The following is a 56,048-nucleotide window of genomic DNA, read 5'->3' as shown; positions in this document are numbered from 1 at the left end:
TTGAGGTGTTTTTCCCAGTCCTTGTGAGACTGGATTTCGTCGAAGAACAAATAGCGGGTGCCTTCGCCGTCGGGTGTGGCTTCCTCGATCTGGCGGATCAATGCCTCGAGTGACTGGCCATGCAACAGCGGGTGATCCATTTCGACATAGGCGATGCGGTGTGGTGGTATTCCGCTGGTGAGCAGGTCGGCCATCAGGTGGCGGATCAGGATGGTCTTGCCCACGCGGCGTGGCCCCAGCAGCACGATGGCGCGCCGCAGGCTGGGTTCCAGCAGCAGTTGCCTGATGGGTGTGAGGTAGGCCCTGGGATGCATGGACAGCGTGTTGGCATCCATCCGGCTGGTTTGCCACCACAGGTTCAGTCTCTTAAGATGATCAGTAACCTGTTGATTTGAAACGTCTCTCATCCGGAAATCCAGTTAAGCATGAATTCTTATGCTTAACTCTATCATGAGAGCTGGGCCGTGGTCTCCCTCCGGGTTTGCGGCGCTAAACCACCAGCGCCACCGCGTTCCGGTATCCCGCGCACAGCGCCAGCACTTGGGCTTCCCGCGACCCGGCGTCCTCGGGCCAGTCCGTTTCCAGCGGCCGGCGATCCGCGTCGCGCCGCGCCAGGGACAGCACGGCCTCGCTCACCCGCGTGTCGTGCACCAGCACGTCGGCCTCGTTCAGGGCGCGCAGCTGGCTCAGGGTGATGCTGCCCGGATCGGCGGGGCAGGGGGCGATCCAGCTCAGGCGGCGCGGCGGCGCGGTTTCGCTGCCGGCGTCGTCCAGCCGGGCAAGCAGCGTGCGTGCCGCTTCGGCGGAATTGCCTGCGCGCAGGTGCGCCAGGACGGGGCCGTCGTACAGCCAGTCGTAGAAACGGCGGCGAGCGCCGTGGTCGGGATAGGCACGGCGGATGGCGGGCCGGTGGTCGCGGGCCAGCCGGGCCAGGTCGCCCAGCGCGGGATCGAACAGGGATTCCATGCGTTCGCGCAGGCGCCGGGCCAGGACCGGGGCGGCGCCGCCCGAGGAAATGGCGATGGTCAGGGGGGCGCGGTCGACGATGGCCGGCACCTGGAAGGACGACAGCGCGGGGTCGTCCACGACGTTGGCCAGGATGCGGCGCGTGTCCGCGGCAGCCTTCACGCGGGCGTTGAGCGCGCGGTCGTCGGTGGCGGCGATGACCAGCCAGGCGGATTCCAGCCAGTCTTCCCGGAACGGCCCCGCCAGGTGCGCGAGGCGGCCTTCGGCGGCCCAGGCCTGCAGTGTGCGGGTCAGGCGCGGCGCGCCGACCCGAACCTGGGCGCCGCAGTTCAGCAGGGCGCGCACCTTGCGTTCGGCCACGGCGCCCCCGCCCACGACCAGCACCGGGCGGCCGTCCAGGTCGGCGAACAGGGGGTAGAGGGCCTTCATGCGGGGCAGGCCACGGGTTCTTCCGCCCAGGGCACGCGCGCCGGGTCGGCCAGGGCGACGACGTCGCCGATCACGATCAGGCAGGGCGATTCCAGACCGGCGCTGCGGGCCGTCCGCGCCAGGCCGGCGAGCGTGCAGCGCACGGCTTTCTGGCGCGGGGTGGCGCCCTGGGAAATGAGCGCGGCCGGCGTGGCGCCGGGCAGGCCGTGCAGCAGCAGTTCCGTGCCGACGTGGCCGGCCTGGAACAGCCCCATGTAGAACACCAGGGTGCGCTGGCGGTCCGCCGCCAGGGATGTCCAGTCCAGATCGCCCGCGCCGTCCTGGCGGTGGGCGGTCATCAGGCAGACGCCGGCCGCCAGGTCGCGGTGCGTGAGCGGGATGCCGGTGGCGGCCGCGCAGCCCGAGGCGGCGGTGACGCCGGGCACGACCGTCACCGGGATGCCCTGGGCGCGCAGGAATTCCATTTCTTCGCCGCCGCGCCCGAAGATGAAGGGGTCGCCGCCCTTCAGGCGCACGACCGTGAGGCCGGCCCGGGCGTGCGCCGCCAGCAGGATGTGGATGTCTTCCTGGGGCACGCTGTGCCGGCCAGCCCGCTTGCCCACGGGGATCCTGGGAGTGCCGGGACGGCAGTGGTCCAGCAGTTCCGGCGCGGCCAGGCTGTCGTGGAACACGACGTCGGCGGCCTGCAGGGCGCGCAGGCCGCGCAGGGTGATCAGGTCGGCATCGCCGGGCCCGGCCCCGACGAGCCAGACGTGCCCGGATCGGGCCTGGTCCGGGGCGGGTGACGGCGTGGGGCGGTCCGCGCCGGGGTCGGCCGGTCCGCGAAGGGATTCAGGCTGTGGCTTCGGGCGCATGGGCGGCCTCCGGATCGTGGGCGGTTTCGAGGCGGCCGATGCTCAGGGTGCCGTCGGCATCCACGCGCAGTGGCCAGCGGCGCACGCGCACGGTCTCGTCTTCCAGGCACTGGCCGGTGTCCAGGCGGAAATGCTGCTTGTACATGGGCGAGGCGACCACGGGGTGGCCCTGGAGTTCGCCGACGATGCCGCGCGCCAGGATGGCCGCGCCGCAGAAGGGATCGACGTGGTCCAGGGCGTAGGGGCCGGTGTCCGTCAGGAACACGGCGACCTGCGCGCCGTGGGCGCGGACGGCCGCGCCGGCGCCCGCGACCAGTTCGTCCAGGCGGCAGACGGCTTGCCATGCGGTAGCCTCGGCGCTGTCGTGGGCGTGCGTTCCGGCACGCGCCGGAGTCTCGGGGGCGGAGTGTTCGGCGGCGCCCTTGGCGCGCCGGTGGGTCGATGGCTTCATGGCGTGCTCCTTCATTCGGCCGGGGCGGCCAGGGCTTCCCGTTCCTGGGCGGTGGCCGGGCGCGGCTGGCCGCGTTCACGCACGTGGACGATGTGCTCGTCGGGCGCGTCGCTGTTGATCAGGGACCGGAAGCGGCGCAGGGCCTGCTCGTCTTTCAGGGTGGCGGCCCATTCGCATTCGTAGGCATCCACCAGGGACTGCATCTGGGCTTCCAGTTCCGCACCCAGGCCCAGGCTGTCGCGCACGATCACGTCCTTCAGGTAGTCCAGGCCGCCTTCCAGGCTTTCGCGCCAGGCGGCGGTGCGCTGCAGCTTGTCTGCCGTGCGGATGTAGAACATGAGGAACCGGTCGATGGTGCGGATCAGGGCGTCGTCGTCCAGGTCCGAGGCCAGCAGTTCCGCGTGCCGCGGGCGCATGCCGCCATTGCCGCACACGTACAGGTTCCAGCCCTTTTCGGTGGCGATGATGCCCACGTCCTTGCTCTGGGCCTCGGCGCATTCGCGCGTGCAGCCCGAAGCGGCCATCTTGATCTTGTGCGGGGCGCGCAGGCCCCGGTAGCGCTGCTCCAGCCGGATGGCCATGCCCACCGAGTCGCGCACGCCGAAGCGGCACCAGGTGCTGCCCACGCAGGATTTGGCCGTGCGCAGGGCCTTGCCGTAGGCGTGGCCGGATTCGAAGCCGGCGTCGATCAGTTCGCGCCAGATCGCCGGCAGCTGTTCCAGCCGAGCGCCGAACAGGTCGATGCGCTGGCCGCCGGTGATCTTGGTGTACAGGTCGTATTTGCGGGCGACTTCGCCGATGACGATCAGCTTGTCGGGCGTGATTTCCCCGCCCGGGATGCGCGGCACCACGGAGTAGGTGCCGTCCTTCTGCAGGTTGCCCAGGTAGGCGTCGTTGCTGTCCTGCAGGGGCGCGTGCCTGGGCGACAGCACATATTCGTTCCAGCACGAGGCGAAGATCGACGCCGCCGTGGGCTTGCAGATGTCGCAGCCCCGGCCCTTGCCGTGGCGGGCGATCAGGGTTTCGAAATCGCGGATGCCGTTGACGCGGACGATGTGGTAGAGCTCCTGGCGGCTGTGGGGGAAGTGTTCGCACAGGCTGTGGTCCACGGCGATGCCCCGGCGCTGCAGTTCGCTTTCCAGCACCTGCTTGACCAGGGGCAGGCAGCCGCCGCAGGTGGTGCCGGCGCGGGTGCGCGTCTTCAGGTCGCCCAGGGTGGTGCAGCCGTCGGCGATGGCGCCGCACAGGGCGCCCTTGCTGACCTGGTTGCAGGAGCAGATCTGCGCCGTGTCGGGCAGCGCGTCCACGCCCAGCGCCGGCGCGGCGCCGGCCTGCGGCGCGATCAGGGATGCGGGCTGCTCGGGCAGGTCCAGGCCGTTGCTGAAATACTGGTCCAGCAGGCCGAAGGCCCCGGTGTCGCCCACCAGGACGGCGCCCCGCAGGCGCTTGCCCTTCGGATCCATGACCAGCTTGCGGTACGTGCCGGCCAGCGTGTCCTCGAACACGCAGCTGACGCTGCCGGGTGCGCGCCCGTGGGCGTCGCCGATGGACCCGACTTCCACGCCCAGCAGCTTGAGCTTGGTGCCGGGCAGAAGCCCCTGGAAGACCGGCGCGTCGCGGCCCAGCAGGTGGGCGGCGCAGACCCGCGCCATTTCGTAGCCGGGCGCGACCAGGCCGAAAGTGCCGCCCTGCCAGCTGGCGACTTCGCCGATGGCGTAGACGTCGGGGTCGGAACTGCGGCAGTGCGCGTCGATCACGATGCCGCCGCGCTCGCCGATCACCAGGCCGCAGTTGTGCGCCAGGCGGTCGCACGGCCGGATGCCGGCGGAAAAGACCACCATGTCGGTTTCCAGGAAGTCGCCGTCCGAGAAGCGCAGGCGGTGGCGCGAGCGCAGGCCGTCGCCGATGGACGCAGTCATCTTGGACGTGTGGACGTGGATGCCCAGGGCTTCGATCTTGCTGCGCAGCAGGCGCCCGCCGGGCTCGTCCAGCTGCGCCGCCATCAGGTGGGCGGAAAACTCGACCACATGGGTGTCCAGGTCCAGGTTGCGCAGGGCGCGTGCCGCCTCCAGCCCCAGCAGGCCGCCGCCGATGACCACGCCGCGCCGGCTGCCGGCCGCGCAGGCGCGGATGGCCTCCACGTCTTCGAGCGTGCGGTAGGGCAGGCAGCCGGGCCGGTCCGCGCCCTCGATGGGTGGGATGAAGGGGTTGGATCCCGTGGCGATGACCAGTTTGTCGTAGGGGTGGAATTGCTCGTCCGAGACGTGGACGCGCCGCCGCTTGCGGTCGATCCAGGCGGCCCGCGTGTCCCGCAGCACGGTGATGCGGTGCTCGCGGAAGAAATCCTCGTCGGCCAGCGCCAGGTCTTGCGTGCTGGCGCCATCGAAGCACTGGCTGAGCCGTACCCGGTCGTAGGCCGGGCGGGGTTCGGCGCAAAGCACGGTGATGTCGTAGCCATGCGCTTCGCGTGCGAGTTCTTCCAGGAGGCGGTGGCCGACCATGCCGTGGCCGATGACGACCAGGCGCGGTGCGGCTTGCGGGCCCGCGGCGGAGGCGGGCAGGTCGTGGGGGTTCATGGTGTGCTCCGGTAATCTGGGGGTGCTCATGGGGGTCAGGGCCGTGCGGCAGAGGCGTCCAGCGCCGGCCGCGTGCCGGGCTCACGCTCGGCAGCGGCGGCGGGAACGGCTGCCGGTGCGAGCATCGGCGCGGGCGAGGCCGCCCGGTAGGCGCCGGCGACGAAGACGGCGCCGCCGACGATGTTCCCCAGCGTCACCCACGCCAGGTTCCAGGCCATGCCGCCCAGGCTCACGGTCTCGGGGTGATTGCCGATCAGCGCCAGCAGCAACAGCGTCATGTTGGCCACGCTGTGTTCGTAGCCGCTGGCGATGAAGGCCATCAGGCACCAGAAAATGACGATGCAGCGGGCGCTGTCGGAAGAGACACGCGCCGACATCCAGACCGCCAGGCATACCAGCCAGTTGCACAGCACGGCACGGGCGAACAGGCTGGCGGCCGTGCCGTTCATCTTGTGCGAGGCGACGGTCATGAGCAGGCCCTGCGGGTCGTCCAGCAGCCCGCCGCCTCCGCCCATGACGAACAGGCCCGCCAGCACGGCGGCGCCGCACAGGTTGCCGATCCAGCTCACGCCCAGGACCGAGAACGCCTCGGCCCAGCTGCCCTGGCCCCGGTAGCGGCGCAGCGCCATGACCATGGTGTGGCCGGTGAACAGCTCGGCGCCGGCGATGACCACGAGGATCAGCGCGATGCCGAACGTGGCGCCCATGACGAGCGGCCGGACGTTCGCCGGTATGTGGTTGCCCAGGCTGAGGATCAGGATGATGCCCAGGCCGATGTAGGCGCCGGCCAGCATGCAGCCCACGAAAAATCCAAGGGGCGCGCGGCGCAGCAGGCCGAGTTTGGCGTTGGCGGCTTTCACGAAGCCGTCGATGGTGTCGTCGTACATAGGTGCTCCCTGTCGGTGAAAGGACTTCATTCAGGGTTAAGCAATTCACGTGCCAACTTTTCCGTCCGGGACCGGGCCGCCTGCCGCGAGGCGCGCTGCGCCTGGGTTGCGGTGCCTGGCGCCGCCGTGCGGCGGGCGGGTAGCGACTCCGGCCCGGGCCGGCCGCGAAGGTCGCCGGTGGGGCGTGCCTGCATCAATGCGGTGCCGGGGTGCACCATGGACGGCCGTGCCAATCCTGTCCCGTCACTGTGCTGACGACGGGCGTGCTTGGGCCTAGAATGAGGATATGGAACCGCTCAATGCCCTTCGCTTTGCCGTGAGCGACCGCATCAATGATGCAGAGGTCGGGCTCAAGCACGTGCCTTTGAGTCTGCTGGGGGAGTTTCAGAAAGACGTCACCGAGTTCTTGCGGGGAACCTCCAGGGACATCGATCCGTCCGAGGTGTTGGTCTCAATGGAAGACGGCTCGTTGGCTCTGGTGGCGACCGGACTGATGGCGGCAACCACGTTATGGGCGGATCTGGCTCGGCTAGAAACGCAGGATGCATTGAGTCGGATCGACCCAAAACGGGCTGCCGTGATCGAACGCTGGCAGGCGTCTTCGCGGCAGAATCCCCATCGCGTTTATCGTGTGGCCGATGTCGATGAGCGCCTGAACTGGCTCATCAGCCATGAGACGAGCTTCCGCAAGGTCGAAGATCCATGGGTGGCTGTCGAGAAATATGTCCATGGCCGGATCGTGGACTGGGGGGGCAAGGTCAGGGTCAATGTCCACCTGGAAATGGACGATGGCACGGTACTGAAGATCTCGGCAACCCAGGATCTGCTGGCCCGGGAAGAAAAGAATCGCTTGTATCGCCCTGCGTTGCTTCACATCGCGGCGGAGGAAAATCTGCTGACCGGCATGATCCGTCATCCCAGGCTGCTCTCGTTCGAGTCGCACCAGCCCGTTTATGACGAGGCGGAGTTCGACGCGATGGTACGGCGCGGGACGGTTGCATGGTCGGGTGTCTCCGATGTGACCGCCTGGCTGGAAGACCTGAGAAATGGTGGGGCATGACGACATCGGTCTTGCTCGATACCAGCTTCCTGATTTCCCTGGTCGATGGGAGTCGACTGCATCATCGTGTGGCGGTCAAGTATTACCAGTTTCTGCTGGGGCGGCAGATTCCCATGTATTTCTCTGCCATCGTGGCGGCGGAGTTCGGCGTGAAGCAGTCGATCACGGATCTTCCCCTCAAGAACTTCCGATCCATCCCGTTCAATGTGCCTCATGGCCAGGTGGCGGGTGTTTTATGGAATGATCTCAACCCGTATGAATCCGGCGTATCGCGGCGGGTGGCACGGGACGATGTGAAATTGATCGCCCAGGCCTGCCACGAAATCCAGCCCTGTTCTTGTTTGGGTGTGGCTGGACGCCATGTCTTGCGTGTGATTTACTTGGATGCCTCCGGCAGCCGCCGTATCTATGAAGGTGCCCGGGAACACGCCGGCCCGTCGTGGGCACAGCCTAAAGATCCTGTTCCTGCATGGCATTTGCATCATCACTTCCCTTTCTACGGAACAGCGCCGCGCACGCATGCCTGACCTGATCGAAATCCCCGCAACCGACGGCTTGCACATCGCGCTGGCCTATGCCACGCCCGGCAACCTGACCGGCCGGCCGGTGTACGCGCCCGGCGCCCGTTGCGCCCTGAGGCCGGCCGCGGCCGATTGCCTCTTGCGTGCGGCCCGGGCCGCACACCGCGCGGGCCTGGCCCTGGCCGTCTACGACGCCTACCGCCCGGCGGCTGCCCAGGCGGTGTTCTGGCGGATGCTGCCCGATCCGCGCTACGTGGCGGACGCGGCCCAGGGATCGAACCACACGCGCGGCGTGGCGGTGGACGTCGGGCTGCTGGACGCCGACGGTTCGCCCCTGGACATGGGCACGGATTTCGACGACATGCGCGACCAGTCGCATCACGACCGCGACGATGTGCCGCCCGACGCGCAGCGCAACCGCCATCTGTTGCTGGGGATCATGCTGCAGGCCGGCTTCCGGTCGATCCCGACGGAGTGGTGGCATTACGAATTGCCCGACGCGCGGGAATATGCGTTACTGCCGGAGAGCGACCTGGTACGGGTCGTCGCTGACTGATCTGTGTGCCGGCCCGCGCGGGCCGGATACGGGGGCGGACGCGGTCTTGCCAAGGCTCGGGCGTTCCGCCGATGGGGTTTTCATTGGACGGAGGCGATATGCAATTCACGATTCGCACGGGTATCCGCCGCGCCTTGATGGCGGCGGTGATGGGCGTGGGGGCCTGTATCCTGTCGGGCGGCGCGCTCGCGGCCACGCCGGCCGATACGCTGGTGATCGGCAAGCCCGCCGATCCCCAGACCCTGGATCCGGCCGTCACCATCGACAACAACGACTGGACCGTCACCTACCCGGCCTATCAGCGCCTGATGCGCTACAAGCAGGTCGACGGCCACGGCTCGACCGAAGTCGAAGGCGACCTGGCCGCCAGTTGGTCGGCTTCGCCGGACAACCTAGTCTGGACATTCAAGCTGCACGACGGCCAGAAGTTTTCCGACGGCACGCCCGTGGATGCCCAGGCCGTGAAGCAGTCCTTCGAGCGGCTGCTGGCCAAGAAACAAGGGCCGTCCGAAGCTTTCCCCGCCGACATGAAGGTCGATGCCACGGATGCGCTCACCGTGCGCTTCACGCTGCAGAAGCCATTCGCGCCGTTCCTCTACACGCTGGCCAACAACGGCGCGTCCATCGTCAACCCCAAGGCCATGCAGCGCGACGACGCGGACGCCTGGCTGTCGGGCCACACCGCGGGCTCGGGGCCCTATCAGCTGGTGTCCTGGCAAAAGGGCCAGTCGCTGGTGCTGGAACGCAATCCGAACTACGCCGGCTCCAAGAAGCCCACGCTCGACAAGTTCGTGGTGAAGATCGTGCCGGAAGCCTCCGCGCGCCGCCTGCAGCTGCAGAAGGGCGACCTGGACGTGGCCGAGGAACTGCCGGTGGATCAGCTCCAGGCCCTGAAAAAGGACCAGGCCGTGCACGTGGCGGAATTCCCGTCGCTGCGGGTGACCTACCTGTACCTGAACAACGCCAGGGGGCCGCTGCAGAACGCTGACCTGCGCCGCGCCGTGGTGGCCGCGCTGGATTACCAGGGCATCGTGGACGGCATCATGATGGGGCAGGCCAAGCAGATGCGCGGTCCGATCCCCGAGGGCATGTGGGGGCATGACGCCGATCTGCCGCAACCCAAGCAGGACGTGGCGGCGGCCAAGGCGCTGGTGGAAAAGGCCGGCGGGGTGAAGTCGCCGCTGCTGCTGCGCTATTCCACCCAGGATCCCGCCTGGGAACCCATCGCGCTCACGGTGCAGGCCAATCTCACTGCCATCGGCGTGCCGGTCAAGCTCGAAAAACTGGCCAACGCCACGCTGCGCGAGAACCTTGGCCAGGGCAATTTCGATATTTCCATCGGCAACTGGAGCCCCGATTTCGCGGATCCCTACATGTTCACCAGCTACTGGTTCGATTCGGACAAGAAGGGGCTGGCGGGCAACCGGTCCTTCTATGCCAATCCCCAGGTGGACCAGTGGCTGCGCGAAGCCGCCACCCTGAGCGAGCAGGCGCCGCGTGTGGCGCTGTACAAGCAGGTCCAGGAGCAGGTCGTGAAGGACGCGGCCTATGCCTACCTGTACCAGAAGAACTACCAGGCCGGGCTGGGGGCGAACGTCAAGGGCTTCGTCTTCAATCCCATGCTCGAACGCGTCTTCAACGTCGCCGACATGACGAAATAAGATGAATGTGTCCTGGCTGTCCGTGGTGCGGCGGCGGCTGGCCAGCCTGGTCTGGGTGGTGGTCGGGGTGTCCCTGATCACCTTCGCCATTTCCCATCTGGTGCCCGGCGACCCGGCCCGCCTGGTGGCGGGCGACCGGGCCACGCCGGAAATCGTGGCCCACATCCGCGCGCAGCTGGGCCTGGACCTGCCCCTGCCGCAGCAGTATCTGCGCTACATGGGGCAGTTGCTGCAGGGGGATCTCGGCACATCGATCCGCACGCACCGCCCGGTGCTGCAGGATATCGCCGCGTTCTTTCCCGCCACGCTCGAGCTGGCCCTGACGGCCCTGCTGCTGGCAACGCTGCTGGGCATCCCGCTGGGCGTGCTGTCGGCGGTGTACCGCAACCGCTTCATCGACCACATCGCCCGCACGCTGGCCGTCACCGGCATTTCCACTCCCGCCTTCTGGCTGGGGCTGGGCCTGATCGTGGTGTTCTACGGCAAGCTCGGCTGGCTGCCGGGGGGCGGGCGCATCGACCAGGGCCTGTCTCCTCCCCCAGGCATCACGGGGCTGTACCTGATCGACGCGGCGGTGGCCGGCGACTGGGTGGTCTGGCGCAGCGCGCTCGAACACATGATCCTGCCCGCGCTGACGCTGGGCTTCGTGCACCTGGGCGTGGTCGCGCGGCAGGTGCGTTCGTCCATGCTGGAGCAGCTGGGCGAGGACTACGTCCGCACCGCCCGGGCCTACGGCCTGGGTTCGTGGACGGTGGTGGTGCGCCACGCGCTGCCCAACGCGCTGATCCCGTCGGTGACGGTGCTGGGCCTGGCCCTGGGCGATCTGCTGTACGGGGCGGTGCTGACGGAAACCGTGTTCGGCTGGCCGGGCATGGGGGCCTATGTGGTGGATTCGATCCAGGCGCTGGATTTCCCGGCCGTGATGGGGTTCGCCGTGGTGGTGTCCTTTGCCTATGTGATCCTGAACCTGCTGGTGGACCTGCTGTACCGGCGGCTCGATCCGCGCATCCGGGAGGTCGGCTGATGCGCTACCTGCTGTACCAGTTGCGCCGCAATCCCCTGATGCTGCTGGGGCTGGCGATCCTGGCGGCGGTGGGCCTGGCCGTGTTGCTGGCCGACTGGGTGGCGCCCTACGATCCCGAACGCATCGACCTGGTGCACCGGCTGGCCGCGCCGTCGGCGGCGCACTGGTTCGGTACCGACGAAGTGGGCCGGGACATCTTCAGCCGCGTGCTTTACGGCGGGCGCCAGTCCATCGGGGTGGGGCTGTTCGTGGCCGGCTGCGCCAGCGTGGCGGGTGCCGTGATCGGCTGCTTTTCCGGAATCATGGGCGGCCGCTTCGACAGCCTGGTCATGCGGACCATGGATGTGGTGCTGTCGGTGCCTTCGCTGGTGTTGATCATGGCGCTGGCGGCGGCGCTGGGGCCCAGCCTGTTCAATGCCATGCTGGCGATCACGCTGGTGCGCATCCCGTTCTACGTGCGGCTCGCGCGCGGGCAGACGCTGAGCATCCGCGAAATGGCCTATGTGCAGGCGGCCTGGACCTTCGGCGCGACACGCCGCCATGCGGTGCGCTGGCATGTGGCGCGCAACGCCGCCTCGCCCATCGTGGTGCAGGCCACACTGGACATCGGCGGGGCGATCCTGATGGCGGCAGCGCTGGGCTTCATCGGCCTGGGGGCGCAGCAGCCCACCGCCGAATGGGGCGCCATGGTGGCGACCGGCCGCAATTTCCTGCTGGACCAGTGGTGGTACACCGTGACGCCGGGCTGCGCGATCCTGGTGACGGCCCTGGCCTGCAACCTGGTGGGCGATGGGGTGCGCGATCTGCTGGACCCCAAGGCGAGGGTGAAATGAGCGCCGATCCGGCATCCCTGCAAGCCCGGGCAGGGCGTTCCGCCCCCGGGCTGCTGGCTGGCGCGCTGGACAGTGGCGTGGCCGAGCCCGTCCTCGAGATCCGCGATCTGTCGCTGGAATTCCCCGTCTTCGGCGGCGCGGTCTGTGCGCTGGGCGGTGTCAGCCTGCGCGTCATGCCGGGCGAGATCGTCGGCGTGGTGGGCGAATCCGGCTCGGGCAAGTCGGTCACGGCCATGGCGGCGCTGCGGCTGCTGCCCCCCGGGGGTCACCGGATCACGGGCGGCAGCCTGCGCCTGTGCGGCGAAGACGTGCTGGCCGCCTCCGAAGCGCGCATGCGGGAATGGCGCGGGCGCCGCGCGGCGATGATCTTCCAGGAGCCCATGACGGCCCTGAATCCCACCCGGCGCATCGGCGACCAGCTGACGGGCGTGCTGCGCGCCCATCACCGCCTGGGCCGGCGCGAGGCGCTGGAGCGCGCGGAAGCCCTGCTGCGCGACATGATGATTCCCGACCCGGACCGGGTGCTCCGGGCCTATCCCTTCGAACTGTCCGGCGGCATGCGACAGCGGGTGATGGCGGCGATGGCGTTTTCCTGCGACCCGGCGCTGCTGATCGCCGACGAGCCCACCACGGCGCTGGACGTGACGGTGCAGCGCCAGGTGCTGCAGCTGCTGCGCTTCCGCGCCCGCGAGCGCGGGGCCGCGATCCTGTTCATCACGCATGACATGGCGGTGGTGTCCCAGTTCTGCGACCGGGTGTACGTCATGTATGCGGGGACGGTGGTCGAGCAGGGGCCGACCGGCCGGGTGCTGAACGCGCCGCGCCATCCCTACACGCGCGGCCTGCTGGACGGCCTGCCGGAACGCGCCGCGCCCGGTTCGGACCTGGCCTCGATCCCGGGACGGGTGCCCGACATGCGCCGGCCGCCGCAGGGGTGCGTGTTTTCCGATCGCTGCGCTTTCGCGGATGATATGTGCCGGCGGCGGCCCGCGCTCGAGCCGTTGCCGGGAGATGATCTGCAGCGCCGCGTGGCCTGCTGGCATCCCCTGCCGCCCGCGCCGGCGGCACAGGCCGTGGGAGACGTGCAATGACGGCTGCCGTCCCGGGCGCGCCGGTGCTCGATGCCCATGAAATCCACGTGCGTTTCCCGCTCGCCCGCGACTGGCGGGGGCGGGCGGTGCGCCATGCCCATGCCCTGAACGGCGTCAGCCTGCAGGTGCGGCGCGGCGAGGCCTTCGGCATCGTCGGCGAATCCGGCTGCGGCAAGAGCACGCTGGCGGCCGTGCTGATGGGCCTGCTGAAGCCCTCCGAAGGCGAACTGCGCAGGCTGCCGCGTGCCGATGGGCGGCCGGCCGACGTCCAGATCGTGTTCCAGGATCCGCAGTCCTCGCTGGATCCCCGCCTGCCGGCCTGGAAGGTCATCATCGAGCCCCTGGTGGCGGCCGGGCGCGGCTCCGTGGACAGGGCCGCCCTGCGGGCGCGGGCCGAGGTCCTGGCCCGGCAGGTGGGCCTGCGGCCCGAGCAGCTCGGCCGTTATGTGCATGAATTCTCGGGCGGACAGCGCCAGCGGATCGCCATCGCCCGGGCGCTGGCGACCGAACCGGACGTGATCGTGCTCGACGAGCCCACGTCCGCGCTGGACATCTCCGTGCAGGCGCAGATCCTCAACCTGCTGCGGGAACTGCGCCGCGCCCACGGCCTGACCTATGTGCTGATTTCGCACAATGTCTCGGTCGTGCGTCACCTGTGCGACCGGGTGGCGGTGATGTACCTGGGCCAGGTGGTGGAGCAGGGGCCGGCCGCGCAGGTGCTGGAATCTCCGCGCCATCCCTACACGCGCGAACTGCTGGACGCGGTACCCCGCCTGGACCGGCCCTGGCCCGAAGACGAGCTGGCGCCGCCGGCCGAACTGCCGGGCAACGCCGTCCTGCCGCAAGGCTGTTTCTTCCGCGGCCGCTGCCCCTGGGCCACGACCGGCTGCGATCGGCCCCAGGTGCTCCTGGCCCGGCCCGACGCGCCCCTGCACGCGTACCGCTGCCACGTGGCGGGGACGCGGTAGCAGTGCGCCCGCACCGCCGCCGTCCGGGCGGCGGGAAGCGTCCGGCATCGCGGGGGCTGCGGGCGTTGCGGGAACTACCGGGGTATCTTTGCGACTATCCGCCCCGCAACCGTTTTCCTATCCTGTCCCTTCCATACGAACAGGAGAGTCGACATGCGGGAACGACTGGATTGCGCGGTGCTGGCGCCGGGCAGGGAAGACTGGGCAGGCGCCCTGCGCGGCCCCCACCTGGGCGGGCGGCTGATGTTGCACATCCCGCAGCAGACGCACGGTTCGGCGGCCGATGCGCTGGCCGATCCCGCCATGGCGCGGGGCCGCTACGATGCCGGGCTGCTGTATGTGGACGAATCCTCGATCCGCGACTGGCGCACCGCCCTGGCCGCCCTGGCGGGCCGCCTGCCGGCGGTGCTGCTGATCTATGCGGTCGGTCTCCGGGCCCAGGCGGTGCGCGACCTGATGGCGCTGGGGGCGGCCGATTTCGTGCGGCCGCCCTTCTGTCCCGAAGAACTGCGCGCCCGCCTGGACCATGCCCTGAATCGGCTGGCGCCCGCCCGCATTTCCGAGCACGTGCCGGCCTATGGCGCCGGCCTGGCCGGTTCCGGGCCGGCGGGGCAGTGCGCGCATCCGGTGCGGTCCGGCATGCCCGAACCCCCCGTCACCGAATCCGAGATCCATCTCTGCGACACGATCCTGGACCGCTCCGGCAGCGAGTTGGAAGCCTATGCGGTGGCCGTGGCCATGCAGCGGGCCACGTCGCGGGAATCCTTCCGTGCCGCCAAGTGCCAGGTGGTCGCCCGGTTCGAGCGCGCCTACATTCGCGCAGCCCTGGGGCGGTATGCGGGCAACATCACGCTGGCGGCGCGCATGGCCCAGAAGCACCGGCGTGCATTCTGGGCGCTGATGCGCAAGCACGACATCGATCCCGCGCCTTACCGACGCACGGCTGCCCCTGAATGAAACAGGGCATGGAATCGCCCCTGGGGGACGGTTCCATGCCCTGGCTGATCCGGCTGCCCCGGGCGGCGGGCCGCCCGAAATGTATGGCCGGACGCGCGGGTCAGGCTTACCGGTTGCCCTGTGCCTGGAAATATTCCCGCGTCAGCTTCACCACCAGCGGGCTGAGCAGGATCAGCGAGATCAGGTTGGGCAGCGCCATCAGGCCGTTCAGCGTGTCGGCCAGCAGCCAGGCGAAGTCCAGCTGGCTGATGGCGCCAAAGGGAATCACCAGCACCCACACGATGCGGTAGGGCAGGGTCGATTTCGTGCCCAGCAGGAATTCCCAGCACTTTTCGCCGTAGTAGCTCCAGCCCAGGATGGTGGTGAAGGCGAACACCACCAGCGACAGGGTCAGGATGGCCCCGCCGATGCCCGGCATGGAGACCTCGAAGGCGCTGGCCGACAGGGCGGCCCCGCTGGCCCCGCTGCTCCAGACGCCCGAGCACACGATGGCCAGGCCGGTGATGCTGCAGATGATGATGGTGTCGATGAACGTGCCCATCATGCCGATCAGGCCCGATTGCACGGCATTGGTGGTGGTGCCGGCCGCCTGGGCGATCCCGGCGGAGCCCAGACCGGCCTCGTTGGAGAAGATCCCGCGTGCCACGCCGTAGCGGATTGCGGCCATGACGGCGGCGCCCGCGAAACCGCCGGTGGCGGCGATGGGCGAGAAGGCGTGCGTGAAGATCAGGCCCAGGGATTCGGGGATGCGCTCGGCGTTGATGATCAGCACGACCAGTCCGGCCAGCACGTAGGCCACGCACATGAACGGCACCAGGGACGCGGCGACGGCGCCGATGCGCTTGATGCCGCCCAGCACCACCAGGCCGATCAGGACCATGGTGACCACGCCCGTCACCCACAGCGGGATGGAGAAAGTCGATTCCAGGGCCTGGGCCATGCTGTTGACCTGGACCATGTTGCCGATGCCGAAGCCGGCGAAGCCGCCGAAGATGGCAAAGGCCACGCCCAGCCACAGCCATTTGCGGCCGAGGCCGTTCTTGATGGCGTACATGGGGCCGCCCGCGTGTTCGCCGCGGTCGTCCTTTTCACGGAAATGGACGGCGAGCACGACTTCGCAGTACTTGGTGGCCATGCCGACCAGGGCCGTGCACCACATCCAGAACAGGGCGCCCGGGCCGCCGACGGCGATGGCGGTGGCGACCCCGGCAATGTTCCCGGTGCCGACGGTGGCCGCCAGGCAAGTCATCAGCGCTTCGAACGGGCTGATTTCACCGGTGGCGGTATCGCCCCGGTGGCGGCCGCGCCAGATCATCGTGAAACCCGTGCCGATGCGCCGCAGCGGCATCAGCTTCAGGAGCACCATCAGGAAGAAACCGGTGCCCAGGATGAGGACCAGCATCGGCGGCCCCCAGACCAGGCCGTTGATCTGGTTGACGAGTTGATTCAGGGATTCCATGATTGACGACACCCTCCAATGTAGAAATTTTCCGAATGCTAACATCAGGGTTTTAGGTAAAACACCTGAAATTCGGGTCTAAACAGTAAAAATTTCTATCCTGGCGGGAAAAAGGCGGGGTTTAGGGAAAACGATGATGTCCGGGACGGGGTCTGAGAGACTTCCCGGGCGGGGTGTCAGCCCCGATTCCCCAGGCCGGGTAAAATCCCTGCAACGTCCCCGCACGGACGATTTCCCGGATCCGTGGTGGACACCCGCACATCGGATCCCGTGCCGTTCTCCTAGGATCCGCTGTGCCCGAACTGAAAAACGACACCTTCCTGCGCGCCCTGCTGCGCCAGCCTGTGCCCTATACTCCGCTGTGGATGATGCGCCAGGCCGGGCGCTACCTGCCCGAATACAACCAGACCCGGGCGCAGGCCGGATCCTTCATGGGGCTGGCCCAGAATCCGGAATATGCCTGTGAAGTCACGCTGCAGCCGCTGCGGCGTTTCGATCTGGACGCGGCCATCCTGTTTTCCGACATCCTCACGGTGCCCGACGCGATGGGGCTGGGCCTGCAGTTCGTCGCCGGCGAAGGCCCGCGCTTCGAGCGCCCCCTGCGCGACGAGGCCGCCATCCAGGCCCTGCAGGTGCCTGACCTCGACCGCCTGCGCTATGTGTTCGACGCGGTTGCGCTGATCCGCCGCGAGCTTGCGGGCGCGGTGCCGCTGATCGGGTTTTCCGGCAGCCCCTGGACCCTGGCCTGCTACATGGTCGAAGGCGCGGGCAGTTCCGATTACCGTGAAATCAAGACGCTGCTGTACCGGCGGCCCGATTTGCTGCATCGCATCCTGTCGGTCAACGCCCAGGCCGTGCAGGCCTACCTGAACGCCCAGATCCAGGCGGGCGCCCAGGCCGTGATGGTGTTCGACAGCTGGGGCGGGGTGCTGGCCGACGGCCTGTTCCAGCAGTTCTCGCTGGCCTACACCCGCCAGGTGCTGGACGGCCTGGTCCGCGAACGCGAAGGCCGGCGCGTGCCGGTCATCGTCTTCACCAAGGGCGGGGGGCAGTGGATCGAGGACATCGCCGCCGCGGGTTGCGACGCCGTCGGGCTCGACTGGACGGCCAATCTGGCCGCTGCCCGCCGCCGGGTCGGCGACCGGGTCGCGCTGCAGGGCAACCTGGATCCCATGACCCTGTTCGGCGGCGATGCGGCCATCCGCGCCGAAGTCCGGCGCGTGCTGGCCGATTTCGGCCCGGTCGGGGCCGGCGGCCATGTCTTCAACCTGGGACACGGGATTTCCCAGCACACGCCGCCCGAGGCGGTGTCCGTCCTGGTCGAAGAAGTCCACGCCGCCAGCCGCGCGTATCATCCGGGTTGAACCGGGGTATCTGGCGCGCAGGAAACGGCGGGGCGAAAGCAGGGTATTCCAGACCCCTGGCGGATCGGGGTTTTTCGCCTTCACCGGTCCGGAAAACGGCTTGGGCCGGGCTGTTTGAAGTGGAAAACCACGCATGATGCGGCTTGTGGCGGCTCCGCGATTTTTGTGCTTATGCACAAAAATGACGAGCATCAGGGTTTACGCTGAACATTCCAGAATGATTCTTGCTATGTTGCGCAAATCGTTGTTTTAAATAAGAAAATTCTCTTATTGTGGAAAGCATTGAGAGACTTGACCATTTGAGCGGCTTGATGTTGGCTCCTTTGCACTGCGATTCTCCACAAAGTTATCCACAGGCCGGGCGCAACGGGGCTGCGGCGGGGCGGCCATGCCGCTGAAACGCCCGGCGGATGCGGCTTCGGGGCGGATCATGGCATCCGGCGATCCGGTCGCGGACGCCGTTCCGGTGCCCGATGCGCCCGCCGGGGCCCAGACGCCGGTCTACCTGGCCGTGGCGCTGGATGTGCCCCTGCCCGGCCTGTTCGATTATTCGCATGACCGGCCGGTGGCGCCTGGTGTGCGCGTGCGGGTGATGTTCGGCCGCCGGGCCATGGTGGGCATGGTGTGGGCGGTCCGCGCTGAGCCGGGCGTGGACGCGGATCGCGTGCGGCCGATCGAGGCGGTGCTCGACGACCTGCCGCCCATGCCGGCCGACTGGCTGCGGCTGGCGGAATTTGCCGCCCATTATTACCACCGGCCGCTGGGCGAAGTGCTGCTGCCGGTGTTGCCGCCATCTCTGCGACGGCCGGCCGCCTATACCGGGGCCCGATCGGCGGGCGGCCCCGTGTGCCGGGCCGATCGGCGGCCCGGGGCGACGCGCGCCGCCCGCGCGCGCAAGGGCGCTGGCCAGCCCGGTGTTGCCGCGCCGCTCGAACCAGGGGATGCCGCCGCGCCGGACGATGCCGGCCCCGTCCTGACCGATGCCCAGGCCCGCGCCCTGGCAGGACTGCGGGATCTGCTGGCCGCCGGCAACGGCGTGGCGCTGCTGCATGGCGTGACGGGCAGCGGCAAGACCGAGCTTTACCTGCGGTTGGCGCGGCAGGTGATCGCGGCGGGACGGCAGGCGCTGCTGCTGGTGCCCGAAATCAATCTCACTCCGCAGCTGGAACACAGCGTGCGCGAACGCCTGGGCGACCGGCTGGCCGTGATCCACAGCCGCCTGTCCGAGGGCGAACGCCTGCGTGCCTGGCTGCGGGCTTCGCGCGGCCAGGCCGATATCCTGCTGGGCACGCGCCTGGCCCTGTTCACGCCCATGCCCCGCCTGGGGCTGATCGTGGTCGACGAGGAGCACGACGCATCCTACAAGCAGCAGGACGGCCTGCGCTATTCGGCGCGCGACCTGGCGGTGTGGCGTGGTCACGACCTGGGCATCCCGGTGGTGCTGGGTTCGGCCACGCCGTCCCTGGAAACCTGGCGCCATGCGCTGGATGGGGACTACCGGCTGCTGTCCCTGCCGGAACGCGCCCAGGCCCAGCCATTGCCGGAAATCCGCCTGGTGGACACGCGCCGCGCCCGGCTGGAGCAGGGTTTCACGCCCCAACTGCTGGATGCGCTGGAAGCCCGGCTGGCGCAAGGCGAGCAAAGCCTGGTGTTCATCAACCGGCGCGGCTATGCCCCGGTGCTGCGCTGCGTGTCCTGCGCCTGGGTCAGCCAGTGCCGGCGCTGCACGGCGCACATGGTGCTGCACCGCCTGGGCGGACGGCACGTGCTGCAATGCCACCACTGCGGCGATGCCATGCCGGTGCCGCGCGCCTGCCCCGATTGCGGCGATCCCGACATCCAGCCCATGGGGCGGGGCACGCAGCGGGTCGAGGAATTCCTGGCGGAACGCTTTTCCGGCGCGCGCATCCTGCGCATCGATGCCGATGCCACCCGCCTGAAGGGCAGCGCCGAGGCCCTGTTCGCCAGGGCGCACGCCGGCGAGGCCGATATCCTGGTCGGAACGCAGATGGTGTCCAAGGGGCACGATTTCGCGCGCCTGGGGCTGGTGGGCGTGCTGAACGCCGATGCCATGCTGTTCTCGCAGGATTTCCGCGCGCCCGAGCGGCTGTTCGCGCAACTGATGCAGGTGGCCGGCCGGGCCGGCCGGCGCCAGGGGGGTGCGCAGGTGATCGTGCAGACGGATTATCCCGACCAGGCGGTCTACCAGGCCTTGCTGCGGCACGACTACGCGCGTTTTGCCGCTTATGCCCTGGAAGAACGCCGTGATCTCGGGCTGCCGCCGTTTTCCAGCCAGGCCCTGCTGACGGCCCAGGCGGTCCGGGTGCGCGATGCGCTGGATTTCCTGGAAGCCGCGCGTGCCCGGGCGCAGTCTCTGCCCGAGTCCGCGGGTGTCAGACTGCACGATCCCGTGCCGCTGCGCATCGTGCGCGTGGCACGGGTGGAGCGCGCCCAGCTGCTGTTCGAGTCGGATGGGCGCGGCGCGCTGCACCGGCTGCTGCGGACGCTGCTGCCGGGGCTGGACGAACTGGCCCGGGGCGCCGTCCAGCACTGGGGGATCGAGGTCGATCCCCAGGAGATCTGAAGCCGTGGCCCCGGGATCCACTCTGCCGCAAGGCCTGAACGCCCGCCAGCGCGAGGCGGTGCTCTACCTGGACGGCCCGTGCCTGGTGCTGGCGGGCGCGGGCAGCGGCAAGACCCGCGTCATCACCCAGAAAATGGCCTATCTGCTGCGCGAGTGCGGCTATCAGGCCCGCCACGTGGTGGCGCTGACTTTCACCAACAAGGCGGCGCGTGAAATGAACGAGCGGGTCCGCACCCTGGTGGATCCCAGGCTGCTGCGCGGGTTGACCGTGGGCACCTTCCATTCGCTGGGGCTGCGTTTCCTGCGCGAGGAATACGCTGGTGCGGGCCTGAAGCGCGGTTTTTCGATCCTGGACGCCACCGACGCTCAGGGCATCGTCCAGGAACTGCTGGCCACGACCGACCGTGCCCGCCTGCGGGCCGTGCAGCAGACGATTTCCCTGTGGAAGAACGCCTTGCTGGATCCGGACGGCGCGGCACGCGTGGCCCAGGGGCCCGACGAGGCCGAGGCCGTGCGCGTCTACCGCAGCTACGAGGCCACCCTGCGGGCCTACCAGTCGGTGGATTTCGACGACCTGATCCGCCTGCCCGCGCAGATGCTGGCGGCCGACGAGGCCCTGCGCGCGCGCTGGCAGGCGCGGGTCCAGTACCTGCTGGTGGATGAATACCAGGACACCAACGCCTGCCAGTACCAGCTGGTGCGCATGCTGTGCGGAGACCGGGCCATGTTCACGGCGGTGGGCGACGATGACCAGGCGATCTATGCCTGGCGGGGCGCCACGGTGGAAAACCTGGCCCAGCTGGCGCGCGACTATCCTTCGCTGCGGCTGATCAAGCTGGAACAGAACTACCGCTCGGTCCAGACGATCCTGGAGGCGGCCAACCGGGTGATCGGCCACAACCCCAAGACCTTCGACAAGACCCTGTGGTCGGACCTGGGCACGGGCGAGCCCATCGTGGTCACGCCCATGGATTCCGACCTGGCCGAGGCCGAGTCGATCGCCATGCGCCTGTCGGCGGCGCGCTTCGAGCGCCAGGCCCAATGGAAGGATTTCGCCGTGCTGTACCGGGGCAATCACCAGGCGCGGGTCATGGAGCAGGCCCTGCGTACCTTGCGGATACCCTATACGGTTTCGGGCGGACAGAGCTTTTTCGACAAGGCCGAGATCCGCGACGTGCTGGCCTGGCTGCGGCTGATCGCCAACGAAGACGAGGATCCCGCCTTCATCCGCGCGGCCACGACGCCGCGGCGCGGCATCGGGCAGGGCACCCTGCAGGCCCTGGGAGCCGAGGCCGCCCGGCGCGGCGTGTCCCTGCACGCGGTGGCGGCCGATGTGTCCGAGGCCGTGCTGCCGTCGGCCCGGCAGCGCGAGGCCGTGCGCGACTTTGTCCGCCTGGTGGATCATTTCCGGGCGCGCGCATCGCGGCGCGGAGGCGCGGTGCCGCCCCTGCCGGGAACGGCCGTCCAGGGCGACCTGCTGGCCTTCGACCCCGATCCTCCGGCCTTCGATGCGGCTGACGCGGCGGTTGGCGGCCAGGCGGTGGCCGAAGCAACGCCCGCGGGACTGGCGGGCGCCGCCACGGGCATCGACGGCCTGCGCGGCGACGATGCCGCCCGGGTGCTGGACGATCTGCTGGCGGCCATGAACTACGAGCGCCACCTGTACGATACGCTGGACGAACGCCAGGCCCAGTCCCGCTGGGCCAATGTGCTCGAACTGCTGGAATGGCTCAAGCGCAAGGCGGACGAGGACGACATGACCCTGCTGGAACTGGTCCAGCATGTGGCCCTGGTCACGATGCTGGAGCGCGCCGACGATGAAGAGCCCGACGCGGTGAAGCTCTCGACCCTGCATGCGTCCAAGGGCCTGGAATACCCGCACGTCTACCTGATTGGAGTCGAGGAAGGCCTGCTGCCGCACCGGGGCGGCGATGACGAGGGAGACGTCAGCGAAGCCGCCGTGGCTGCCCGCGCGCGGCGCATCGAGGAAGAGCGTCGCCTGATGTACGTGGGCATCACGCGCGCCCAGCGCACGTTGCGGATCAGCTGGTGCCGCAAACGGCGGCGCGGGCGCGAGGACACGATCTGCGAGCCTTCGCGCTTCATCGCGGAAATGGGCCTGCAGGCCGAAGCGCCCCGGCCGGTCGGCGATACCGATCCGGACCGGACGCTGGACCGGCTTAAAGCCCTGCTGAAACGCTGACCGTAGCCTGGCCCGGGCGTGCCGGAAATGCAAAGCCCCGTCCTGTCTCAGGACGGGGCTTTGCGGCGATCGGTATGGCTCGCGCAGGCGCTTGGGCGCCTGCGGGCGGGATTACCAGGGCGTGCGGCTGTAGCGCATGTCGCGGGCGCGGGCTTCGGCCTGGGCGTTGATCACGCTGGCGATGAAGCGGCCGGTGGCGACGGTGGCGCGGCCAATGGCACGGCCCAGTCCACGGATGGACTTGCCCAGCTGCAGGGGCTGCTGCCGGGTGGTGTCGAGAAGAGAGCGGCTGTAGGCGCGTTCAAGGGCGTCGGACAGCAGATTCGGGGTTTGCTTGGCGTACATGACTGACTCCTGTTTCAGAAGCTTCAGATTTCAACAGGAGTCAGTATAGGGTAAACCCTAGGATAAAGATAGGGGAAAACCCTAACAAAAGATGAGAGCCGGAAAACGCTGCCGAAAAACAACAAGCGGCCCTTGGAAATCCCTTTTTTACCTTGAGGCAGCCTTGCGCTGGAAGAATTCCCGGAAGGCCGCCTGGGCCTCGGGGGACTTCAGCCGTTCGAAGAACACGGCGGCTTCCGCATCCAGGACCTGGTGGACCTGGGCGCGCAGCGGGCCGCGCAGCAGGCGCTTGCTGGATCGCACGGCCTGGATCGGCTGGGCGGCCAGCGACTGGGCGCAGGCGCGCGCCGCAGCCAGCGGGTCGTCCGTCACGGCGGTCAGCAACTGGCCTGCCAGGGCGTCGTCGGCGCCGAATGGTTCGGCCTGCAGCAGCCAGCGGGCCGCCCGCCGGTCGCCCGCGAGCCGGGGCAGCAGCAGGCTGGAGGCCCCTTCCGGGCACAGGCCCAGGGGCACGAAGGGCAGCCGGAACACCGCGTCGGGGGCCGCGTAGGCGAAATCGCAGTGCTGCAGCAGCGTGACGCCCACGCCCACCGCCTGGCCACGGACGGCGGCGATCACCGGGACATCGACCGATGCCAGGGTGTGCAGGAAGGCGATCGAGCCCACGTCGCGGCTGTCCTGGGGCATCTGGAATTCGGCCAGGTCGTTGCCCGCGGTGAAATGGCCCCCTGCGCCGTGCAGGATCACGGCCGCGCAGGCGGGATCCGCATCGGCCTCGCGCAGGGCACGCTCGATGTCGCGGTACATGGCGTCGGTCAGCGCGTTGCGCCGTTCCGGCCGGTCGATGAGGATTTCCAGGACGGCGCCCTGCTGTTCGGTGCGGATCATGCGCGCACCTCTTCGACGAAGCTGTCGCGCAGTGCCTGGGCGGCCTCGCGGTATTCGTCGCGCAGGCGGGCCACGATGTCGGCGGTGGACTGCACGCTGTCGATGTTGCCCACGCCCTGGCCGGCGCCCCAGATGTCGCGCCAGGCTTTCTTGCTGTCGCTGCCGAAATTCGTGCCCTGGGCGGCCGGCAGGTTGTCGGGGTCCAGGCCGATGTTGCGCACGCAGGGCTTCAGGTAGTTGCCGGGGATGCCGGTGAAGTACGGGGTGTAGACGATGTCGGCGGCGGCCGTGTCGACGATCATCTGCTTGTATTCGGGCTGGGCGTTGGCCTCGGTGCTGGCGATGAAGCGCGTGCCCACGTAGGCGAAGTCGGCGCCCATCGCGCGCGCGGCCAGCACGTCCTGCCCGCGGCTGATGGCGCCCGACAGGCAGATCGGCCCGTCGAAGATGCGCCGGACTTCGCCCAGCAGGGCAAAGGGCGACAGCGTGCCAGCGTGCCCGCCAGCCCCGGCGCATACCAGGATCAGCCCGTCGACGCCCGCGTCGAGCGCCTTTTGTGCGTGGCGCAGCGTGGTCACGTCGTGGAAGACCTTGCCGCCCCAGGCATGCACCGCGTCCACCACCTGGTTCGGCGCGCGCAGGCTGGTGATGATCAGCGGCACGCGGTGTTCGGCGCAGACTTCCAGGTCGTGCTGGAGCCGGTCGTTGGACTGGTGGATGATGTGGTTGATGGCGTAGGGCGGCACCGGCCGTTCGGGGTCGGCGGCGCGCAGGGCGGCCAGGCTGGTTTCGATCTGCGTCAGCCATTCGCCCAGCTTTTCCTGGGGACGCGCATTGAGCGCCGGCATCGAGCCGATGATGCCGCTGGCGCACTGGGCGATCACCAGTTCGGGATTCGAGACGATGAACATGGGCGCCGCCATGACGGGCAGCGTCATGGATTGGTGCAGCGCCGTGACGATGGGGTGAGGCATGAGATGGGTCTCCCGCGTAAGCATGAAGCCGCCCTTGGGGGCCGGGACGGCTGGTAGGCCGTCTGCCGGCGACGGCCCGGGCGGACGAGCCCCGGCTGATCCGCCGGGTGGTGCCCCATTCTAAATCAAACGATTGTTTGAAAATAGGGTGGATACACTGAGAGCGCCGCGGCGCCGCCAGCCGGAAACGAAAACCCCGGCGCGCGGGCCGGGGCGTGGGGCCGCGCAGCAGGCGGCCGTGGCGATATGCGCCGGAAGCTTATTTGGCGGCGTCCACCATGTACTGGATGGCGGCCTTGAGTTCTTCGTCGGAAGCCTGCGAGCCGCCGCGCGGGGGCATGGCGCCCACGCCGGAGATGGCGTGCTTCAGCATGGTGTCCAGGCCCGTCTTGATGAAGGGTTCCCAGGAAGCCTTGTCGCCGAACTTGGGCGCGCCCGCCAGGCCGATGGAGTGGCAGGTGATGCAGACGGACTGGTAGAGCTTTTCGCCGACGGTGTTGCCGGCCGAGGCGGATGCCTGGGCGGGCTGCGATTCGGCCTGGGCTGCAGGCTGGGCGGCCTTGGGTTCCGGGGCCGCGGCTGCTGCCGGGGCGGGGGCGGCTGGCGCGGCGGCTGCCTGGGGCTGGGCGGCGTCGCCGGCAGCCGGTTCCTTGGGTTCGTCGAAATTGGCGCCCGACTGGTTGGTCATGTAGACCACGGCGCGCGCGACTTCGAAGTCGTCCAGCGAGGCGTTGCCGCCCTTCGGGGGCATGGCGCCGATGCCGTGGATGGCGTTCTTGACGAGGTCTTCGTAGCCTTGCTTGATGTATTTGGCCCAGGCGTCCTTGTCGCCGAATTTCGGCGCGCCGGCGACCCCCGTGCCGTGGCAGGCCGAACAGGTGGACTGGAAGACCTGTTCGCCGGTCTTGAAGACCTTGGGCGCGTTGGCGTCGACCAGCTTGAAGCCGGCCACGGGCTGGATGCGCCGCGCGATGGCTTCTTCCGATTGGCCGTCGGACCCCGCACCCGTGCGGATGGATGCACCGACCAGGTTGACCAGCAGGATGATGATCGCGATCGGGATCAGGAAGGCCAGGATGACGGTGATCAGCAGCTGACGCGGTGTCTTGATGGCGCTTTCGTGTCCGTTGGCGTGTTCGGGGAGACTCATGATGGGATCCTGGTAATCGTTCGTGTTACAGGCTTCAACCGTCGATTATAGCGACTGGCCTGGGCGGCTGCATGGCACGTGGGCGCCCGGCCTTCGCGGAAACGCAGGCGATCCGCGGCGGATGGCATGGGGCGGGCCAGCAGGGGATGCGCAAACACGCTACAATGGCGTCCCCATGCTGCAATGGCATGGGTGCCTGCGCAGGCCTCGTTCGGCCGCGACCAGGCACACTCGCCGGCCCAGCGCCGGCAGACTACGCGCCTGTAGTTCAATGGATAGAATGGAAGTTTCCGAAGCTTCTGATACAGGTTCGATTCCTGTCGGGCGCGCCACCTGCTCAATGCCCAGCCTTGGCTGGGCATTTTTCATGGCCGTGCGTTCCGTGGCCGTGCGCCGCGCCCGGCCACGCCGGGCACGCGCCGGATCCGGCCGGCCTCAGCGCACCGGATCGGGTCCCAGCGCCGCGTGGAACCGGGCCACGTAGTCCTCGAAGGAAATCGTGTCCGCTGCCTCGATGGCGGCCTGCTCGGCGATGGATTCGCGGGCCTGCGCATCGTAGGCCGCCAGGGTGTCGGGCGGCAGCCCGCGCGCGTGCAGGAAATCCCAGTGGCCGCGGCTTTGCGCCAGGGTCCAGTCGTGGAATTCCAGGCCTTCGTCGCGCAAGGCGGCCAGCAGGCGGGCCGAGGGCGTGGCTTGCGGGTCGCGGGCCTTGGCGCGTTGCGCATCCAGGGCGGCCATGTGGCCGCCATCGCCGGAATGCGCGTCCAGCAGCCGGGCATAGGGCTCGATCCGGTCCAGGGCTTCGTCTGCCCAGTCGCGCAGGCTGACGGCACAGCCTTCCCGTTGCAGCAGCAGGCCGGGGCGGCGGCCTTCGCGGGAAACCAGGGCGAAGTTGTCCTGGCTTTCCTGGCAGAAGCCCGGCGGGGGGAAGAGCGGGCTTTCCTCGACGGCGCAGTACAGCAGGAAGGCGTCCAGGAACCGGCTGGTCTCGGCCGCGATGCCGGCCGGCGCCCAGGGATCGATGTCCATGCAGCGTACTTCGATGTACTGGATGCCGCGCTGGCGCAACACGGTGTTGGGCCGTTCGCAGCGGCCCGTGATCTGCTTGGGCCGGATGCTGGAATAGTATTCGTTCTCGATCTGCAGGATGTTGGTGTTCAGCTGGATGCGCCGGCCGTCGCGGTGGGTGCCCATGGCCTCGTACGCCGGCCACGGGGTGGTGACGGCCCGGTGGATGCGGGCTGTGAAGGTGCCCAGGTCGTTGTAGCAGAGCTGCAGGTCGGACTGGATCGGGTTCTTGTAGCCCAGGTCGCTCATGCGCAGGCTGGTGGCCCAGGGCATGCAGTAGGTGTCCGGGCTGATCTGCGTGAGCCGGGCTTCGTAGCCGGCATGCTGCAGGAAGCTGCGGGATACGGCGGGCGAGGCTCCGAACAGGTACATCAGCAGCCAGGCGTGGCGCGTGAAGTTGCGGATCAGGGCCATGTAGCCGATGTTGCGGCGTTCCTGCGGCGAGTCGCCGTCGGCCAGCAGGTCCCAGGCGGCCTCGGGCAGCGAGAAGTTGTAGTGCACGCCGGCAATGCATTGCATGACCTTGCCGTAGCGCCAGGCCAGGCCCAGGCGGTAGACGTGCTTGAGCATGCCGGTGTTGGACGTGCCGTACCAGGCGACGGGGATGTCGGCTTCCGGCGGCAGGTGCGCCGGCATGGACTGGTTCCAGATCGGTTCACCGGGATTGCGCAGGGCGACGAAGCTGTGGATGTCGGTCAGTTCCGCGACCAGCGCATCGGCGTCGGGCAGGGGACGGGTGATGAGTTCCAGCAGGGATTCGGAATAGTCCGTGGTGATGCGGGGGTTGGTCAGCGCCGATCCCAGGGCGGGCGGGTGCGGTGTCGCGGCCAGGTTCCCCGACGCGTCCACCCGCAGGCCTTCTTTTTCGATCCCGCGCCGGATGGCGCGCAACAATTCAGGTTGCGCCGCCAGATGGACGCGCCTTTCCGAGGCCAGGCTCATGATGAATGGGTACCGGGTTGGTCTGAATAGAAGGGATTTTAGCTGCATCGGCGGCTCGTTCCTGATCGCCGGTACCGATCATGGGGACGTACAATGCGGCCGACGGGCGCCCGCCGCCGCGAGGGCGCCGGGCGGGACCGGGACAAGGTCGGGAGACGCGCATGTTCGGAAGCATGTCCAGAATGCTGGCAGCCGCTTGCTGCCTGGCCTTGCTTGCTGCCTGCTCGCCGACCTTCGATTGGCGGCCGGTGGCTTTCGGCCATCAGGGCGCGGCAGGTGTCCTGCCGGATACGCCGCAGGCGCAGACGCGCCCGGTGTCGTTCGAGGGCCAGACGCTGGAACTGACGATGCATTCGGCGCGGGCGGGCGGCGTGCTGTTCGCGCTCGGATCGGCGGAACTGCCGCCCGGCTGGGGCAGCGATCCCGCGGTTCGGCGTCGCCTGGCGCGCTGGGCGGTCGAAGCGTTGTACCGCAATGCCGGGGCCGGGCTGCCCGATCCGGCTGCCGATCCGGAGCAGCGGTTTTCGTTCCAGGGGCTGGGGCCTCAAGGACCGGTGCTGGTGGAGGCCCAGGTCAGGGTGACAGCGACCGAGTGGCTGGAGGCCGTGGTGATTGCCGAACCCGACGACCATGCGCGTGCGCCGGTGAATGATTTCTGGCTGTCGCTGCGCTGGCCGGGCGAGGCCGGGCCAGCAGGTTCAGCCGGATTGCCGCGGTGATGGCAGCCTGGCGGGTGCGCACGCCCAGTTTGCCGCAGAGATTGGCGATGTGGAAATTGACGGTGCGTTCGCTGATGCCCAGGATGCATCCGATTTCCCAACTGGTCTTGCCCTGCGCCACCCAGTAAAGGCAGTCGTGTTCACGCGCGGTCAATCGCTTCATGGGGAACGTCCCTCCATTGCTCCTGTCTTTTCAATGAAAGCCGACGTGAGCAAATGTATCATTGCTTGTCGATTTGTTGGGACGGAATCCGGAAAATACTGATATGCCTTAATTCCGGCGGGCCGGCAGCGGTGCGCCGGCCCTTGCCAGCGCGGTGTGCGGCGATGCTAGAATGAAAAACGAATTGGCGCCGATTTGCCTGATCCGCTTGCGGGCGCTCCATAAATCCAGCTAAAGAGGTCCCATGACCACGACTGCCGTTTCTTCCGGGCCCGCCTCCGCGCCGGCCGCTCAGCCCATCGATCCACGCACCGTACCGGAAGGCAGCGTCGGATTCGTCTCCCCCGAATTCCTGCATTTCTCCGAGCCGCTGACGTTGTCCAGCGGCCAGGTGCTGCCGTCCTACACCCTGGCGGTGGAAACCTACGGCGAGCTCAATGCCGCGCGCAGCAATGCGGTGCTGATCTGCCACGCCCTGAATGCGTCGCACCACGTGGCCGGCATGGACGCCGAACGGCCGGAGCAGATCGGCTGGTGGGACAATATGGTCGGCCCCGGCAAGGCCGTGGACACCGACCGGTTCTTCGTCATCGGCGTCAACAATCTGGGCTCGTGCTTCGGCTCCACGGGGCCGGCCACGGTCAATCCCGCCACCGGCCGCCCCTGGGGCGCGTCGTTTCCGCTGCTGACGGTCGAGGACTGGGTGCATGCCCAGGCGCGCGTGGCCGATCATTTCGGCATCGAGCGCTTCGCCGCCGTGATGGGCGGGTCGCTGGGCGGCATGCAGGCCCTCAGCTGGGCGATCACCTGCCCCGAACGGGTGGGCGACTGCATCGTGATCGCCAGCACGGCGCGCCTGTCGGCGCAGAACATCGCATTCAACGAAGTTGCCCGCCGCGCCATCCTGACCGACCCGGATTTCCGGGGCGGCGATTACCATGACCATGGCGTGGTGCCGGCCAACGGCCTGTCGGTGGCGCGCATGGTGGGCCACATCACCTATCAGTCCGACGAGGTCATGGCCTCGAAGTTCGGGCGCGCGCAGCGCGCGCCCGGTCCGTCGGGCGACTACCGCTACAACTACGACGTCGAATTCGAGGTCGAGTCCTATCTGCGCCACCAGGGGGAAAAATTCTCGCGCTACTTCGATGCCAACACCTACCTGCTGCTGACCCGCGCCCTGGATTATTTCGATCCTGCCCGCGCGCACGGAGGCGACCTGGCCCGGGCGCTGGCGGCAGCGCAGGCCCGCTTCCTGCTGGTGTCCTTCAGCACCGACTGGCGCTTCGCGCCCGAACATTCGCGCGAGATCGTCCGCGCGCTGCTGAAGAACCAGCGCGAAGTCACCTACGCCGAGATCGACGCCCCCCATGGCCACGATGCGTTCCTGCTGGGCGACCGGCGTTACCATGCGGTGGTGCAGGGTTATTACGACGGCATCGCGCGGCGCCTGGATCTGGGCGAACGCCGGCGCGTCACGGGGGTGCTGGCATGACGGCATTACAGGGCACGATACCGGAGCAGGCCGTACCGGCCGGGGCCGCGAGCGCGGACCAGCCGATGCGGATCGATCTGCTGCGGATCGCCGAATGGATCGAACCGGGCAGCCGGGTGCTGGACCTGGGGTGCGGCGATGGCCGGCTGCTGGACTACCTGCAGCGTATCCGGCAGGTGCGCGGGGCGGGGGTCGAGCTGGATGACGAGCACGTGATCGCGGCGGTGCGGCGCGGCGTGCGCGTGATCCAGCAGAACCTTGAAGAAGGCCTGGCGCTGTTCGACGACCGGCAGTTCGACACGGTGGTGCTGTCCCAGACCCTGCAGTCCATGCACCATACGGAGCACATCCTCAGGGAAATGGCGCGCGTGGCCCGCTATGGCATCGTGTCCTTTCCGAATTTCGGCTACTGGCCCCACGGCTGGTCGATCCTGCGCGGGCGCATGCCGGTCAACGACCAGATGCCTTACCAGTGGTACGACACGCCCAACATCCACCTGTGCACCCTGCGGGATTTCCAGGATCTGGCTGCGCGGCTGAAGCTGCGGGTGACGCACCTGGCGACGTTCCGGGGCGATCAGGAAATCCATTGGCTGCGCGGCTGGCGCAGCCAGCTGGCGGTCTATCGGTTCGAGTCCCCCTGGAGCCGGTCCGCATGACGCAGGCGCGCAGCGCCGGCACCGATACGGCCGGCACCGGCGCGGCGACGCGGGGCTGGCGGGTCTATGGCGGCCGGCGCGTGGCCCCGCTGCTGATCCTGGGCTTCGCCAGCGGGCTGCCACTGGCGCTGACGTCCGGCACGCTGCAGGCCTGGGCCACCGTGGCCCAGGTTTCCCTGCAGAGCATCGGCTTCCTGACGCTGGCGGGCACGGCCTATACGCTGAAATTCCTCTGGGCGCCGCTGGTGGACCGTTACGCACCCCCCTGGTTGGGACGGCGGCGCGGCTGGGTCTTCCTGACGCAGTGGCTGCTGGCTGGCTCGATCGCCGCCATGGGCCTGTTCGACCCGGGATCCGAGCTGCGGGTGCTGGCCCTGCTGGCGGTCTGGGTGGCCTTTCTTTCCGCGACCCAGGACATCGCCTTCGATGCCTACAGCACCGATGTGCTGCGCCAGGACGAGCGTGCCGCGGGTGCCGCGCTGAAGGTGATGGGCTACCGGCTGGCCATGGTCGTGTCCGGCGGCCTGGCACTGATCCTGGCCGACCAGTGGCTGGGCTGGGGACACATGTACATGCTGATGGGCGGGCTGATGGCCCTGGCTTCCCTGGCGACACTGTGGGCACCGGAGCCGGAAGTCGCGGTGCGCTCGCCGCGCACCCTGCGCGAGGCCGTGGCCGAGCCGCTGAAGGAGTTCTTCGGCCGCCGGGGAGCCTGGGCCATCCTGCTGCTGATCGTGCTGTACAAGCTGGGCGATGCGTTCGCGGGCGCCTTGTCCACGACCTTCCTGATCCGGGGCGCCGGCTTCGACGTTTCCGAGGTCGGCATGGTCAACAAGGTCTTCGGCCTGGTCGCCACCATCGTGGGCGCGCTGGCCGGCGGCGCATTGATGACGCGCCTGGGCCTGTACCGGGCGCTGATGGTCTTCGGCCTGCTGCAGGCCGTCTCGAACCTGGGCTACTGGATGCTGGCGGTCACCCCGCCGCACCTGTATTCCATGGCCCTGGTCGTGGCAGTGGAGAACCTGTGCGGGGGTCTGGGCACGGCCGCTTTCGTCGCGCTGCTGATGGCCCTGTGCCAGGCGAAGTTCTCGGCCACGCAGTTCGCGCTGCTGTCGGCCTTGTCGGCCGTGGGCCGCACCTACCTGGCCGGGCCGTTGACGCCGGTGCTGGTCGGCGCATTCGGCTGGCCGGTTTTCTTCGTCCTGACCGTGGCGATTGCCCTGCCGGGGCTGGGCCTGCTGTGGTGGATGCGTGGACGGGTGCGGGAACTGGACGCTTCGGCCTGAGACGCGCCGCTTTCGCCCCGGGCGCTTTGCCGCCGCGCCGGAGCACCCCGGCGGCCCGGCCCTAGGCCGGGAAGTCGTCTTCCCGGGCGCCGGCGGCGAATGCCCTGGGCGTCACGCCGGTGTGCGCGCGAAATGCGGCGATGAAGGACGACAGGCTGTCGTAGCCGCAGGCCAGGGCCACGTCGGTGATGCGGTCCCCGCGTTCCAGCAGCGGCAGGGCATGCACCAGCCGGGCGCGCTGGCGCCACAGGCGGAATCCCAGGCCCGTCTGCCTTTGGAACAACCGCGTCAGTGTCTTTTCCGATACCCCCAGCCTGCGGCTGAACGAGCCCAGGTCCGGAGCGCTGTCGGGGTGATTCTGCAGCTGGCGGCACACGGATTGCAGGCGCGGATCGGTGGGCCAGGGCAGGATCAGGCCGGCGTCCGGGCTGATGGCCAGCTGGTCGGCCAGCACCCGGGCCAGGCGGCCGTCCGGGCCGTCGGTGTCGTATTCGATGGGCAGGGTGCTGAAGCGCCGGATCAGTTCGTGCAGCAGGGGGCTGACGGCCAGTACCCGGCATGCGGTCCAGTCCAGGCCCAGCGCCGCGGCGTCCAGGTACAGGCTGCGAATGACGGTATGCGGCGATTGCCGCACCTGATGCATGACCCCGGCCGGGATCCAGACCGCCCGGTGCGAGAGGGCGACGAAGCGGGCCTTGGGTGTCCAGACCTGCAGGAAACCCTGGGTGGCGTAGGACAACTGCGCCCAGGTGTGCTTGTGGCGCCTGGGGATCAGGATGTTCGACTGGCTGTCGATGTGCCCGTAGAGCGGCCGGGGCAGGTGGCGCAGGCCGCCGCGCCAGCCCGGGACGGCAATGTGGCCGGGGGTTTTGCCGGGTTGGGCGGCCCCTGCACGGGTTCTGGCGGTGGCCTGGATGTCCGTTCGCGAATGTTTCATAGCTGTTTACCGCCAAACATGGCTTCCCGCCCAGTTTAACCTTCTATTCGAGAGCCCCGGACCGCCGGAGCATCCATTTTCATGATGTCGAAATTACGTCTGCTGTTCGATCGCTTCACCCTGATCCTGATCGCGGTCGTCACGGCCGCCACGGTCCTGCCTGCCCACGGTCAGGGCGCGGTGTTCTTCGAATGGCTCACGGCTGCGGCAATCGCCTTGCTGTTCTTCCTGCATGGGGCCAAGCTTTCCCGCCAGGCCATCATCGCAGGCGCCACGCACTGGCGACTGCACGGCGTGATCTTCATCTGGACATTCGTGATTTTCCCCATCCTGGGATGGGTGCTCCGGCCGGTTCTTCTACCCTTGCTGGGCGAGCCGCTCTACGTGGGCATCGTCTATCTGACGGTGCTGCCCGGCACGGTCCAGTCGGCGATCGCCTTCACGTCGATCGCGCGCGGCAATGTGCCCGCGGCGGTCTGCGCCGCATCGGCGTCCAGCATCGTCGGCATCGTCATCACCCCCCTGCTGCTGCAATGGCTGCTGGGCGCGGATACGTCCGCCCTGGGCGGCAGTTCGCTGCTGCAGGCGATCGGCCGCATCAGCGTGCAGATCTTCCTGCCCTTCGTGGCAGGCCACCTGATGCGGCCGGTGATCGGCCGCTGGATGGACAGCCACCGCAAGCTCGTCACCAGCGTGGACCAGAGCTCGATCCTGCTGGTGGTCTACACGGCATTCAGCGAATCGGTCATCGGCGGCCTGTGGCAGACCGTGGATCCGGTCTCGCTGGCCTGGCTGGTGGTGGCCTGCTGCGTGCTGCTGGCGCTGGTGCTGGTGCTGAACACCTGGTCGGCGCGCCGCATGGGGTTCAATCGCGCCGACGAGATCACGATCGTGTTCTGCGGTTCGAAGAAGAGCATGGCCACGGGCGTGCCCATGGCCGGTGTGCTGTTCAGCGCGGGCGCCATCGGGCCGGTGCTGCTGCCGCTGATGATCTTCCACCAGATCCAGCTGATGGTGTGCGCGGTGCTGGCGCAGCATTATCTGCGGTCGGGGCAGCAGGCGCAGGGTTCGTCCGGGCGGCGCGCGGCAGCCTGATCCGGGTTTTTAACCCGCCCGCCGACCCCACACCCCGCCGGGGCCTGGTCGGTGCGGCTCAGGCTTTCTTCACGAACTCCGACTTCAGGCCCATCGCGCCGAAGCCGTCGATCTTGCAGTCGATGTCGTGATCGCCATCCGCCAGACGGATGTTCTTGACCTTGGTGCCGACCTTCACCACCGAGGACGAGCCCTTCACCTTCAGGTCCTTGATCACCACCACCGTGTCGCCGTCCTGCAGCACGTTGCCGTGTGCGTCATGGACGACGCGTGCCTGCTCGACATCCGCCACGGCAGCCTGTGGCCATTCGTGCGCGCATTCGGGGCAGACGAAGTGGTCGCCGTCTTCATAGGTGTATTCGGAATTGCACTGGGGGCAGTTGGGAAGCTGGGTCATGGTCCTCCTTATGCTGGTTCCTGCGGGGCAGCGGACCGCGGTTTGATTGATATGCTTATAGTCTCGTCAAGGCGTTCTGAAAGCAGGTGAAACTTGGAGAAGTGTTGCGGGACGGTTGCATGTGTTTTGCTACTGTGCGCGCAAGTTCGCGCTTGCGCAATCCAGAACTGAAGTAGCCTCGTTTTTGGAGCTCCCGCTCTAGTGCCTCCCAGGTTCCTCCGGTAATACTATCCGGTCGTCGGTAGGGGGCCTTGCCCGATAAATTGGGCATTTTGGGGTAGGCTGTTTGCACGGCACGCCAATCACCGAAGAACCAAGCCTCCAATTCTTCAATGGCAATGCGGTTGATAACCTGGAAATTGCCGTTTTGATGTGGCGCAGATTTGGTTGTGAACCCTGCTTGTTGAGCAAATCCTTCAAGTTGCTGCTTCAGCATGCGGCAGTCATCATCATCGCGATCAATCAATACTATGATCTTAGCCGTCTCTGGGAGCCATTGTCTGTAGCCACGTAAACGATTCGGCAACTCTCTTAACAAATTGCCCTTGTCGCCGAATTGGATGTATTTCAGATTGATCCCTGGCCGTACGATGCGTGGCAGGAGGATTTTTAGTGCCTCCTCCATTGATGGTTCTTCCAGGAGAATATGAAGTGATTCAACTACCACGCGTTACCTCCGGTGCTCCCTGGTTATGCAGCGGATTACCTATACCGAAGTGGCCTTCCATCCATAAGCGGCCTAGCGAGGCGCCATGGTTCATGAAGGCTTCCACGCCTTCGATCTCGCTAGCAACTTGTGCGCGGGTATAGCCGTCTTTATCACGATAAAGGACACGGACTTCTTTGGGGCGACAAGTATCCAGAAAGAACGGTGAATGTGTGGTTACCAGTAATTGAGTACGCTCTGCCGCAGCACGACACTCCTCCCCCAATTCTGGCAGCAGCATGGGATGCAGAAAATTTTCAGGCTCTTCGATACCGATGAAGCGGGGCGGCTGAGGATCATAGAGGACGGTCAGATATGCCAGCATTTTCAGCGTGCCGTCCGATGCGAAACGTGACATCACGGGTTCTGAAAAGGGAGCATCCTTCACCTGCAGAAGTAGGCGGCCGTCCTGCATGGGAATTGCATCGATTCGCTCCAGGCGGGGGATGCGTGTACGCAGGACTTCCATGATGCGGGTCAATTGGTCAGGGTGGCTTTCATTCAGGTATTGGATGACGTTGGCTAGGTTGTCTCCCGTCTTGGATAGCCGTTCTTTAGGACCTGCTTCGGGCTGATAGCGAGCGTCTTCGACAGACAAGTAGGACACATACCAATCTGTGATGAAATCGCGTAAGGCAGCTACGCGTGGATTGGAAGCAATTTGTCCAAGTGTGTTTACGGCGAGCAAATCCGCTGCGCGTAATGGGACGTCATGTCGGATGTCATCCTGTTCTGGCATGTCGCCACTGATGACGTTTCCTCTACCTTGGCGGTAGTCTAGGAAACGGAATGGTTGCCCATGAGAGCCGCGTTTCCACGCCAGCCATTCCTCGGCGATGTATGGCCCCTTCGGACCTTCGTCGATAGACAGGTGGTAGGTGATAAGTGGGGTACCTTTTTTTTCACGGTACTTGAGTTCAATCACCACAGGGCCATCGGATCCGCGCGTTTTCAACTCTCGGGCGCGGCCACGGCGGTCCCATGCATGTCGCAAGCCATTCTGAAAACATTCAGAGAGAAAATTGAATACATCGAACAAAGTGGACTTACCACTACCATTGGGACCGAGCAGTACTGTCAATGGCGTTAGGTTCTTCAGTTCAATGTCCTTGAGGGCACGAAAGTTGCGCACCTTCAAATATTCGATGCGTGGGGGGGCTGTTATCTTATCCATGGGGGGCTCAGGGGCGGGTGCCGAATAGGTTCATGCTACACGCTTGGCAGATTTGGCCTCGTTGGCCAAATGCCGTGTGTACGTCATTGCCTCTTTGATCAGCGGATGCGTGATGAGTGGAAGTGTATCAAGCCGGTATGTGGATAGGGCGGTAAGCTTGGAGGGGTGCCAATAGAAAAGGGCCTGGAAACCAGGCCCTTTGAGCGTTCGGTGCGGTCGCGGATCAGGCGGTCGTGTGCAGCAGCGTGCCGACCATGCCGCTGGTGGCCAGCTGCGGGGCCGAGGGCACCGAATTGACCAGGCTGAGAATGGTGTTGGCCTGGCCGTCCAGGACCTTGCGCAGCAGCAGATTGTCTTTTTCCTGCATCATGGCCCAGTTTTGCAGGCCGGTGGCGGCTGCCACGGCGCTTTCGACGGAATCGGACATGAAGGCTCCTGTAAGAACGCGGTTGCCGCGTGGTGAAATGGTGGCGCAGCGCAGGCCACACCCTTTCTACGGCCCCCATTGTACTTTCTTTATGCTTGCAGTTTCAGCCCCTGCCCGAGGACCCGGGACCGGATGGGCGGGGCCGAACGCGGTTCAGGACCACTCGTAGTCGATCGTCAGCGGCGCGTGGTCGCTGAATCTCGGTTCGCGGTGGATCGAGGCGGCGCGCGCGCGGGCGGCGATGCCGGGGGTGGCGATGTGGTAGTCGATGCGCCAGCCCACGTTCTTCGCCCAGGCCTGGCCGCGGTTGCTCCACCAGGTGTAGGCCTCGCCGGTGGCGTCCGGGTGCAGGCGGCGGTAGACGTCCACCCACCCGTATTCGTCGAAGACCTTGCTCAGCCAGGCGCGTTCTTCGGGCAGGAAGCCGCTGTTCTTCAGGTTGCCCTTCCAGTTCTTCAGGTCGATTTCCTTGTGGGCGATGTTCCAGTCGCCGCAGATGACGAATTCGCGGCCGGTGTCGCGGTATTCCTGCATCAGTCCCGCCATCCAGGTCTCGAAATGGTCCAGGAAGCGGTATTTGGCCGTCTGGCGCTCGTCGCCGCTGGATCCCGATGGCAGGTAGGCGCTGATGACGGTCAGGCCGGGCCAGTCGGCGCGCAGGATGCGCCCCTCGGCGTCGAATTCCGGGCAATCCATGCCTGCCGTGACGGCGTCGGCCGGTTGGCGCAGGTAGAGTCCCACGCCGCTGTAGCCCTTTTTCTCGGCGTGGTGGAAGTGCCCGGTCAGGCCGTCGGGATGGCGCAGATCGTCGGCCAGGTCGCCGTCGTGGATCTTGATTTCCTGCAGGCAGACGATGTCGGGGCGGGCGTCGGCCAGCCAGTCGGCCAGCCCCTTGCGGAAGGCCGAGCGGATGCCGTTGACGTTCAGGGTGGTGATGCGCAGCACGTGGGTATCCGTTTGGTTGTTGCAAGCCTGAACTTTAACCTACCCGGTCCGCGGGACCGCGTCTCAGTCGAAACGGAAGCTGGACACGGTGAGCCCGCCTGCCGCTTCGGTTTCGTGATGGCAGAGGCTGGCGGGGCCGTCGCCCGAGGCGCCGTTGGCGACGAAGAGCGGCACCAGGTGGTCTTCCATGGGATGGGCGATCCGGGCTGCGGGGGCTTCTTCCCAGTTCCTCAGCCGCTCGTGGCGCGCCGCCGCCGTAGCGGGTGCCAGCGCCTGCCGAAGCCAGGCGTCGAACCGGGCGGATGGCTCGCGTCCGCCCGGGCCGAACAGGCGCAGGTTGTGGTAGCTGAGCCCGCTGCCGATGATCAGGACATCTTCGTCGCGCAGCGGCGCCAGGGCGGCGCCCAGCCGCTGGTGCCAGTCCGGATCGAAGCTGCGCTCGATCGACAGCTGGACCATGGGGATGTCCGCTTCGGGGAACATCACGTGGGCCGGCACGAACGCCCCGTGGTCGAAGCCGCGTTCCGGGTCGAAGTCCACCGGGATGTCGGCGGTGCGCAGGAGTTCCGCCGTGCGCGCGGCCAGGTCGGGCGAGCCGGGGGCGGGGTAGCGGATTTCATAGGTGTGTGCGGGAAAGCCGTAGTAGTCGTACAGCATGCCCGGCCGGGGATGGCTGCCCAGCAGCACGCCCCCCCGGGTGATCCAGTGCGCCGACACCATCAGGATCGCCCGCGGCCGCCGGGGCAGGGCGGCAGGGATCGCCTGCAGCGCGGCGGTCAGGGGGGGCATAGGCATCGAGCACTTCGGGCATCCAGGGCCAGGGGCCGCCGCCATGGGACAGGAAATAGACGGGTTGGCGCATGGGCTGCCTCGTCGGAATGGGATCGTGGAAAAGACATCATAGCCGTGGCCGGACCGGTCCTCCATCGCCGCGCCCAAATATCCGATAATGTGGCCTTTCCCGTACAGAGAATTTTCGCCATGCCCGGTTCCCGCGCCCAAGCCTTCGTCCGTTTCGCCCTGGAACAGGGGGTCCTGAATTTCGGGGACTTCACGATGAAATCCGGTCGCCGCAGCCCGTATTTCTTCAACGCGGGCCTGTTCAACGACGGCGCCAGCGTGGGCCGCCTGGGCCAGTTCTACGCCCAGGCGCTGGCCGATTCCGGGCTGGATTTCGACATGCTGTTCGGCCCCGCCTACAAGGGCATCCCCCTGGCCACCACGGCGGCGATCGCCTTGTCGAACCATCCTTCCCGGGGCAGCCGCTCGGTGCCGTTCGCCTTCAACCGCAAGGAAGCCAAGGACCACGGCGAAGGCGGCATGCTGGTGGGTGCGCCGCTGCAGGGCCGCGTGGTGATCATCGACGACGTGATCACGGCCGGCACTTCGGTGCGTGAATCCGTGGCGATGATCCGCGCCGCCGGCGCCCAGCCCGCCGCCGTGCTGATCGCCCTGGATCGCATGGAACGCGCCGGCGCGGACGATGCGCTGTCCGACGGTTCGGCCGTCCAGGAAGTCGAGCGGGCCTACGGTATCCCCGTGGTCAGCATCGCCTCGCTGGCCGACATCATGGCCCTGCTGGAAGACGACGCCGCCCTGGCCAGGCACCGCGATGCCGTGTCGGCATACCGGGCGCGCTATGGGGTCCAGTAAATCCTCATGAGTGCTTCGGCCGGGCCTCGGCATTCCCGATCGTTGCGTCAGGCCGGCGTGTGCTTCCGACCGGCGTGCTGTTCGAGCCCGCCGGTCGGAAGCACACGCCGGCCGAGAGACAGCGAGAAACCGGCCGAGAGACAGCAGAAAACCCTACGAATCCAGCTTCTGCTTCAGCACCGTATTGACCTGCTGCGGATTCGCCTTGCCCTTGGCCGCCTTCATCACCTGGCCGACCAGCGAATTGAACGCCTTCTGCTTGCCTGCCCGGTATTCCTCGACGATGGCCGGGTTGGCCGCCAGCACTTCGTCGATCATCGCCTCGATCGCGCCCGTGTCGCTGATCTGGCGCAGGCCGCGCGACTCGATGATCGCGTCGGGGTCGCCGTCCGATTCCCCCGCCCACATCGCCGCGAACACGTCGCGTGCGATCTTCGTCGAGATCGTGCCGTCCAGGATGCGGGCGATCAGGGCCGCCAGCTGCTTGGGGGACACCGGCGAGCGGCTGATGTCCAGGTCGTCGCGGTTCAGCGCGGCGGACAATTCACCCAGGATCCAGTTGGCGGCCTGCTTCGCCTGGCCGGCCGGCAGCGCGGCGGCCGCGGCCTCGAAATAGTCGGCCATCGCGCGATGCAGCGTCAGCTGGGCCGCGTCGTAGGCCGAAAGGCCCAGGTCGGCCTCGAAGCGCGCGCGCTTGGCCGCCGGCAGTTCCGGCATTTCCTGGCGCACCCGCTCGATCCATTCCGGCGCCACCACCAGGGGCGGCAGGTCCGGATCGGGGAAGTAGCGGTAGTCGTGCGAGTCTTCCTTGGACCGCATGCTGCGCGTTTCGTCGCGGTCGGCATCGTACAGACGCGTTTCCTGCACCACCTTGCCGCCGTCCTCGATCAGCTCGATCTGGCGGCGGGCTTCGTACTGGATCGCGCGTTCCAGGAAGCGGAAGGAATTCAGGTTCTTGATCTCGCAGCGCGTGCCGAATTCGGTCTGGCCCCGGGGGCGCACCGACACGTTCGCATCCACGCGGAACGAGCCTTCCTGCATGTTGCCGTCGCAGATGCCCAGCCACACCACCAGGCCGTGCAGGGTGCGCGCGTAGGCCACGGCCTCGGCGGCGGAGCGCATTTCGGGTTCGGACACGATCTCGAGCAGCGGCGTGCCGGCGCGGTTCAGGTCGATGCCGCTGGACGATTCGCCGTGCGGTCCCGTGAAGTGCTCGTGCAGCGACTTGCCGGCGTCTTCTTCCAGGTGGGCGCGGGTCAGGTTCACCGTGTGTTCCTGCTCGCCGACGAAGAAACTCAGCTTGCCGCCCACCACGATCGGCAGTTCGAACTGGCTGATCTGGTAGTTCTTCGGCAGGTCGGGGTAGAAATAGTTCTTGCGCGCGAACACCGAGCGTTCGGCCACCCGGGCGCCCACGGCCAGGCCGAACTGGATGGCGCGCTCCACCGCGCCGCGGTTCATGGCCGGCAGCGATCCCGGCAGGGCCATGTCCACGGCATTGGCCTGGGTGTTGGGCTCGGCGCCGAAACGCGTGCTGCTGCGGGAAAAGATTTTCGACCGCGTGGAGAGCTGGGTATGGGTTTCTAGCCCGATGACGATTTCCCAATCCATTATGCGTGTCCCGGAATGCGTTGGTGCCAGTCTGTGGCTTGCTGGTAGCGGTCGGCCAGGGCCAGCAGGCGGCCTTCGTCGAAGTACCGGCCGATGAGCTGCAGCCCGATGGGCATCCGGCCCGATTCGCCGCCGAAGCCGCAGGGGATGGACATGCCGGGCAGGCCCGCCAGGCTGACGCCCAGTGTGTAGATGTCGCCCAGCCAGTCGGCGATCGGGTCCTGGCGGTTGTCGCCGATGCGGCGGGCCACGGCGGGCGTGACCGGCCCCATGATCACGTCGCAATCCTGCGCCAGGACGCGGCGGAAGTCGTCGGCGATCATGCGCCGCACGCGCTGCGCCTGCAGGTAGTAGGCGTCGTAGTAGCCGTGCGACAGGACGTAGGACCCCACCAGGATGCGGCGGCGGACTTCGTCGCCGAAGCCCTCGGAGCGTGACCGGCTGGTCATGTCGAACAGGTCGGTGTATTCGGCCGCGCGGTGGCCGTAGCGCACCCCGTCGTAGCGCGACAGGTTGCTGGAGGCTTCGGCCGGGGCGATCACGTAGTAGGCCGGGATCGACAGGCGTGTGCGCGGCAGGGATACGTCCACGCGCACCGCGCCCAGGGATTCGAAGACCTGCAGGGCGGCTTCGACGGCGGCACCGACGTCGGCGGACAGGCCTTCGTTGAAGAACTCGCGCGGCACGCCGATGCGCAGCCCCGACAGCGGGCGCTCGCCGCCGGCCTGGAAGCCGGCCTGTGCGGCGTCGAACGCGGCCTGGACGCGGCCGGGCGCGTTGGCTGCGCCGTCGCAGGTTTCCAGGCTGGTCGAATCGCGGGGGTCGAAGCCGCTCATGGCATCGAGCAGCGGCACCAGGTCGCGGGCGCTGCGCGCCAGGGGGCCGGCCTGGTCCAGGCTGGAGGCATAGGCAATGATGCCGTAGCGCGAAACCGTGCCGTAGGTGGGCTTGATGCCGCTGACGCCGCACAGGGCGGCGGGCTGGCGCACCGAGCCGCCAGTATCGGTGCCGGTGGCGCCCAGCACCAGGCCGGCGGCCACGGCCGCGGCGGAGCCGCCGGACGATCCGCCCGGGATCCGTTCCGGATCCCAGGGGTTGCGCACCGGGCCGAAGGCGGAATTCTCGTTGCCCGAGCCCATGGCGAATTCGTCGCAGCTGAGCTTGCCCAGCGAGACGGTGCCGGCCTCGCGCCAGCGGTCTACCACGGCGGCGTCGAAGGGGCTGACGTAGCCGGCCAGCATCTTGCTGGCGGCGGTGGTGCGCCAGCCGCGCGTGACGAACAGATCCTTGTGAGCGACCGGGATGCCGGTCAGCGGTCCGGCGGAGCCGGCAGCCAGGGCCTGGTCGGCCGCGCGCGCCTGTTCCAGGGTCAGCGCGTCGTCGATGTGCAGGAAGATGTTGGGGTCCGCGTATTCGCGGGCGGCACGCAGCGCGTCGGCGGCCAGTTCGGCGGCGCTGACGCGCCGGGCGCGCAGTGCTTCGCCCAGCGCCTGGATGCTGTGGAATTCTGAAAGCTGGGTCATGGCATCATTCGATGACGGTGGGCACGAGGAACAGGCCCTGGTGTGCGGCCGGCGCGTTGGCCATGCAGGCGTCGCGCTGCTCGGGCGTCGACGCCGGATCGGGCGTGTCGTCGCACAGGCGCAGGGCGATGTCCTGGTGGGCGGCCAGCGGATGGGCCATGGGTTCGACCCCGGTCGTGTCCACGGCCTGCAGTTCTTCGATCAGGCCCAGGATGCGGTCGAGTTCCTGGCGGGCGCGAGTCTGGTCGTTGGAATCCAGCCGCAGGCCCGAGAGCCGTGCCAGCCGGGAGATATCCTGTTCGGAGAGTGCCATTTCGTCTTGCCGAGGGGCCGCCGGCTTGGGGCGGCCGGATTGAGTGTATGCGGATGTGACCGAAGCGGTGAAAAGCGGGAATTTTGCAAAACATTCCCCTCTGATCCGGGTCTAGCCATAGAGGATTATAAGTTATCATTGCTGATTCCATGCGGTTTGCCCGGCCTGCGCCTTCGTTCTGGCGGTCTTGGTACAGTCGGCACCGGGTCGCTCGCGCGGATCCACCAGACACCCATTTTATTAGTGCGCCCATGTTCGGATTCCTACGCAGCTACTTTTCCAGCGACATGGCGATCGACCTCGGAACGGCGAATACGCTGATCTATGTTCGCAGCAAGGGCATCGTGCTCGATGAACCTTCGGTCGTCGCCATCCGCCATGACGGCGGCCCCAACGGCAAGAAAATCATTCAGGCCGTCGGCCACGAAGCCAAGCAGATGCTCGGCCGCGTCCCCGGCAACATCGAGGCCATCCGGCCCATGAAGGACGGCGTCATCGCCGACTTCACCGTCACCGAGCAGATGCTCAAGCAGTTCATCCGCATGGTGCATCCGCGCAGCATGCTGGCCCCCAGCCCGCGCATCATCGTCTGCGTGCCCTGCGGTTCCACCCAGGTCGAACGCCGCGCCATCCGCGAATCGGCCCTGGGCGCGGGCGCCAGCCAGGTCTACCTGATCGAGGAACCCATGGCCGCCGCGATCGGCGCCGGCCTGGCGGTGTCCGATGCCAGTGGCTCGATGGTGGTGGACATCGGCGGCGGCACCACCGAAGTCGCCGTGATCTCGCTGGGCGGCATGGTCTATAAAGGCTCGGTGCGCGTCGGCGGCGACAAGTTCGACGAAGCCATCATCAATTACATCCGCCGCAACTACGGCATGCTGATCGGCGAACCCACGGCCGAACTCATCAAGAAGGAAATCGGCTCGGCGTTCCCGGGCTCCGAGATCCGCGAGATCGAGGTCAAGGGACGCAATCTCTCCGAAGGCGTACCGCGCAGTTTCACGGTGTCCTCCAACGAAATCCTGGAATCCCTGACCGATCCGCTCAACCAGATCGTTTCGGCGGTGAAGACGGCGCTGGAGCAGACCCCGCCCGAACTGGGCGCCGACATCACCGACAAGGGCATCGCCCTGACCGGCGGCGGCGCGCTGCTGCACGATCTGGACCGCCTGCTCCAGGAAGAAACCGGCCTGCCCGTGGTGGTCGCCGAAGACCCGCTCACCTGCGTGGTGCGCGGCTGCGGCGAGGCGCTCGAACATCTCGAGCGCCTGGGCGGGGTGTTCATCTACGACTGATATCCGGCCGGGCGTTCCTCGTCATGCGTGAACCGGGAACCCTGAGACTCTTCAAGCGTGGTCCCAGCATCGAAGTCCGGCTGGTCATGCTGCTGGTCTTGTGTCTCGGGATGGCCGTGACCGATGCGCACTGGTCCGTGCTGGGCCCGGTGCGCAGCGCCCTGTCCATGGTGCTCTATCCTTTCCAGCGCGTCGTGCTGGCCCCGCGCGACGCGCTGGAATATTTCGACAGCTGGTCGCAGGCGGCCGCGCTGGCGCGCGACGAGCAGGAAGCCCTGCGCCGCCAGCGCATCGAGATGGCGCAGCTGTCCACGCACGCCGCCCAGCTGGCTGCCGAAAACGAGCAGTTGCGCCGCCTGCTGAACGTATCCGAGTCCATCGCCCAGCAGTCGGTGGCGGTCGAAGTCTTCTACGTGCCGTCCAACGCCTTCAGCCACCGCCTGATCTTCAACAAGGGATCGCGCGCCGGCATCGCCCCGGGCATGCCGGTGATCGACGAAGGCGGGGTCGTGGGCCAGATCGTCCGCGTGACGCCCTTCACTTCCGAGGCCGCCCTGCTGATCGACGACCAGGTATCCATTCCCGTGCAGGTGCTGCGCAACGGGCTGCGGCTGATCGCATTCGGCGGCAACGAGGTCGGCAAGCTCGAAGTCCGCTACCTGTCGGCCAATGTCGACGTGCGGCCCGGCGACGTGCTGGTGACCAGCGGCATCGGCGGGCTGTTCCCGGCGGGCCTGTCGGTCGGCCGCGTGGAAAAGGTGGACCGCGATCCGGGCACGGGCTTCGCCATGGCGATCGCCGAGCCGCTGTCGCATCCCGAGCGCTACCGCCATTTCCTGGTCCTGCGCGTGGACGTGGCCGATGTGCCCCGGCCCGAGGAGATCGAGCATGCCCTCGACGAGCAATAGCAACAGGCATCCGGGGGGCTCCTCGCTGATGGACCTGCAGCCGGTCGATGCCGGCGCGTTCCGCCGGGCGGCCTCGGGCTGGCTGGTGTGGGGATCGCTGGTCCTGGTGTGGATGGCGTCGCTGCTGCCCTGGCGGCTCTGGCAGCCGGTGCCCGACGTGCTGCTGCTGCTCCTGCTCTACTGGTGCCTGAATGCGCCGGCCCGGGTGGGGCTGACGACGGCCTTCGTGTTCGGCCTGCTGATGGATGTCCAGGATGCCGGCCTGCTGGGGCTGCATGCCCTGTGCTACGTGCTGGCCGCCTACGGCGTGCTGCGGCTGAGCCATCGCCTGCGGCATTTCAATGCCTGGCTGCAGACTTTCCAGGTCTTTCCGGTGATCGTGGCCGCGTGCATGCTGTCCAGCCTGCTGGGCGCCTGGCTGAACGGCGCCTGGGAAGGCTGGGAATGGCTGTGGTCCGCGTTGTTCACCGGGGCATTGTGGCCCTTGCCCGACATCCTCATGTCCCTGCATCCGCGCCGCCTGGGCGGCGATGGCGCGGGGCCTGTCTAGGGCGGGCATGTTCGAGTTTCGCAAGACCGGCCAGCGCCAGCGCCAGACAGTGCTGCTGCGCGCCTGGGTGGCGGGGTTGTTCGCCCTGGCGTGCCTGCTGTTGCTGGCCGGCCGCCTGTGGTACCTGCAGGTCGTGCGCTACGACAACCTGTCGGCGCGCGCCGAGCAGAACCGCATCACCATCGTGCCCGTGCCCCCCCGGCGCGGACAGATCGTCGACCGCAACGGCGCGGTGCTGGCCCAGAACCTGCGGGACTACACCCTGACGGTGACGCGCGCCCAGATCCGGGGCGACATCGGCGACGTGCTCGACCGGCTGGGCGAGCTGGTCTACCTGAGCGAGGGCGACCGGCGCAAATTCATGCGGCTGTACCAGCAGAGCGGCCGCTACACACCCATCCTGCTGCGCAACAATCTCAACGACATCGAGGCGTCCTGGTTCGCCGTCCATGCCTACCGCTTTCCGGGCGTCAACCTCGAGGCCCGCTGGGTTCGGTCCTATCCCATGCATGAATCGGCCGCGCACGTGCTGGGTTTCGTCGGCAGGATCTCCGAGGAAGACCAGCAGGAGCTCGAGCAGACCGGGCAGCTCGGGAACTACCGCGGCACGATGGTCATCGGCAAGAAAGGCGTCGAGAAGACCTGGGAAAAGGCGCTGCATGGCCGCACGGGGGTCGAGGAACTCGAAGTCACGGCGGGCGGGCGCCCGGTGCGCGAACTGAGCCGCACGGACCCGGTGCCCGGTGCCAATCTGGAGCTGTCCCTGGACATCGGCCTGCAGCACCTGGCCGAGGCCCAGTTCGAAGGTCGGCGCGGCGCACTGGTCGCCATCGAGCCGCATACGGGCGAGATCCTGGCCTTCGTGTCGTCGCCGTCCTTCGACCCGAACCTGTTCGTGGACGGCATCGACGTGGAGAACTGGCGCAAGCTGAACGAATCGCCGGACCATCCGCTGATCAACCGGCCGCTGTATGGCACGTACCCCATCGGTTCGACCTACAAGCCCTTCGTGGGCCTGGCCGCCCTGGAAATGGGCCTGCGCTCGGCCAGGGAACTGATCCCCGATCCGGGCTATTTCGAACTGGCCGGGCAGAAATTCCGCAATGCCGGCGGGGCGGTCTACGGGCCGACGGACATGCACCGGGCCATCGTCGTGTCTTCCGACACGTATTTCTTCTCGCTGGGTGCCCAGATGGACGTGGACGCCCTGCACGATTTCTCCAAGCGGTTCGGCTTCGGCCAGATCACCGGCATCGATCTGGACGGCGAGCGACGTGGCGTGCTGCCTTCACGCGAATGGAAGCGCAAGGCCTACAAGAAGCCCGAGCAGCAGCACTGGTACCAGGGCGAGACCGTGTCCGTCACCGTGGGGCAGGGCTACAACGCCTTCACGCTGCTGCAGCTGGCGCAGGCGACTTCGGTGCTGGCCAACGACGGCGTCTACATGAAACCCCACCTGGTGCGCCGGATCATCGATCCGCTCACCGGCCGGTTCAGCTACCCGGTGGTCGGGCCGCAATACACCATCGATCTCAAGCCCGAAAATCTGCGCGTGATCCGCGAGGCCATGGTGGACGTCGTGCGCAAGGGCACGGCGCGACGCGCCTTCGAGGGCGCGGCCTACCAGGCGGCCGGCAAGACCGGCACGGCTCAGGTCTACAGTCTGCGCGGCGCCAAGTACAAGGCGCACGCGGTGGACGAGCGCCTGCGCGACCATGCGCTGTTCATGGCCTACGCCCCGGTCGAGGATCCGCAGATCGCGGTGGCCCTGATCGTGGAAAATGGCGGCTGGGGTGCGTCGGTGGCCGCGCCGATCGCGCGCACGGTGTTCGATTACTGGCTGGATCCGGCCCGCGTGGCGCAGCGCCGCCAGCGCCTGCAGGCAGAGCAGGAAGCGCGCAATGCCCAGGCCGAAACGCCGCAGGCGGCTTCCCCGGGGCGGCCCGATGCGCAGCCGGCGCCCGACGACGAAGAGACGCCCGAGCCGGCCCCCCTGCCCGACGAGACCTCGGCGCCCGCGGACGGGGCCCAGGAGGAAAACCCATGAAACTCATCGTGCTGGCGGTGCGCCGCATGTTCGCCGTCCTGGACTGGCCGCTGCTGATCCTGCTGGTGATCATGGCCATGGTCGGCATGGCCACCATGCATTCGGCGGTGGGCAATACCGATTGGCGCTTTGCCGACCAGCTGCGCAACTTCCTGCTGGCGGGCACGGCCATGTGGGCCGTCGCGCTGCTGCGGCCCGCCTGGATCATGCGTTCGGCGCCGCTGTTCTACGTGCTCGGGGTGGGGCTGCTGGTGGCGGTCATGCTGTTCGGCGAGACCAGCAAGGGCGCCACCCGCTGGCTGAACCTGGGCATCGCGCGCATCCAGCCCTCGGAAATGATGAAGATCGCCGTGCCGCTGATGCTGGCCTGGTATTTCCAGCGCCAGTCCGCGAACCGCTTCCGCATCATGGATTTCCTGGTGGCCGGCGTGCTGCTGGTGGTGCCGGCGGGGCTCATCATCGATCAGCCCGACCTGGGCACGGCGCTGCTGGTGCTGGCCTCGGGGTTCTGCGTCATCTATTTCGCGGGCCTGTCCTTCAGGCTGCTGATCCCGGCGGTGCTGGCGATCGCGCTGGCGCTGGGGACGCTGGTGACCTACGAGGACCAGATCTGCCAGCCGGACGTGGACTGGGTGGTGCTGCACGATTACCAGAAATACCGCGTCTGCGTGCTGCTCAATCCCGGGGCCGATCCATTGGGCAAGGGCTTCCACACCATACAGTCCATGATCGCCGTGGGCTCGGGCGGCCTGTACGGCAAGGGCTACATGCAGGGCACCCAGACCCACCTGGATTTCATTCCCGAGCGGACCACGGACTTCATCTTCGCCGTGTTCGCCGAGGAATTCGGCCTGTACGGGGGGGTGACGCTGCTGGTCCTGTACGCCCTGATGGTGCTGCGCGGCCTGACCATCACCGCGCGGGCGCCCACCCAGTTCGGGCGCTTGGTGGCCGGCGCCATGTCCATGATGATGTTCGTCTATGTCTTCGTGAACATCGGCATGGTGACCGGTGTGCTTCCGGTGGTGGGGGTGCCGCTGCCCTTCATGAGCTATGGCGGCACGGCGCTGATGACGCTGGGCGTGGCGTGCGGGCTGCTGATGAGCATCGGCGCGCACCAGCCGCGCCCCGAGCCCTGAGCGGTCAGCGCGGCGGCAGTTTGCCCGGGTACAGGCCGGCCAGCAGCCGGGCCACCGGCGCCGGCATGCCGTAGGCGTCCAGCGTGCCGATGGGCACCCAGGCCCGGCCCGGCTCGGCCGGGACCAGCACCGTGCCCGGCAGCTTCAGCAGGCACGGCTGGATGCGCAGGCGAAAATGCGTGAACACATGATCGATCGCCGCCATCGCCTGCGGCGACCCGGCCGTGGCCAGGCCGGCGCAGGCGGCCTGCAGCGCGCCGGTGTCCTCGAATTGCGGCAGCGACCACAGGCCGCCCCAGATGCCCGCATCCGGCCGCCGTTCCAGCAGTACGCGGCCTTTGCATTCCGCGATCAGCATCCAGCAATGGCGCAGCGGCTGCGCACGCCGGGCGCGTGGCGACGGCAGCGCGTCCTGGCGGCCTTCGATCCGTGCGCGGCAGTCCGCTTCCAGCGGGCAGCGCGCGCAATCGGGTCGCGTGCGGGTGCAGACCGTGGCGCCCAGGTCCATCTGGCCCTGGGTGTAGGCTGCCATGTCCAGGGCGGCGGGCGCGGCGTCGATCAGCGCCTGCGCATGCGCCCAGAGCCGTTGCAGCGTGCGCGCCGCCGTGGGATCGCCCTCGACGGCGAAATAGCGCGACAGCACGCGGCGCACGTTGCCATCCAGGATCGGTGCGCGCTCGCCGTAGGCGAAGGCGGCGATGGCGGCGGCGGTCGACGGGCCGATGCCAGGCAGCCGCGCCAGTTCCTCGGCCGTGGCGGGAAAGCGCCCGCCATGCGCGTCGCGCAGGACCTGCGCGCAGCGGTGCAGGTTGCGTGCGCGGGCGTAGTATCCCAGGCCCGCCCAGGCGTGCAGGACGGCGTCCTGCGCCGCATCGGCCAGGTCGACGACGGTGGGGAAAAGATCCAGGAATCGCTCGTAGTAGGGAACGACGGTGGCCGCCTGGGTCTGCTGCAGCATGATTTCCGACAGCCAGATGCGGTAGGGATCCCGTGTCTGCTGCCAGGGCAGGCCGTGGCGGCCGGCCCGGCGCTGCCAGGCGGCAATGCGGGAAGCGGCGTCGTTTGCGGCGGACCGCGCGTGGGCGTCCGGCTGCGAGGCCGCGGCGGTGCGCCGCGCCATCAGAAGCGGGTGCGCCGGGTGACCGACAGCCGCGCGGCGATGGCCCCCAGCAGGGCGACCAGCGCGCCCGAAAGCAGCAGGTCGGGCGCCGCGGGCAGGCGGACGGCCCAGTCCACGCCGTAGCTGCGGGCAAAGCCGCCCAGGATCGCGTTCAGCGGGGTCAGCGCCAGCCAGGCCAGCAGCAGGGCGAGCAGGCTGGCCGCCAGCCCCGTCAGGGCGCCCAGGTACAGGAAGGGACGGCGGACGAAGGACTCGGTGGCGCCCACCAGCCGGGCGACGGCGATTTCCTCGCGCTGGGTCAGGGCCTGCAGGCGCACCGTGTTGAACACGGTCGCCAGCACGACGATGACCACCGCGCCCGCCAGCATGCCCAGGCCCAGCCGCACGAATGTGAGCAGGGATTCCAGTCGCCGCACCCATTCGCTGTCGAGCTGGATTTCCTCGATTTCGGGCCACTGGCGCCAGGCCTGCGCCAGCTCGGCCGCGACGCGCGCCGGCGCGTCGGAATCGCGCAGGGTGACGATGAGGGCGTCGGGCAGGGGGTTTTCAGGCAGGGCATCCAGCGCGCGCGCCCAGGTCGGGTCGGCGCGCAGCTGGGCCATGGCCCGGTCGCGCGGCATCAGGCGGGCCTGGGCGATCCGGTCGCCGGCTTCCTCGCGCACGCGCGCCAGCAGGGCCTGCTGGGCGGCGGGCGGCGTGCCGGCCTTCAGGAACAGGGTCAGTTCCGGTGTGACAGCCAGCTGCCGCGCCAGCGGCTGGCTGGACTGCAGGACCGAGGCCCCCAGGATGGGCACGGCCAGCATCAGGGCGATGACCACGATGTTGGCCAGGGACGAGAAGGGGTGCTGGCGCAGGCGCCTGAACGCCACGCCCAGGGCATAGCCGTGATGTCGCAGCCAGCGGTTCATGCGGTCTCCTTGGCGGGGTCGAGCAGTTCCGGCACACCCGGGATGTCCTCGAACCGCCCGGCATCGATGCGCAGGGTGCGCCGTGCGTAGCGGGCCATGAGCGCGGTGTCGTGCGAGGCGATCAGGGTGGTGACGCCCACCTGGTTGAAGTCGCGGAATACGTCCATGATGCGCATGGCGCTGTCGTGGTCCAGGTTGGCGGTGGGTTCGTCGGCGATCAGGATGGCGGGCCTGCCCACGATGGCCCGGGCAATGGCCAGGCGCTGCTGCTCGCCGCCCGACAGCTCGATGGGCGACAGGTCTTCCTTGCCGCGCAGGCCCACCTTTTCCATGGCGGCGCGGGCGCGGGTGGCGGCCGTGGCGCGGTCCAGCCCCAGCACGGCCAGGGGCAGCATGACGTTGTCGAAGGCATTGCGGTCGAACAGCAGGTGGGCGTCCTGCAGGATCAGGCCGACGGTGCGCCGCAGGTAGGGCAGCATGCGTGCCGAGAGCCGGTCGATGCGATGGCCGTTGACCGTGACCGCGCCCCGGCTGGCGGGCTCCAGCCCGCCGACCAGCTTCAGCAGGGTGGATTTGCCTGCGCCCGAAGGGCCCGAGACGAAGACGAATTCACCGGGCTTGATGCAGAAATTGACGTCGGCGAGTATATTTCGCCCCCGGCCAAAAGATTTGAAGACATGCTGGAATTCGATCATGGGCACCTGGCGAGTCGATCCGGGTCCGGGCCGGCGCGCCGTGGCGCGCCTCGATCGCCACGATGGGAGCAGGGATATCCCGCATGTTTCATGCCTGCGGTGGCAGGCTACGATCTAGGCCAGACGGACCAATTCCACAAGATTGTATTCCGTGTTGTTCAACGCCACTTGCTCAAATCGGGAAAGGATGACTATGAAATTCATGAAACTCGCAGCCGTCAGTGCGGCACTGCTGTTCGCCGGCACGACCGCTCAGGCAGGTGAAACCTACAATGCCGTCAAGGCGCGCGGCTTCGTGCAGTGCGGCGTGAACGCCGGCCTGCCCGGCTTCTCCCAGGCCGACAGCAAGGGCGTCTGGAAGGGCATCGACATCGACATGTGCCGTGCCGTGGCCGCCATGGTCTTCGGCGACGCCAGCAAGTTCAAGGCCACGCCGCTCACCACCCAGCAGCGCTTCACGGCACTGCAGTCCGGCGAAGTCGACGTGCTCACCCGCAACACCACCGCCACCATGACCCGCGACACCACGCTGGGCCTGATGAGCGCCGGGGTCAACTACTACGACAGCCAGGGCGTGCTGGTGAAGAAGAGCCTGGGCGTGAAGAGCGCCACCGAGCTGGGCGGCGCCTCGGTCTGCGTGCTGCAGGGCACCACCACCGAGCTGAACCTGGCCGACTGGTTCCGCGCCCACAACCTCGAATTCAAGCCGGTGGTGATCAACACTTCCGAAGAAGGCTTCCGCACCTTCGAATCCGGCCGCTGCGACGTGGTCACCAGCGACAAGTCCCAGCTGGGCAGCCTGCGCGCATCCTCGGCCACGCCGGATGACTACATCATCCTGCCGGAAGACTTCTCCAAGGAACCCCTGGGCCCCATGGTCCGCCAGGGCGACGACGAGTGGTTCATGGTCGTGCGCTGGGCGCTGAACGCCATGATCGAGTCCGAGGAATACGGCATCACCTCCCAGAACCTGGAAGAAATGCTGAAGAGCCCGAACCCCAACATCCAGCGCATCCTGGGTGTGTCCGGCGACATGGGCAAGGGCCTGGGTCTGGACAAGAAGTGGGCCTACAACATCATCAAGCAGGTCGGCAACTACGGAGAATCGTTCGAGCGCAACATCGGCATGGGCTCCCCGCTCAAGCTGGAGCGTGGCCTGAATGCCCAGTGGACCAAGGGCGGCGTGATGTACGCCTGGCCGATCCGCTGATCCGGCCATAGGCCCTTTCGGCCGCCGGGGTCCTCCCGGCGGCCGGGTTCCGGCGGCGTCAGCCGCCTTCACCGCCCGCATCCTCTATGAATGAAACGACACATCGCGCACCCAGGGCGCCGCGCCGCCGTTGGTCCTGGAACGATCCGGCCACGCGCGCGCTGATCTACCAGGTCGTGATCCTGGGCCTGGTCGCCCTGGGCGTGTGGTACCTGACATCCAACACGCTGCACAATCTGGCCGCGCGCAATATTTCCACCGGCTTCGATTTCCTGCACGAAGAAGCCGGGTTCGCCATCGGCGAATCGATGGTGCAATATTCGCCCGCCGATACCTACGGCCATGCGGTCGTGGTCGGCCTGCTGAACACCCTGAAGGTCTCCGTGATCGGGGTGATTGCCGCCACATTGTTCGGCACGCTGCTGGGCATCAGCCGGCTGTCCAAGAACTGGCTGATCTCGCGCCTGTCCGGCCTCTACATCGAGGTCATGCGCAACATCCCGCTGCTGCTGCAGCTGTTCTTCTGGTATGCCCTCATCACCGAGATCATGCCCGGCCCCAGGCAGGCGCTGCAGCCCCTGCCGGACGTCTTCGTCTCCAACCGCGGCTTCAAGATCCCCTGGTTCAAGGGCGATGCCATGGACTGGATCTTCGGCGGGCTGGCGCTGGCGATCGTGCTGATCGTGCTGCTGGCCCACTGGGCGCGCCGCCGCCAGGACGCCACCGGCCAGATCTTCCCCCTGGGCCGTGCCGCGCTGGGCCTGCTGGTGATCGTGCCCGTGCTGGCCTTCTGGATCAGCGGCGGTTCGCTCGAAATCGACCGGCCGGAGTTCAAGGGCTTCAATTTCCAGGGCGGCCTGAACATGTCGCCCGAGTTCTCGGCGCTGCTCCTGGGGCTGGTGACCTACACCTCGGCCTTCGTGGGCGAGGTCGTGCGTTCGGGCATCCAGGCCGTCAACCAGGGCCAATGGGAAGCCGCTTCGTCGATCGGCCTGTCGCGGGCGCGCACCTTGCGGCTGGTGATCCTGCCCCAGGCGATGCGGGTCATCATCCCGCCCATGACCAGCCAGTACCTGAACCTGACCAAGAACAGTTCCCTGGCCGTGGCCATCGGCTATCCCGATATCGTGGCCGTCACCAACACCATCCTGAACCAGACCGGACAGGCCATCGAAGGCATCATGATCATCATGGCGGCCTACCTGGTGGTCAGCCTGTCGATCTCGATCTTCATGAACTGGTACAACAAGCGCATCGCGCTGGTGGAGCGATAGATGGACCGCACTCTCCCTGGCACCGATCGCCTGCCCCCGCGCGCCGACACGGGCGTGGTCGGCTGGCTGCGCAGCCGGCTGTTCTCGTCGCCGCTGAACTCGATCCTGACGATCCTGGCCCTGTGGCTGCTGATGCTGGCGATCCCGGCCCTGATCGACTACCTGTTCGTGAAGCCCGACTTCGCCGCCACGACGGCAGCACAGTGCCGTGAAACCGGCGGCTACTGCTGGGCCTTCGTGCGCGAAAAGCACCGCCTGATCCTCTTCGGCATCTACCCCTACGACGAGCAGTGGCGTCCGCTGCTGGCTTCCGTGATCCTGGTGGGCGCGATCGTCTGCAGCTGCATCCGCTGGTTCTGGAAGCCGTTCCTGGGCCTGCTGTGGGTCGTCGCCCTGGTGGCGGTCGGCGTGCTGATGTGGGGTGGCGTCCTGGGCCTGACCTACGTGGAAAACGCCAAGTGGGGCGGCCTGCCGCTGACCCTGATCCTGTCCACCTTCGGCATCGCCTTCGCCTTTCCATTCGGGCTGCTGCTGGCCCTGGGACGGCGCTCGCACATGCCGGGGGTCAAGGCCGTGTGCGTGGTCTACATCGAGCTGATCCGCGGGGTTCCCCTGGTCAGCCTGCTGTTCATGTCCTCGGTCATGCTGCCGCTGTTCCTGCCCGAAGGCTTTTCCATCGACAAGCTGCTGCGCGCCCAGATCGCCATCATCCTGTTCGCGGCGGCCTATGTGGCCGAAACCGTGCGCGGCGGCCTGCAGGCCATCCCCAAGGGCCAGTACGAAGGCGCCGATTCCCTGGGCCTGGGTTACTGGCAGCAGATGCGCAAGATCATCCTGCCGCAGGCGCTGAAGATCGTGATCCCGCCGCTGGTGGGGATCTTCATTTCCCTGTTCAAGGACACGTCCCTGGTGGTGATCATCGGCATCTTCGACCTGACCCAGGCGGCCAAGGCGGCCGTGTCCGACGCCGTCTGGCGCGGATTCAGCACGGAATCCTACTTGTTCATCTCGGTCATCTACTTCATCTTCTGCTACTCGATCTCGCGCTACAGCCTGTCGCTGGAACGCAAGCTTGATCAGGGGCAGCGTCGTTAATCTTCGTGTACAGGCGGGGCCGCTGCCCCGCCGCAGGAGCCTCCGTCCATGTCGGAACCCATCATCCGCCTGCAGAACGTCAACAAGTGGTACGGCCAGTTCCACGTCCTGAAGGACCTGAACCTGGATGTCGCGCCCAGCGAACGCATCGTGATCTGCGGCCCTTCCGGGTCGGGCAAGTCGACCATGATCCGCTGCATCAATCGCCTGGAAGAGCACCAGGAAGGCAAGATCATCGTCGACGGCACCGAGCTGACCAACGACCTGAAGCAGATCGAAGCCATCCGCCGCGATGTCGGCATGGTGTTCCAGCACTTCAACCTGTTCCCGCACATGACCGTGCTGGAGAACCTGACGCTGGGGCCGGTCTGGGTGCTCAAGCAGCCCAAGGCCGAAGCCGAGGCGACCGCCATGAAATACCTTGAACGCGTGCGCATTCCGGACCAGGCCAACAAATACCCCGGCCAGCTCTCCGGCGGCCAGCAGCAGCGCGTGGCGATCGCCCGGTCCCTGTGCATGAACCCCAAGATCATGCTGTTCGACGAGCCGACTTCCGCCCTGGACCCCGAAATGGTCAAGGAAGTGCTGGACGTCATGGTGGAGCTGGCCGAGGAAACCGGCATGACGATGCTGTGCGTGACCCACGAAATGGGCTTCGCGCGCAAGGTCGCCGACCGGGTGATCTTCATGGACCACGGCGAGATCATCGAAGAAAACGTGCCGGACGCGTTCTTCGACAATCCTCAGAACGAACGCACCAAGCTGTTCCTGAGCCAGATCCTGCATTAAGGCAGGGGGCGCCCGGCAGCACGGCCGGGCGGCGATGCGGCGCCCGCGTCCTGCGCGGGGCGCTTCGCCATCCCGCCGGTGCCTTGCACAGCAGAAACGTCTCG

51 protein-coding genes, 1 tRNA gene, 2 pseudogenes and 1 riboswitch (1 of these 55 cut by a window edge) are annotated in these 56,048 nt (G+C 67.6%); of the genes and pseudogenes, 28 read left to right on the top strand and 26 right to left on the bottom strand.

The annotated features are described in order from the left end of the window. From ABD022_RS06670 to ABD022_RS06645, 6 genes are all read right to left on the bottom strand, one after another. On the bottom strand, positions 1-407 hold the 5' end (the start) of the coding sequence (locus ABD022_RS06670; RefSeq protein WP_343820548.1) for an ATP-binding protein. 1,027 nt of this gene lie to the left of the window's left edge; only the first 407 of its 1,434 coding nucleotides appear in the window; it begins with the start codon at positions 405-407; the stop codon falls past the left edge of the window. Between the two features lie 82 nt (positions 408-489). Next, positions 490-1,395 carry a precorrin-2 dehydrogenase/sirohydrochlorin ferrochelatase family protein gene (locus ABD022_RS06665; RefSeq protein WP_343820546.1) on the bottom strand — a complete coding sequence of 302 codons (906 nt, stop codon included), beginning with the start codon at positions 1,393-1,395 and terminating at the stop codon, positions 490-492. Beyond that, positions 1,392-2,249, bottom strand: a complete 858-nt coding sequence (cobA, locus tag ABD022_RS06660) for a uroporphyrinogen-III C-methyltransferase (RefSeq protein ID WP_343820544.1) — start codon at positions 2,247-2,249, stop codon at positions 1,392-1,394. The genes ABD022_RS06665 and cobA overlap by 4 nt, the downstream gene beginning before the upstream one ends. After that, positions 2,227-2,700 carry a nitrite reductase small subunit NirD gene (gene nirD, locus ABD022_RS06655; protein WP_343820543.1) on the bottom strand — a complete coding sequence of 158 codons (474 nt, stop codon included), beginning with the start codon at positions 2,698-2,700 and terminating at the stop codon, positions 2,227-2,229. Before nirD ends, cobA begins: the two co-directional genes overlap by 23 nt. A gap of 11 nt (positions 2,701-2,711) precedes the next feature. After that, entirely contained in the window at positions 2,712-5,276 is a 2,565-nt protein-coding gene (gene nirB / locus ABD022_RS06650; protein ID WP_343820542.1) for a nitrite reductase large subunit NirB, read from the bottom strand. A gap of 35 nt (positions 5,277-5,311) precedes the next feature. Further along, positions 5,312-6,163, bottom strand: coding sequence for a formate/nitrite transporter family protein (locus ABD022_RS06645; RefSeq protein ID WP_325125459.1), 852 nt, complete (start codon positions 6,161-6,163; stop codon positions 5,312-5,314). A 286-nt stretch (positions 6,164-6,449) separates the two neighbouring features. Here ABD022_RS06645 and ABD022_RS06640 point away from each other — a divergent pair, with 286 nt between their 5' ends. From ABD022_RS06640 to ABD022_RS06600, 9 genes are all read left to right on the top strand, one after another. After that, positions 6,450-7,223, top strand: coding sequence for a hypothetical protein (locus ABD022_RS06640; protein ID WP_343820541.1), 774 nt, complete (start codon positions 6,450-6,452; stop codon positions 7,221-7,223). Next, entirely contained in the window at positions 7,220-7,750 is a 531-nt protein-coding gene (locus tag ABD022_RS06635) for a hypothetical protein (protein ID WP_343820539.1), read from the top strand. Before ABD022_RS06640 ends, ABD022_RS06635 begins: the two co-directional genes overlap by 4 nt. After that, on the top strand, positions 7,743-8,300 hold the full coding sequence (gene ddpX / locus ABD022_RS06630; RefSeq protein WP_343820538.1) for a D-alanyl-D-alanine dipeptidase: 558 nt from the start codon (positions 7,743-7,745) through the stop codon (positions 8,298-8,300). Before ABD022_RS06635 ends, ddpX begins: the two co-directional genes overlap by 8 nt. A gap of 98 nt (positions 8,301-8,398) precedes the next feature. Beyond that, positions 8,399-9,961, top strand: a complete 1,563-nt coding sequence (locus ABD022_RS06625) for an ABC transporter substrate-binding protein (protein WP_325125468.1) — start codon at positions 8,399-8,401, stop codon at positions 9,959-9,961. A gap of 1 nt (position 9,962) precedes the next feature. Beyond that, positions 9,963-10,985 carry an ABC transporter permease gene (locus tag ABD022_RS06620; RefSeq protein ID WP_325125470.1) on the top strand — a complete coding sequence of 341 codons (1,023 nt, stop codon included), beginning with the start codon at positions 9,963-9,965 and terminating at the stop codon, positions 10,983-10,985. Then, entirely contained in the window at positions 10,985-11,818 is an 834-nt protein-coding gene (gene ddpC, locus ABD022_RS06615) for a D,D-dipeptide ABC transporter permease (RefSeq protein ID WP_325125471.1), read from the top strand. Before ABD022_RS06620 ends, ddpC begins: the two co-directional genes overlap by 1 nt. Continuing rightward, complete coding sequence (locus tag ABD022_RS06610; RefSeq protein ID WP_343820535.1) at positions 11,815-12,909, top strand: ABC transporter ATP-binding protein; 1,095 nt, start codon at positions 11,815-11,817, stop codon at positions 12,907-12,909. Before ddpC ends, ABD022_RS06610 begins: the two co-directional genes overlap by 4 nt. Further along, the gene (locus tag ABD022_RS06605; RefSeq protein ID WP_325125475.1) at positions 12,906-13,877 is read left to right on the top strand and encodes an ABC transporter ATP-binding protein; all 972 of its coding nucleotides are present in this window, start codon (positions 12,906-12,908) and stop codon (positions 13,875-13,877) included. Before ABD022_RS06610 ends, ABD022_RS06605 begins: the two co-directional genes overlap by 4 nt. 153 nt (positions 13,878-14,030) lie before the next feature. Then, complete coding sequence (locus ABD022_RS06600; RefSeq protein ID WP_343820533.1) at positions 14,031-14,834, top strand: hypothetical protein; 804 nt, start codon at positions 14,031-14,033, stop codon at positions 14,832-14,834. A 106-nt stretch (positions 14,835-14,940) separates the two neighbouring features. Here the strand turns inward: ABD022_RS06600 and ABD022_RS06595 are convergent, their stop codons facing one another. Next, the gene (locus tag ABD022_RS06595) at positions 14,941-16,293 is read right to left on the bottom strand and encodes an alanine/glycine:cation symporter family protein (protein ID WP_325125479.1); all 1,353 of its coding nucleotides are present in this window, start codon (positions 16,291-16,293) and stop codon (positions 14,941-14,943) included. A gap of 293 nt (positions 16,294-16,586) precedes the next feature. Here ABD022_RS06595 and hemE point away from each other — a divergent pair, with 293 nt between their 5' ends. The 3 genes from hemE (at position 16,587) to ABD022_RS06580 (ending at position 22,444) form a co-directional block, all read left to right on the top strand. Then, a complete protein-coding gene (gene hemE / locus ABD022_RS06590) occupies positions 16,587-17,657 on the top strand; it encodes a uroporphyrinogen decarboxylase (protein ID WP_325125481.1) in 1,071 nt (356 codons plus the stop codon). Between the two features lie 430 nt (positions 17,658-18,087). After that, positions 18,088-20,241, top strand: a complete 2,154-nt coding sequence (locus ABD022_RS06585) for a primosomal protein N' (protein WP_425545204.1) — start codon at positions 18,088-18,090, stop codon at positions 20,239-20,241. 4 nt (positions 20,242-20,245) lie between these two features. After that, positions 20,246-22,444 (top strand): UvrD-helicase domain-containing protein, encoded by a 2,199-nt coding sequence (locus ABD022_RS06580; protein WP_325125485.1) that lies wholly within the window; start codon positions 20,246-20,248, stop codon positions 22,442-22,444. A gap of 111 nt (positions 22,445-22,555) precedes the next feature. Here the strand turns inward: ABD022_RS06580 and ABD022_RS06575 are convergent, their stop codons facing one another. From ABD022_RS06575 to ABD022_RS06560, 4 genes are all read right to left on the bottom strand, one after another. Further along, positions 22,556-22,789 carry a hypothetical protein gene (locus tag ABD022_RS06575; protein WP_343820529.1) on the bottom strand — a complete coding sequence of 78 codons (234 nt, stop codon included), beginning with the start codon at positions 22,787-22,789 and terminating at the stop codon, positions 22,556-22,558. Positions 22,790-22,936: 147 nt separating this feature from the next. Further along, complete coding sequence (locus ABD022_RS06570) at positions 22,937-23,677, bottom strand: enoyl-CoA hydratase/isomerase family protein (RefSeq protein ID WP_325125489.1); 741 nt, start codon at positions 23,675-23,677, stop codon at positions 22,937-22,939. Beyond that, entirely contained in the window at positions 23,674-24,675 is a 1,002-nt protein-coding gene (locus ABD022_RS06565) for an NAD(P)H-dependent flavin oxidoreductase (RefSeq protein ID WP_325125491.1), read from the bottom strand. The genes ABD022_RS06570 and ABD022_RS06565 overlap by 4 nt, the downstream gene beginning before the upstream one ends. A gap of 235 nt (positions 24,676-24,910) precedes the next feature. Next, positions 24,911-25,801 carry a c-type cytochrome gene (locus tag ABD022_RS06560; RefSeq protein ID WP_343820528.1) on the bottom strand — a complete coding sequence of 297 codons (891 nt, stop codon included), beginning with the start codon at positions 25,799-25,801 and terminating at the stop codon, positions 24,911-24,913. Positions 25,802-26,058: 257 nt separating this feature from the next. On the opposite strand from ABD022_RS06560, the gene ABD022_RS06555 reads away from it, so the two are divergent. After that, positions 26,059-26,133, top strand: a tRNA-Arg gene (locus ABD022_RS06555). A 103-nt stretch (positions 26,134-26,236) separates the two neighbouring features. On the opposite strand, the gene gshA is transcribed toward ABD022_RS06555, so the two are convergent. Beyond that, positions 26,237-27,814 (bottom strand): glutamate--cysteine ligase, encoded by a 1,578-nt coding sequence (gene gshA, locus ABD022_RS06550; protein WP_425545203.1) that lies wholly within the window; start codon positions 27,812-27,814, stop codon positions 26,237-26,239. 158 nt (positions 27,815-27,972) lie between these two features. Here gshA and ABD022_RS06545 point away from each other — a divergent pair, with 158 nt between their 5' ends. Continuing rightward, positions 27,973-28,530 carry a hypothetical protein gene (locus ABD022_RS06545; RefSeq protein ID WP_325126832.1) on the top strand — a complete coding sequence of 186 codons (558 nt, stop codon included), beginning with the start codon at positions 27,973-27,975 and terminating at the stop codon, positions 28,528-28,530. Between the two features lie 52 nt (positions 28,531-28,582). Here ABD022_RS06545 and ABD022_RS06540 read toward each other — a convergent pair. Then, positions 28,583-28,693, bottom strand: a pseudogene (locus ABD022_RS06540) (helix-turn-helix domain-containing protein); the annotation flags it as partial. 177 nt (positions 28,694-28,870) lie between these two features. Then, positions 28,871-28,949: riboswitch (SAM riboswitch) on the top strand. Between ABD022_RS06540 and metX the strand changes: the two are divergent. The 3 genes from metX (at position 28,938) to ABD022_RS06525 (ending at position 32,133) form a co-directional block, all read left to right on the top strand. After that, complete coding sequence (metX, locus tag ABD022_RS06535; protein WP_325126610.1) at positions 28,938-30,188, top strand: homoserine O-succinyltransferase MetX; 1,251 nt, start codon at positions 28,938-28,940, stop codon at positions 30,186-30,188. It overlaps the preceding riboswitch by 12 nt. A gap of 65 nt (positions 30,189-30,253) precedes the next feature. After that, on the top strand, positions 30,254-30,847 hold the full coding sequence (metW, locus tag ABD022_RS06530) for a methionine biosynthesis protein MetW (protein ID WP_325126818.1): 594 nt from the start codon (positions 30,254-30,256) through the stop codon (positions 30,845-30,847). Beyond that, a complete protein-coding gene (locus tag ABD022_RS06525; RefSeq protein WP_325126612.1) occupies positions 30,844-32,133 on the top strand; it encodes a muropeptide transporter in 1,290 nt (429 codons plus the stop codon). The genes metW and ABD022_RS06525 overlap by 4 nt, the downstream gene beginning before the upstream one ends. Positions 32,134-32,194: 61 nt before the next feature. On the opposite strand, the gene ABD022_RS06520 is transcribed toward ABD022_RS06525, so the two are convergent. Then, positions 32,195-33,070 (bottom strand): AraC family transcriptional regulator, encoded by an 876-nt coding sequence (locus tag ABD022_RS06520; RefSeq protein WP_343820524.1) that lies wholly within the window; start codon positions 33,068-33,070, stop codon positions 32,195-32,197. 84 nt (positions 33,071-33,154) lie between these two features. On the opposite strand from ABD022_RS06520, the gene ABD022_RS06515 reads away from it, so the two are divergent. Then, complete coding sequence (locus ABD022_RS06515; protein ID WP_325126820.1) at positions 33,155-34,165, top strand: bile acid:sodium symporter family protein; 1,011 nt, start codon at positions 33,155-33,157, stop codon at positions 34,163-34,165. Between the two features lie 58 nt (positions 34,166-34,223). Here the strand turns inward: ABD022_RS06515 and ABD022_RS06510 are convergent, their stop codons facing one another. From ABD022_RS06510 to ABD022_RS06485, 6 genes and pseudogenes are all read right to left on the bottom strand, one after another. After that, the gene (locus tag ABD022_RS06510) at positions 34,224-34,562 is read right to left on the bottom strand and encodes a zinc ribbon domain-containing protein YjdM (RefSeq protein WP_325126617.1); all 339 of its coding nucleotides are present in this window, start codon (positions 34,560-34,562) and stop codon (positions 34,224-34,226) included. A 55-nt stretch (positions 34,563-34,617) separates the two neighbouring features. Next, entirely contained in the window at positions 34,618-35,229 is a 612-nt protein-coding gene (locus ABD022_RS06505) for a DUF4276 family protein (protein WP_343820523.1), read from the bottom strand. Next, entirely contained in the window at positions 35,219-36,442 is a 1,224-nt protein-coding gene (locus ABD022_RS06500) for an AAA family ATPase (RefSeq protein WP_343820521.1), read from the bottom strand. Before ABD022_RS06500 ends, ABD022_RS06505 begins: the two co-directional genes overlap by 11 nt. A gap of 223 nt (positions 36,443-36,665) precedes the next feature. Then, positions 36,666-36,869 carry a hypothetical protein gene (locus tag ABD022_RS06495; RefSeq protein ID WP_325126619.1) on the bottom strand — a complete coding sequence of 68 codons (204 nt, stop codon included), beginning with the start codon at positions 36,867-36,869 and terminating at the stop codon, positions 36,666-36,668. 153 nt (positions 36,870-37,022) lie between these two features. Beyond that, positions 37,023-37,814, bottom strand: a complete 792-nt coding sequence (locus ABD022_RS06490) for an exodeoxyribonuclease III (RefSeq protein WP_325126621.1) — start codon at positions 37,812-37,814, stop codon at positions 37,023-37,025. 63 nt (positions 37,815-37,877) lie between these two features. Next, a pseudogene (locus ABD022_RS06485) lies at positions 37,878-38,676 on the bottom strand (DODA-type extradiol aromatic ring-opening family dioxygenase). Positions 38,677-38,795: 119 nt separating this feature from the next. Between ABD022_RS06485 and pyrE the strand changes: the two are divergent. Then, positions 38,796-39,467, top strand: coding sequence for an orotate phosphoribosyltransferase (gene pyrE, locus ABD022_RS06480; protein WP_343820516.1), 672 nt, complete (start codon positions 38,796-38,798; stop codon positions 39,465-39,467). Between the two features lie 153 nt (positions 39,468-39,620). Here pyrE and gatB read toward each other — a convergent pair whose 3' ends face one another. Genes gatB through gatC form a run of 3 tightly spaced genes read right to left on the bottom strand, consistent with a single transcriptional unit; the run spans position 39,621 to position 42,914 of the window. Further along, positions 39,621-41,078, bottom strand: coding sequence for an Asp-tRNA(Asn)/Glu-tRNA(Gln) amidotransferase subunit GatB (gene gatB, locus ABD022_RS06475; protein WP_343820515.1), 1,458 nt, complete (start codon positions 41,076-41,078; stop codon positions 39,621-39,623). Further along, entirely contained in the window at positions 41,078-42,601 is a 1,524-nt protein-coding gene (gene gatA / locus ABD022_RS06470; RefSeq protein WP_343820513.1) for an Asp-tRNA(Asn)/Glu-tRNA(Gln) amidotransferase subunit GatA, read from the bottom strand. The genes gatB and gatA overlap by 1 nt, the downstream gene beginning before the upstream one ends. 4 nt (positions 42,602-42,605) lie before the next feature. After that, positions 42,606-42,914, bottom strand: coding sequence for an Asp-tRNA(Asn)/Glu-tRNA(Gln) amidotransferase subunit GatC (gene gatC, locus ABD022_RS06465; RefSeq protein WP_325126632.1), 309 nt, complete (start codon positions 42,912-42,914; stop codon positions 42,606-42,608). Between the two features lie 251 nt (positions 42,915-43,165). On the opposite strand from gatC, the gene ABD022_RS06460 reads away from it, so the two are divergent. From ABD022_RS06460 to rodA, 5 genes are read left to right on the top strand one after another with little or no spacing between them, the layout of a single operon-like run. Then, the gene (locus tag ABD022_RS06460) at positions 43,166-44,209 is read left to right on the top strand and encodes a rod shape-determining protein (RefSeq protein ID WP_043685149.1); all 1,044 of its coding nucleotides are present in this window, start codon (positions 43,166-43,168) and stop codon (positions 44,207-44,209) included. Positions 44,210-44,232: 23 nt separating this feature from the next. Continuing rightward, a complete protein-coding gene (gene mreC, locus ABD022_RS06455; RefSeq protein WP_325126636.1) occupies positions 44,233-45,117 on the top strand; it encodes a rod shape-determining protein MreC in 885 nt (294 codons plus the stop codon). Then, positions 45,098-45,667 carry a rod shape-determining protein MreD gene (gene mreD / locus ABD022_RS06450; RefSeq protein ID WP_325126638.1) on the top strand — a complete coding sequence of 190 codons (570 nt, stop codon included), beginning with the start codon at positions 45,098-45,100 and terminating at the stop codon, positions 45,665-45,667. The genes mreC and mreD overlap by 20 nt, the downstream gene beginning before the upstream one ends. Positions 45,668-45,674: 7 nt before the next feature. Further along, the gene (gene mrdA, locus ABD022_RS06445) at positions 45,675-47,714 is read left to right on the top strand and encodes a penicillin-binding protein 2 (protein ID WP_325126639.1); all 2,040 of its coding nucleotides are present in this window, start codon (positions 45,675-45,677) and stop codon (positions 47,712-47,714) included. Next, on the top strand, positions 47,711-48,853 hold the full coding sequence (rodA, locus tag ABD022_RS06440; protein WP_325126641.1) for a rod shape-determining protein RodA: 1,143 nt from the start codon (positions 47,711-47,713) through the stop codon (positions 48,851-48,853). The genes mrdA and rodA overlap by 4 nt, the downstream gene beginning before the upstream one ends. Positions 48,854-48,857: 4 nt before the next feature. Here the strand turns inward: rodA and mutY are convergent, their stop codons facing one another. From mutY to ABD022_RS06425, 3 genes are read right to left on the bottom strand one after another with little or no spacing between them, the layout of a single operon-like run. After that, positions 48,858-49,973 carry an A/G-specific adenine glycosylase gene (gene mutY / locus ABD022_RS06435; protein WP_343820510.1) on the bottom strand — a complete coding sequence of 372 codons (1,116 nt, stop codon included), beginning with the start codon at positions 49,971-49,973 and terminating at the stop codon, positions 48,858-48,860. Beyond that, entirely contained in the window at positions 49,973-50,881 is a 909-nt protein-coding gene (locus ABD022_RS06430) for a cell division protein FtsX (RefSeq protein ID WP_325126646.1), read from the bottom strand. The genes mutY and ABD022_RS06430 overlap by 1 nt, the downstream gene beginning before the upstream one ends. Beyond that, a complete protein-coding gene (locus ABD022_RS06425; RefSeq protein WP_325126648.1) occupies positions 50,878-51,576 on the bottom strand; it encodes a cell division ATP-binding protein FtsE in 699 nt (232 codons plus the stop codon). Before ABD022_RS06425 ends, ABD022_RS06430 begins: the two co-directional genes overlap by 4 nt. Positions 51,577-51,769: 193 nt before the next feature. Between ABD022_RS06425 and ABD022_RS06420 the strand changes: the two genes are divergently transcribed. The 4 genes from ABD022_RS06420 to ABD022_RS06405 all read left to right on the top strand — a co-directional run bounded on the left by ABD022_RS06420 (position 51,770) and on the right by ABD022_RS06405 (position 55,944). Then, entirely contained in the window at positions 51,770-52,786 is a 1,017-nt protein-coding gene (locus ABD022_RS06420; RefSeq protein WP_325126650.1) for an amino acid ABC transporter substrate-binding protein, read from the top strand. Positions 52,787-52,872: 86 nt separating this feature from the next. After that, entirely contained in the window at positions 52,873-54,060 is a 1,188-nt protein-coding gene (locus tag ABD022_RS06415; protein ID WP_343820507.1) for an amino acid ABC transporter permease, read from the top strand. Further along, on the top strand, positions 54,061-55,155 hold the full coding sequence (locus tag ABD022_RS06410) for an amino acid ABC transporter permease (RefSeq protein WP_325126654.1): 1,095 nt from the start codon (positions 54,061-54,063) through the stop codon (positions 55,153-55,155). A 48-nt stretch (positions 55,156-55,203) separates the two neighbouring features. Next, positions 55,204-55,944, top strand: a complete 741-nt coding sequence (locus tag ABD022_RS06405) for an amino acid ABC transporter ATP-binding protein (protein WP_325126656.1) — start codon at positions 55,204-55,206, stop codon at positions 55,942-55,944. The last annotated feature ends 104 nt before the right edge of the window (positions 55,945-56,048 follow it).

The organism is Castellaniella daejeonensis (genome assembly GCF_039523555.1).
GTDB classification, from domain to species: Bacteria; Pseudomonadota; Gammaproteobacteria; order Burkholderiales; family Burkholderiaceae_B; genus Castellaniella; species Castellaniella daejeonensis.
Note: the sequence above shows the minus strand (reverse complement) of the source record. Positions and strands in the feature narration are given on the sequence as shown.

Coding starts and splice junctions, on each gene's coding strand:
- ABD022_RS06545 (WP_325126832.1), top strand. CDS start 27,973: ATGTTCGGAAGCATGTCCAGAATGCTGGCAGCCGCTTGCTGCCTGGCC.
- ABD022_RS06665 (WP_343820546.1), bottom strand. CDS start 1,395: ATGAAGGCCCTCTACCCCCTGTTCGCCGACCTGGACGGCCGCCCGGTG.
- ABD022_RS06425 (WP_325126648.1), bottom strand. CDS start 51,576: ATGATCGAATTCCAGCATGTCTTCAAATCTTTTGGCCGGGGGCGAAAT.
- ABD022_RS06525 (WP_325126612.1), top strand. CDS start 30,844: ATGACGCAGGCGCGCAGCGCCGGCACCGATACGGCCGGCACCGGCGCG.
- cobA (WP_343820544.1), bottom strand. CDS start 2,249: ATGCGCCCGAAGCCACAGCCTGAATCCCTTCGCGGACCGGCCGACCCC.
- ABD022_RS06605 (WP_325125475.1), top strand. CDS start 12,906: ATGACGGCTGCCGTCCCGGGCGCGCCGGTGCTCGATGCCCATGAAATC.
- ABD022_RS06575 (WP_343820529.1), bottom strand. CDS start 22,789: ATGTACGCCAAGCAAACCCCGAATCTGCTGTCCGACGCCCTTGAACGC.
- nirD (WP_343820543.1), bottom strand. CDS start 2,700: ATGAAGCCATCGACCCACCGGCGCGCCAAGGGCGCCGCCGAACACTCC.
- ABD022_RS06620 (WP_325125470.1), top strand. CDS start 9,963: ATGAATGTGTCCTGGCTGTCCGTGGTGCGGCGGCGGCTGGCCAGCCTG.
- mreC (WP_325126636.1), top strand. CDS start 44,233: ATGCGTGAACCGGGAACCCTGAGACTCTTCAAGCGTGGTCCCAGCATC.
- ABD022_RS06565 (WP_325125491.1), bottom strand. CDS start 24,675: ATGCTTACGCGGGAGACCCATCTCATGCCTCACCCCATCGTCACGGCG.
- metX (WP_325126610.1), top strand. CDS start 28,938: ATGACCACGACTGCCGTTTCTTCCGGGCCCGCCTCCGCGCCGGCCGCT.
- metW (WP_325126818.1), top strand. CDS start 30,254: ATGCGGATCGATCTGCTGCGGATCGCCGAATGGATCGAACCGGGCAGC.
- nirB (WP_343820542.1), bottom strand. CDS start 5,276: ATGAACCCCCACGACCTGCCCGCCTCCGCCGCGGGCCCGCAAGCCGCA.
- ABD022_RS06510 (WP_325126617.1), bottom strand. CDS start 34,562: ATGACCCAGCTTCCCAACTGCCCCCAGTGCAATTCCGAATACACCTAT.
- ABD022_RS06625 (WP_325125468.1), top strand. CDS start 8,399: ATGCAATTCACGATTCGCACGGGTATCCGCCGCGCCTTGATGGCGGCG.
- ABD022_RS06585 (WP_425545204.1), top strand. CDS start 18,088: ATGGCATCCGGCGATCCGGTCGCGGACGCCGTTCCGGTGCCCGATGCG.
- ddpC (WP_325125471.1), top strand. CDS start 10,985: ATGCGCTACCTGCTGTACCAGTTGCGCCGCAATCCCCTGATGCTGCTG.
- gatA (WP_343820513.1), bottom strand. CDS start 42,601: ATGACCCAGCTTTCAGAATTCCACAGCATCCAGGCGCTGGGCGAAGCA.
- mutY (WP_343820510.1), bottom strand. CDS start 49,973: ATGGCGCGGCGCACCGCCGCGGCCTCGCAGCCGGACGCCCACGCGCGG.
- ABD022_RS06460 (WP_043685149.1), top strand. CDS start 43,166: ATGTTCGGATTCCTACGCAGCTACTTTTCCAGCGACATGGCGATCGAC.
- rodA (WP_325126641.1), top strand. CDS start 47,711: ATGAAACTCATCGTGCTGGCGGTGCGCCGCATGTTCGCCGTCCTGGAC.
- ABD022_RS06635 (WP_343820539.1), top strand. CDS start 7,220: ATGACGACATCGGTCTTGCTCGATACCAGCTTCCTGATTTCCCTGGTC.
- ABD022_RS06645 (WP_325125459.1), bottom strand. CDS start 6,163: ATGTACGACGACACCATCGACGGCTTCGTGAAAGCCGCCAACGCCAAA.
- mrdA (WP_325126639.1), top strand. CDS start 45,675: ATGTTCGAGTTTCGCAAGACCGGCCAGCGCCAGCGCCAGACAGTGCTG.
- ABD022_RS06560 (WP_343820528.1), bottom strand. CDS start 25,801: ATGAGTCTCCCCGAACACGCCAACGGACACGAAAGCGCCATCAAGACA.
- ABD022_RS06405 (WP_325126656.1), top strand. CDS start 55,204: ATGTCGGAACCCATCATCCGCCTGCAGAACGTCAACAAGTGGTACGGC.
- ABD022_RS06610 (WP_343820535.1), top strand. CDS start 11,815: ATGAGCGCCGATCCGGCATCCCTGCAAGCCCGGGCAGGGCGTTCCGCC.
- ABD022_RS06570 (WP_325125489.1), bottom strand. CDS start 23,677: ATGATCCGCACCGAACAGCAGGGCGCCGTCCTGGAAATCCTCATCGAC.
- gatB (WP_343820515.1), bottom strand. CDS start 41,078: ATGGATTGGGAAATCGTCATCGGGCTAGAAACCCATACCCAGCTCTCC.
- ABD022_RS06410 (WP_325126654.1), top strand. CDS start 54,061: ATGGACCGCACTCTCCCTGGCACCGATCGCCTGCCCCCGCGCGCCGAC.
- pyrE (WP_343820516.1), top strand. CDS start 38,796: ATGCCCGGTTCCCGCGCCCAAGCCTTCGTCCGTTTCGCCCTGGAACAG.
- ddpX (WP_343820538.1), top strand. CDS start 7,743: ATGCCTGACCTGATCGAAATCCCCGCAACCGACGGCTTGCACATCGCG.
- ABD022_RS06415 (WP_343820507.1), top strand. CDS start 52,873: ATGAATGAAACGACACATCGCGCACCCAGGGCGCCGCGCCGCCGTTGG.
- gatC (WP_325126632.1), bottom strand. CDS start 42,914: ATGGCACTCTCCGAACAGGATATCTCCCGGCTGGCACGGCTCTCGGGC.
- ABD022_RS06420 (WP_325126650.1), top strand. CDS start 51,770: ATGAAATTCATGAAACTCGCAGCCGTCAGTGCGGCACTGCTGTTCGCC.
- ABD022_RS06500 (WP_343820521.1), bottom strand. CDS start 36,442: ATGGATAAGATAACAGCCCCCCCACGCATCGAATATTTGAAGGTGCGC.
- ABD022_RS06495 (WP_325126619.1), bottom strand. CDS start 36,869: ATGTCCGATTCCGTCGAAAGCGCCGTGGCAGCCGCCACCGGCCTGCAA.
- mreD (WP_325126638.1), top strand. CDS start 45,098: ATGCCCTCGACGAGCAATAGCAACAGGCATCCGGGGGGCTCCTCGCTG.
- ABD022_RS06430 (WP_325126646.1), bottom strand. CDS start 50,881: ATGAACCGCTGGCTGCGACATCACGGCTATGCCCTGGGCGTGGCGTTC.
- ABD022_RS06595 (WP_325125479.1), bottom strand. CDS start 16,293: ATGGAATCCCTGAATCAACTCGTCAACCAGATCAACGGCCTGGTCTGG.
- ABD022_RS06640 (WP_343820541.1), top strand. CDS start 6,450: ATGGAACCGCTCAATGCCCTTCGCTTTGCCGTGAGCGACCGCATCAAT.
- ABD022_RS06600 (WP_343820533.1), top strand. CDS start 14,031: ATGCGGGAACGACTGGATTGCGCGGTGCTGGCGCCGGGCAGGGAAGAC.
- ABD022_RS06520 (WP_343820524.1), bottom strand. CDS start 33,070: ATGAAACATTCGCGAACGGACATCCAGGCCACCGCCAGAACCCGTGCA.
- ABD022_RS06515 (WP_325126820.1), top strand. CDS start 33,155: ATGTCGAAATTACGTCTGCTGTTCGATCGCTTCACCCTGATCCTGATC.